Here is a 57671-nt window from a genome sequence, read left to right as displayed (position 1 = left end):
GGACAATAGAGATTATGACATTGAAACGCTTATAGCTGCTCAGCAATATTCATCACTTGAAGAACTATTTAGTGGACCATTATTTGAAGTGCTTACCATGTTTTCTTCACAAGAACGTGCACTTAAGATCAAGAAACTAGCATTACGCTTTGATGCTACAATGTTCCAAAGAGGTGTTTTACGTCGATCTTTTCGTTCTTCTCAACCAGTGCAAGACCATCTGTTTCAATGTTTACAATTAATGGAAGAAATGCTGACATTTGAGGAAATTACTTTGCAGGAGTTGTTAACGAATCATCGTCAATATGAGCATGGAACCTATCCAAACTATAGCTCCTATGTCTTAAAGAATGAAAATACAAAAGTAATGGGTTTTAATGTCTTTGAGCAGTTGCTTGCTGAAGAACTATCATTAGAAAACCCGTCAATTGAAGAAGCAGTAGAGGGTATTTTATTTGATGAACATCAAAGTAGCTTTTTCGGCCATCCATTCATTCGAGGTATTTTTAAATCAAGTAATCATCGGATGCATGATGCACTTGGCAAACTCTTATTAGCAGCTGCACGACAAGAAGGTTTACGACAGGCAATAGTAGAAAATATTGACCATGGCAATCTTGATGCACAACTCAACATGATGAAGCTTATTCAGGAACATCGCCTAACACGCTTCTCCTCTGTAATTCGAGCAGTCGATACTTGGATGGGACTTGGCTATAATAGTTTCGAAAATCAAAAAATAACAGAGGAAGTTCTTGCATTAGCCATCCAAGCAATCGAAGAAGACAGCTTTGTTGAAAAACTGTTAACGAGTGAACGTACAATTGATATCTATGTTGCATTATGGGCAACTGCTACAAAGGACTATACGAAGTTAAATGACCTTGTAACAAAACTCTTAAAGCGTGACAAGCATATCCAACTTACAACGCTTGCCTTTTTGAAAAACTTATCGAAAATTTCCTTCACAGCGCCATTTGTAAAGGATTTAATCTTATCAACAAAAGATATCGAGTTGTTTGCCTTTGCATGGGGCAATTTTCTTTATGCTAATCACCATATTAATAGTGAGTATGCAAGAGACAATGAATGGGCGCAAATCCTTCAAACCTTCATGCAAGAAAACACACAGTTACAAGGGATTGAATACCTTTTATTCGAACAGCTTGAGTGGGCAAAAAATGAAATTACGAAAGATGGACTTAACATTACAGGTAAACCTCTATCCTTTGTCCATGTCCATTTGTCATTAGAAGATTTAATTTCAACACAAATTATTTTAGCCCAACATGTACAAGACGAGGCATTATTCCAACGGATTATTGAGCATGCAGATTCTTACTCACCATCTAGCAGAATCGGCCTACTGAATATTTATTGTCTTGACCCTGTCACAGAAGGTCAACGTGAATTTTTATTTAATTCATTACGGGATCGCAGTTCCATCAATCGTTCTCTTGCGTTAAAGAAAATACATGCTCTAACACCAACAGAAGAAGAAATAGCAAAAATTGAAGATCTTTTAGCTAATAAATCAGGTGCACTTCGTAAAGAGGCTATTTCTCTCTTAAAAGTTCAGGCACAGAATAATCTGTTACAAAGTGCTGAAAGGCTGTTAAAAGATAGTAAGCAGTTAAAGAGACTTGGAGGGCTTGAATTACTATTAGAAGCCTCTAAGCGACACAACTTAGCAAGCGAGCAAATTACAGCTTTATGCTCCTTATTACCAAAAGTAACTAAAAACGAGCAAGTTTTGTTAGAGCAATTAATTACAAGGGATGTCCCTGAGTATAACGAAAGTAATGGCTTTGGCTTGTATACGCCACATCCCCCTATTCAATACGGCTGTATTTCTGATGGAGCCATTCAAATGAATGGTGTAGAGCCTTGGCAACAGCTTGCTCCACTTTATGTACAGGCACCTACACCTTTTGAAAAATTCTTTCAATATGATGTTGATAAGTTATTATCTAAGCTTGAACAGCTTATTCAGGTTTTAGATCAACATGCTGAACTAGAATATGAAACATACCAATGGAATGACACACCCATTAGCACTACATTAGGACAAAGATACAGTGTAATGGCAACTAAATCGGATAATCAACGACATGCTAGTCTTGATGCTTATCCTATCCCCGAAGAAATTGTTCAATGGATGAAGACAGCATTATTTAGTAATGAGGACTTAGCCTATTTTAATTTTTACCATAATCTATCAGAATACCCTGCTGCTCATGATCTTTCCGAAGCAGCTCATACACTAATTAAACCGTTCTTCCAATACAAAGATTTAAAAGTACGTGTTGCGCAATTTAATTCCTTGAAATATGACGATACAATTCAACAGATTTTCTCAGTGCTATCCCAAGACATCGACAAAATCTCAGGTGATACAGCGCTACATCAGGAAGCACTTTCATTACTCGAAAAGCATGCACCCGAATTTAATCGCTTCGAACAGGCAGTAGGCATAATGTTACAGCTATTCAAACAAATCCCTGCTGATCAGTGGCAACTTGATGTTCGAGAGAAGGGTTATTATTACTATCGTTCCACTTCTACTATTATCGATTTAGATGTCGTTGAGTCATTCGTTGATCGATGCTGGTCTGATTACTCAACCTATGGTGAATATGTCAAAATGCTAGCTGTTAATGAAGAGCTAACAAAGCGTATGAAAAATGCAAGCTATAGCCCAAACGTCTACAATTTATCTTTGTTCCAATATTTAGACGCCATGAAAGTTGGTTTATTTACGCAAGATCACTTATTTGAAGCCATATTTACCAACACGCTCGCTTCAGAAATATTTAATGAGCCAACTAAGTTACAAGAACGCTATCAACAATCGTTTGAAGATTTAACAGATTTCTTTGCTATTCGTGAACAAGCGATTGATCGTATTTTAGCCATAGAGCTAAAACGTGGTGATACGCCTACTGCTGTAACAAAGCTTGCTAGTAGCATTTCTTATTTTGAGGGTATTGATTATTTCTTACAGATTCTACAGGCACTTGACGGAGAAAAGCTTGCGAGAGGATATATTTGGCAGGCAGAAACGAAAAAGGATGTATTCTCCCGATTGCTAACTAACTGTTACCCCAAAAAAGAAGAAACAGCCCAGCAATTAAAAGAAGCTTGGCAGAAAACAGACATTTCTAAAGAACGATTAATTGAAGCAATGATGTATAACCAGCATTGGATAGACCTTGTAAGTGAAGTGATTGGCTGGGATGGACTAAAAGAATCAGCCTGGTATTTTATTGCTCACACAACAGATTCATTGTCTGACTATGCCAAAGATCAAATTGCCCTTTTCTCTAGCATCACTGCTGAGGATTTCCGTGATGGTGCATTCGATTTAGCTTGGTTCCAAAGCGCTTATCAAACACTTGGGGCTAAAAATTTCAAAATTGTCTATGATGCTGCAAAGTATGCATCAGAAGGAGCCAACCATCGTCGGGCACAGCTTTATGCCGATACAGCTATCGGTAAGCTCAGTCCAAAACTGTTAATGCAAGAAATTCAAGATAAACGCAATAAAGATAAACTGCGCGCACTTGGTCTTATCCCTTTCATAAAATCAGATGACAAAGACGCCCTGACACGCTATCAATTTATTCAACAGTTTTTGAAGGAAAGTAAGCAATTTGGTGCTCAACGCCGCGCAAGTGAGGCTCGAGCAGCAAGTATCGCTCTAGAAAATTTAGCGCGCAATGCAGGGGATGGAGAAGCCACTCGCTTCACATGGCGTATGGAGTTATCTGCCTTTAACGATCTGAAGCATTTATTTAAAGCACAACAAATCGAGCAAATTACAGCCCATCTACAAATAGAGGATGATGCCTCTGTAGCTATTATTGTTGAAAAGGATGGTAAACGTCTAAAGAACGTTCCTGCTGCATTAAAAAAGCATGCTGATATTGTAACCTTGCAGGAAGYCCGAAAAGACTTACAAGAGCAATATAAACGAGCACGCCCAGCGCTTGAGCAAGCAATGGAATTAGAAACAGTATTTTCGGTCGAGGAGCTCATTCATTTATTAGCTCATCCGATTCTAGCTCCGCTGTTACAAAAACTACTATTTATTAGCGATAATTACGTTGGAATGCTGACATCAGAAGGTTTACAGCTTTTATCGGCTGACATTGTGAACCTTGCTCCTACGTCCTCTATAAAGATTGCTCATCCTTACCATCTTCTAGAGAGCGGTCAATGGAGACAGTGGCAATCCTATATGTTCGAGCACAACATTAAACAGCCATTTAAGCAAGTGTTCCGTGAGTTATATCTCATCAATGCTGATGAAAAAGCACAGAAACATTCATTGCGCTATGCAGGGCATCAAGTAAATCCTTCACAAACAGTAGCCCTGTTGAAAACACGTGGCTGGCAAATCAGCTATGAAACAGGACCACGTAAAGTATATTATAAGGAAAATATTGTGGCATCCTTGTATGCACAGGCAGATTGGTTTACGCCAGCAGAAATTGAAGCACCTGCAATCGAAGGTGTTTACTTCTATGATCGACTAACAGGCAAAGATATCGTTTTAGATGATATTCCAGCTGCGATATTCTCTGAGGTTATGCGAGATATTGATCTTGTTGTCAGCGTAGCTCATGTTGGTGGTGTAGACCCTGAGGCAAGTCATTCTACTGTTGAAATGCGCAGTATCATCGTAGAAGAATTGGCTAAATTATTGAAGCTAAACAATGTGGAAGTGAAAAAGCAACATGCCCTCATAGAAGGTAAGCTAGCAAGTTACTCCTTACATTTAGGAAGTGGTGTGGTGCATCAAATAGGCGGTTCCATGATCCCAATTATTGCTGTCCCATCTCAGCATCGTGGACGAATTTTCTTACCGATGGTGGATGATGATCCACGGACGGCTGAGATCATGTCCAAGCTCTTATTACTATGTGAAGATACAAAAATTAAAGATCCAGCTATATTAACTCATATTCGAAGCTATGAGCAAATGCACTAACGTACTCTAGATAAAAACAGGTGACTCCATTCGTCACCTGTTTTTACTTTATATCTGTTTTAATCATTTCAAACAATAGCGGTACATTCGTGCCACGATGCAATGAATGACAGCCTTCCATTAAAAATGACCAACTTTTCTTTATTTTTTCCCTATAAGACAACTCTGAACTAACTGGGAGATAGGTGCTTAAATATTCCTCAATCGTGCATGTCAGATTGTCCATAAATTTATCTGCTTTTTGTATTTTTTCTGTTGGGATTTCATTGCGCTCATTCCATAAGACATGTTCTAAATTCGTAGAAAAATAAAATAATTGATAAGGTACTTTCATACGGTTAATGCTAAAGTGGTCGTTGGCAATCAAAATTCTAGCATTCTTAGCCTTCATATCATTGCGTTGTTCTATTTGTTCTTTGCGTTTATCCGACTTCACTAAAATAGCATCCTCTGTATAAAATAAGTTTTGCTCGATACGCTCATCTACCTTGACGCACTCTGGTGCAATAAAGCATCCATCTGCATCTGTAATATGAACAACCGCTGTTAAATCATTGGCTAAAAATTTATATTTTTCAAGATAGCTTTGAATCACTCGTACAACACTGTTTTTAATATTCGGTATTCGTTTGTGCGCATCCCACTTTGTTAAGATATCTTCTCGTTGTACATCAAAACGTATTGTGGAGTTCGCAAAATGAGCATCTAAATAATCCTCTAAAATAATTTGCTCCGTCTGCCCTTCCACAATAATCAAAAGTACTTTTTTAGTCATGTTGAACACCTGCTTTACGAAAAGCCCGCTTTATTTTAAATGTTTTAGTTTCCTTATATATCTCTTCCTCTTGCCCGCCAAGCTGGATAGCACGTAAATAGACATCTCTAGCGTTATTCACTTCTTTGATACCTTTTAGCTGCATATAACGGTGATGTTCATTTGTTGTCGTAAACCATAAATTTTTAATAGCTAGCACCTCTAACACACGTAGATTATGGGAAGTAAAAATAAGTTGCCCTTTTCCATCCTCATCTATCACTGTTAACAACTCACCTAACAAATATTCAAATACACCTGAATCTAATTCATCAATAACCACGCATGCATTCGGATTATTGTATACAGCAATTAATACACTAAGAATAGAAATGATCTTTAAAATTCCCTCTGACTCTGTTCGTAGCGGTAATTCCTGCTCCCCACGCTGAGACAAAAATTCAAAACGAATTCCTTGCTCGCCACTGTCCATCATTTGCTTTGTAATGATATTAATTTTAATCGTCAGACCAGGAATAATTGCTGAGAGCACTTGATTACTTTGTTCAATAACTTCACATAATGCATAGAATGCATCCTCTGGTAATAAAGCTGGTCCATTTAAATCATAAGGAATAAGACCTCTTGTTTTCTCTAAATGAATACTGAATGGCATCATCCGTTCTTCAAATAGTGGGGCAATATTTTGAGTATTAACAACATGTAAGTCTCGACTAAAATCAACAGCAATATTTTGTAGCAACTGCATTTCTAGCTCAGAAAGCCGTTCCTGTAATAATGTCTTTATATCTTTATGGAATAGAAATGATATATATTGTTTTCTTGCTAACTGTTGAATAACCAGTAATTGAATTCGTGCTTGTTCACTCAAATCATCCAGTTTCGATTGACGAATTTGTACATCCCTCTCCGTCACAGCCACTAAAATCTTTGATCGCTTCCCTTTCGTGTTTTCTCGATAGGTAAGGCGCTCCAACGTAGTATATAGTCGATGTTGATCCTCCTGTAGCTCCACATAGTAATTCACAAAAAATGTACCGAATTGATTCTGAACTAGAAATTCTACATCCATGCTAGCTGTTTGCTCTCCTGCCAATATAAGTCGCTTCTTTTGAGAGGGCAACTTCACTTCAGCAAGCCATCCTGATAGAAGTGTCTTCAATAAACTAAATGCATCTACAATGGTTGTCTTTCCAGAGCCATTTTGTCCATATAGGCCAACAACATTCGCTTGTAGAAATGTCTCAAAATTTACTGTGAGAACAATTTCACCCTGTCGTACATTTCGTAAATTTTGTATGTTTATTTTTTTTATCTTAATAATTGCCATGTGCTAAACATCCTTTTAGCTTTTTCCCTTATTATAATGAAAATCGTTTTATTTTATAACAAATTCGAACTTAAGCATCCATAGCCTATAGCCTATGACAAAAATCGTAATAGGCATATGTTAGAAAAAATGAAGAAAGGTGTGTTTCATTGGTTTATCCTAGATTAGCCCCTGATGATTTTAACAGTCAATTTCGCCCAGGTATGAAAATATGGGTAACACTCCCTACTGGTACTTATTCAGGTACATTAATTCGGACATTCGGAACTGGAGGAAGAACTGCTGAAATTCAGTTAGATAATGGTCAAATAGTGACTGTGGATGTTAGTCAAATCACTGCTGCAGGTACAGGAACACCTCCTGGTAGTTCCTATCCGCCGCCATACCCACCACCATATCCACCATATCCACCTCAACCTTATCCACCGCGTCCATACCCACCACAGCCTTATCCACCGCAACCTTATCCGCCACGTCCTTATCCACCACAGCCTTATCCACCGCAACCTTATCCGCCACGTCCAGGTGGGCAATATCCTGGTTTCCCACCACCATTAATACCAGGACTCCCTAATATTTTACCGGGCATATTTGGTAATCCGCGGCCTTAGCAACAATAGAAAAGGTTATTTCTTTATTTAAGAATAAAGAAATAACCTTTTTTCATTTTATTCCCATAACAATAATCATCAAATTCCTTTACATATAAGTCATGACAAAATAAGTAAAAAGCCCTAACAAGGAATTGGAAATTGGTATTTCAGCCAAATTTTTAATCAACTAAAAATAAGTTAGATCTGAGCATACTTCTTTTTTATACTAGGAAATATATAGCTTTTTGTAAAAATTTAACCTAACCTAAAAAATATATAGACTAAAAAACTATATATCATCGTTTATTTATAGAAATCATGACTTGAAATAGTAAGTTTTCTGGGTTGTGAATCAATTTTTTTGGCAGTATAGTAGTTAAATGATAGGGGATAAATAGATTATTTTGCATTTATAAATAGTTAACACGCATCTGGACTTCTACGAATAACATCAACATCTTCAATGTGTAGTACATTGACTAAATTATCCATTTATAGTCCTTAGCTTGAAATATTTGCTATATCATATTAGGAGGAAAAKCATGAAWACMSKCAAGAAGCAGCAAATGTCTATTAGTAAGAAATTAACTGCAATAGTAGTGAGTATTTTATTATTATTTGGATTAGTTACTTTAGGTCTTTCTTATTATATAGTAAGAAATAGTAATTTAACAGACATGAATCAATCTCTTTCTGACAAAGGCATGATCCTAGCCAAAACCATTGATATTACTACACTAAAATCGATATTAGAGAATCCTACAAATAGTAACCCTGATGCTCTACGATTAACTAGTGAAATGGATGCAATCAATGATAATTCAGATAGCATTACCAATCTATTTTTAATTACAGTTAACGGTGAAAATATTAATGCACCTGTTCTATCATCTAGTATACTTGAACTAGGGGCAGAGTATAACCAAGATATGATTGCAATGGGTTTATCTCCAGATTTCCTAGCAAGAATTAAAGAAGTCTTTGATACAAAAAAAGCAACAGCAACAGATATTTATAGCGATGAATATGGTAGCTATAAAACAGGCCTTACACCAATCTTGGATGAGAATGGGAATATGCTGGCTGCTTATGCCATTGACTATGACGTATCAATGGTAACAGGAAAAGCGATGTCTGAAGCCCTATGGACGTTATTAGTAACGGTTATTTTCTTAATTGGTTCATCCATTGCTGTTTACACTCTTTTAAGAAAAAAATTAACACCAATTCAACAACTTTCCTTACAATCTAAAAAAGTCGCAGAAGGTAATTTAGAGCTGGAACCATTACCAGTTACTTCAACAGACGAAGTAGGAATGCTCACACAAAATTTTAATTCTATGATCGATAACTTAAAAAATGTTATTAAGAGTACAACGATTGTTTCTGAGCGTGTTTCAAACACAGCCAATGTTTTATCTGTAAATATGCAAGAAGCTTCCGATTCATATAATAATGTAGCATCTTCCATGCAGGAGATTGCAAGTGGCGCTGATCTTCAAGTACAAAAGGCAAAAGAAAGTACAATTACCATTGAAGAAATGAATATTGGTATTCAACGTATTGCCATGACGTCCAATCAAATTTCAGAATCCTCGATTTTAGCATCAGAGGAAGCTGAAAGAGGGAATGAATCGACAAATAAATCTGTTGCACAAATGAATGCTATTAGCAAAGCTGTTAACCAATCTGCAGCTTCTGTTAAATTACTTGGCGATCATTCCAATAAAATAGAAGAAATCGTAGGAATCATTACAGGGATTGCTTCGCAAACCAATTTACTTGCATTGAATGCGGCAATCGAAGCTGCACGTGCTGGGGAGGCTGGTAGTGGCTTTGCAGTGGTTGCTGATGAGGTACGTAAACTTGCAGAGCAATCTGAGGCATCTGCAAGAGAAATTTCTACACTTATTTCTCATATCCAGCATGATACAAACGAATCTGTAAATATCATGGTTCACGCTGTAGAAGAAGTAGATCATGGTATTGTCATGATCAATGACTCAGAAAAATCATTTAGCCAGATATTAACTTCCATTCACCATGTGACAGGGCAAATTCAAGAGCTTTCTGCAACAATTGAAGAAATGGCAGCTGGTATGGAAGAAGTAACATCTGCTGTAAAAGATATGGAAGATTTTTCAGTCAATTCAAAGGACAATACAAGAGCAGTAGCAGCAACTTCTGCCTCTCAATTGAATACAGTACAACGAGTTTCTGAAGAAGCTCAAGTATTATCCGAGCTATCTGATGAATTAATGAATGTTGTTAATACCTTTGTAGTGAAATAAAAAATGAAAGGGCTGCCCTTATTAAGGAGAGTTATGTCCGTTAGTTTCTCACAGATCGATTCACTACTGTGGACCTAATGACGATAATCGCTCCTTGATAGGTGTCGGCCCTTTTCTAAAATAGGAGTTGTCATAATTGAATAATAAAAAAGAATTTGATGTACACCCATCACAGAATAATACGCTTTCTTTTGACCAACAAACACTTCAATCCAATAGTACACAATTATTAAACAGAGAAGACTTACTCGCATATCAAACGTTAAACCGTACAATAGCTGACTACGATCAAAACACCACAATACCTGACGTATTTTATCAGGCAGCACAAAAATTTGCGGAACGAATCGCATTATCCTATGAAGGTGGAAAACTTACCTACCGTCAGCTAAATGAACAATCCAACCAAGTTGCTCATATGTTAGTTGCCAACGGTCTACAAAAAGGAAACTATGTAGCGATAGTTATGGAACGCAGTAAAGAAACCGTCATTAGTTTGTTAGGTATCCTGAAAGCTGGTGGAGTTTATGTTCCCATTGATCCGAGCTATCCAAAAGAACGTTGTCAGTACCTATTAAACGATACAGGTGCTCCATTTATCATAACGAAAAACGAACATACAGCTCTACTGAATGATTTTATACATAATGATTCCCAAACACGCACAGTGTTCACAATCAACCAAATGGAGCAAGGATATTCACAGGAAAATATCCAATGTGAAATTCTTCCATCCGATTTAGCCTATATTATTTATACATCTGGTTCAACAGGTAAGCCAAAAGGCGTCATGCTTAAGCATGAGGCTGTCATTAATTTAATAACAGATAATCAACGAATCTACCATTCAACTAAAGAAGATGTTTATTCCCAGTTTATTTCTTTTAGTTTTGACCCTTCTATAACAGAAACCTTTACTGCTTTATTTTCAGGTGCAAGACTTCATATGCTTACAAGTATAGAGCGTTTGTCCATTGAGGCATTTGCTGATATGATCGACCGTGAGCAAGTAACGACCGCTACTGTTCCAAATGCCTTCTTTACACAGCTAGCTACACATTTACCAGTAAGCTATAGAAAAAAGCTTTCGACATTAAATTATTTATCTGTAGGTGGTGAAGCCCTATTGCCTGCCATTGTTCAAAAATGGCAAGACAAATTTGGACTCTCTACAGAAATTATTAATGTGTATGGACCAACTGAATGTACAGTATTGTCCTCCTATTTTAAGGTGAAAAGTCAGATAACAGACATGAGTATCCCTATTGGTAGACCAATCGCCAATTATGAAATGTACGTTATTAACACGGACGATCAGCTATGTCCCGTTAATGTAATCGGAGAATTATGTATTGCTGGTGCTGGTTTAGCAGCAGGTTATTTACATCAGCCTGAAAAAACAGCTGAAGTATTTGTACCTCATCTCTTAAAGCCAGATCAAAAAATGTATCGAACAGGTGATTTAGTTCGACTATTGCCAACTGGTGTCATTGAATTTGTTGGACGTAAAGACTCTCAAATTAAAGTAAGAGGCTTCCGTATTGAACTTGGTGAAATCGAAACAGTATTGAGCAATCATACGAGCATTCAGGAAGCTGTGATCATTGCAAAGAAAATGGCTGATGGGAATAATCATTTATTTGCCTACTATACGGTGGCAAGTGGGATGCAGCTTGAGGAGAATCTTTTAAGGGACTACTTAGCAAATCTTTTACCAGATTATATGGTGCCAGAGCAATTTATTGAATTGCAAGAAATGCCATTATCCCCTACAGGAAAAATTGATCGAAAACACTTAGCTTCATTGGAATTAACTTTATCACGCAGTACTACATATATTGCCCCAGAAAATGATACACAGCGTATGCTTGCTACTGCATGGGAATTTGTACTCGGTATTGAGCCAATTGGCATTCACGATAACTTCTTTCATATCGGAGGGCATTCGCTAAAAGTGCTCGAGATTCTTGTACAAGTGAAAAAACATATACCATTCTTAAAGATTCAGGATTTCTTCCAATATCAAACGATTGCTGAACTGGATCATTATATTCGTCATTATCAACCAGAAGCGATTGAAGATCAAGACGAGCCAGCTAAAAGCATTGTATTCAAGGACTTAATGGAGCCTAGTCCTCTAAAAGTCTCCCAAAATGTGAAGCCCTTGCCAATGACATCGGTATTACTAACAGGTGCTACAGGTTATTTAGGTAGTCATGTATTATATGAGCTATTAGCAACAACAACTGCGCACATATATTGCCTTATTCGACCAAGCACCCAAACTACGATTGAAGATAAACTAAGAGAGAGTATGCAATTTTATTTTGGCAATACCATTGCTCAGCAGATGAAAGATCGTATTACTGTTATCCAAGGTGACTTAGGGAAGCAACGACTACACTTATCTGATAAAGATGAAAAAATCATTATGAAAGAAATTAATGCTATCATTCATTGTGGTGCAGATGTACGTCACTTCGGTGCAGCTGATCATTTTAATAATGTCAATGTGAATGGAACTCGCTACTTGCTTGAAATAGCCAAACAGAAACCAGGTGTGCATTTCCATTATGTATCGACAATTGGCATTCCAGAGGAGCTAGCCGCCATACAATGGGGACCAAATGAAGCAAAAGGTAACTTCAATTACAATGTTAAGCTTGATAATGTTTATACTCAAAGTAAGCTAGAAGCAGAAAACCTTGTTCGAAACGCTGTACAGGATGCAATCCCTGTCTCCATTTATCGTGTAGGAAATTTAAGCTGTCATTCTGAAACAGGTAAATTCCAACGTAATATCGATGACAATGCCTTTTACCGTATGATTAAATCAATGCTTTATTTAGGTAAAACACCTACCGCACAATGGCATGTTGACTTCACACCAATCAATTATGCTAGTCAGGCACTTGTTTCTTTGGCAAGCCAGCCAGCAACCAACGGCCATGTCTTCCATTTATGTAACCCTGTATCGCTTACTTATTTAGAATTAATCGATATGCTTAAGGAAATTGGTTATGACCTAACAATTGTGTCAACACAAGAGTATACAGATTGGCTATTAAATGGTGATCATTCAAAAGATGTACAGGAATATTTATCGTTAGCTATTGCGCAGCTTGAAGGTGATGGAGCAAGTGACTCCCCATTTATCTTCAATTGCAAAAAAACGATAGAATTTTTAGCTCATACCAAGATTGAATGTGCGGTACCAAATAAAGCCTTTATTTACAGAATGATTCAATATGGCATTGATACAGGCTACTTTCCTGAACCAAAACAAGTCAATATAAGATGATAAAACAAACTATACAGTTATTTGCACTTCCTCTAGGAGTACAGTTAGCACCACCAGAACGGGATGCTTTCCTTAAAGCACTTCCTTTTGAGGTGCAAAGAAAAGTTCAGCAATACAAGCACTGGCAGGATCAGCAAAGAGCGTTGCTAGGTAGCACTCTTATTAGATGGGCACTCCTTCCCTATATAGATGACGTTCTGTTACAACTAGCTCATAATGAATTTGGGCGCCCTTATATTGCAGGACACCCTCATTGGCAGGGAGATTTTAATCTCTCTCATTCTGGGGATTGGATAGTGTTAGCAGTCACCACTATCGGACGAGTGGGCATTGATGTTGAAGAAATAAAGCCAGTTAGTGAAGATATGATGATTTATGCGCTTTCCGAGACAGAGCGTCAATTGGTCTCTCATCAGCCTTTACATGTTTTTTATGAGTTTTGGACTTTAAAAGAGGCCCTTTTTAAAACAGGCTTATTGCCAATCCTATCGCCATATTTGCTTGATACCACCAACATAAAAAAAACAAGGAAAGACCTTTTTACCCAATTACTCTATCTCGATCAGCAGCATCCTGTATCCGTCTGCTGGAACAATGAAAATTCTAAGTTAATAACCACAATATTAAATAAAGAGCAGCTTCTACAGCCATAACAATAATTATTCCTCCGTATTAAGAAAACGCTGCCCTAACGTGTCATTTATTCGACCCGCTAGGACAGCACTTTTTGTTTTATTTAAATAAGTCTGGATACATTTCTTTTGCTAATGCTTCCATTCCATCAATTGTGTTATAGCCATAGCCAAACATGTAATTGTAATCTACAATATACATTTGTTTATTTTTAATAGCCTTCATGCTTGATAGTTTAGGATTCGCATAAATTTCTTCACGTACTTTTGTCAAATCAGAACCGTCCCAGTTAGGAAGAATTAATACATCTGGATCTGCTGCAATTAATGTTTCAACACTTACATCGCCTGTTTCATCTTTAAAAATATTATCTAATTTAACCATTTTAAATGCATCATTAAAGAATGTTTCATCGTGTGCTGGATAAACAAAAAGCTCTTTTGGATCATTTGTATGCAAATAGGCAAATGTTTTTTCTTCTTTTATACTTTCTAATTTTGAGGAAATATCTTGTTGTCGACCTTTTAATTCTTTAATAAAGCTATCTGCTTTGTCTTGAACATTAAAAATTTCACCAATATTCTTTATATCTTTATAAATAGAATCATATGTGCCGCCTGTTACGGATGACTCTAAAACATATGTTTTTACACCCATTTCATTAAGCGAATCTACTGTCCCTACTCCCCATTCAGCATTATCAAATAAGCCACCACGACCAAATACTAAATCAGGATCAGTACCTAATGTAACCTCTTTCCCAACATATTCATCACTTAAAATATTTAGCTTAGCATACTCTTCTTCAACAGCTTTATCAACTGCACCAAAGTTTGCACCAACACCAACGATTTTATCGCCTAATCCTAAATGTAATAATAATTCTGCAGCTGGGCGTGTATTTGCCATAATTCTTTCTGGTGCTTTATCAAATACTTGATCTTTCTTTTCCCATGTTGATCCACCTTCAGCCTTTGTAAAGTTCTCAATTGTCAGTGGATAATGCTCTTTTGTTTGTTTTTCCTTAGATGTATCTTTTGATGTGTTACCGCAGGCTGTTAATGTTAATAAAGCCGCTAAACCAATTCCTAATAATAATTTTTTCTTCATGTTTTTCCTCCTACAGTCCATATGCAAAGCCTAATCCATTCGTCACTGGATTAGTAAACGTTTGACATTTGATATGATATAAAGCTTCTATTGTTTCTGGTGTTAAAACTTCTTGGGGTGTACCATGTGCATAGATTTCACCATCTTTTACTGCATAAAGATAATCACAGTAATGTGCTGCCATTTCTAGATCATGAAGAGCTGCTAAAACACCGATATTTAAACTTTTTACACAGGATAGTATTTCAATTTGATAGCGAATATCTAAATGATTTGTTGGTTCATCCAAAATCATAAATTTAGGCTGCTGGGCAATCGTTCTAGCTAAAATAACCCTTTGCTTTTCACCACCAGATAGTGAAAGAAAACTGCGCTCTCTATAAGATTGTAAATTCGTTCTTGTCAATGCCTCTTCTACGATGTCAAAATCCTTTTGGTTATCTGACTCTAGGATTTTTTTATGAGGTGTTCTACCTAACATCACCATTTGTTGTACCGTTAAATCAAAGTGCATTTCATTGAATTGTCCAACTACACCTAAGTGTTGAGAAATCTTTTTTTCGGCGCTTTTTAAAACATCTAAATCATCTAAGAAGACCATCCCTTTTTGAGGTACTAGGCTTTTATAAATGCTTTTCAGTAAAGTTGATTTTCCGCATCCGTTTGGTCCGATTAAGCCCACAAATTGTTGCTTATTCACATGAATGGATACGTTTTTTACGATTTCCTTTTTGCCGATTTTTACTTCTATTTCCTTTGCTACTAATTCCATTGTTCTACCCTCCGAAGTTGTAACCTTTTTTTACAATCATATAGATAAATAATGGTGACCCAATGACAGAAGTAATAATACCAATAGGTAATTCCACATTTTGGATTAATGTTCTAGACAGAATATCAGCCCAAATCATGAAAAGGCCTCCTAAGAGCAATGTTCCTAACATTAATCGTTTGTGATCTGCCCCGAAAATACCTCTTGTGATATGTGGAATAATTAAACCAACAAAACCGATCATACCTGCATAAGCGACCATCGTTCCTGTAATAAGCGAGGTAAGAATCATATATAATTTACGATAAGCACTTAAATTGATCCCTAAGGTGATAGCTGATTCATCCCCAAGTAGCATTGTGTTTAGCACACGATGTTGGAAAAGGAATAATGCAGCTCCTAGTACAATCACGATTGTTAAAATTGGTGTTTTGTCCCAGCTGGCAGATGCTAAACTCCCCATAGACCAGAACGTAACAGTTTTAATGCCCTCTGCATTATTGGCAAAAAAGATGATAAGGCTTGAAAACGAACTACATAATGCACCGATAACAACCCCTGATAAAACCAATTTTACTGAGGTTGCTTTACCTCCAATGCTGGATAAGATAAGCACTGCCATAGAGGTAATCATCGCCCCTGCAAATGCACCAAAGGCTACTCCAAATTGTGCTAACAATGCACTACTCCCAAAACCAACTAGAATAGCAAAGGTTGCACCTAATGACGCTCCTGAAGAAATACCAAGTATGTATGGATCAGCAAGCGGGTTTTGGACAACTGCCTGCATGACAGCCCCACACAATGCAAGACCGACACCAATCAATAAGGCAAAAACCACACGCGGCATTCTGACCTGTAGAATAATATTCAAATAGGATTCACTTTCCACACTATCAAGTGTTCCAAGTTTTCCATTGGATATAGTATGTAGCAAAATATCCATCGATTGCTTGAAAGGAATGCTGACTTGTCCTATTGATACAGAAAAAACGGCAGATATTAAAATAGAGACTATTAAAAGCAAGATAATAACATAATAAATATTGCCCATTCCTATTCTGTTAGCTTCCTGTCTATCCAAAATTTCACCTCTATCTATTAAACTTTTAGTTAATGATAACGATTATCATTTTCATTTTGTATTGTAAGTGATAATCCATTGAAAAACAACAGGAAAATTTTTAATTATAGATTATGCATACATTCAGTAGATAAATATTCCACTACTGGCGGGTTTTAATTCGCTAAAATTATTGTTCCGATAGAAATTAAAACAGCTCATTGTAAATTCCGGATATTATATAGCGAAGAAAATTTAAGGATTTTTATTTAAACTCTGTTCTAATAAAAAATCAAAATAAAAAACCACTTTCCATAAAACTATGGAAAGTGGTCATATTACTTAAAAGATTGTGCTTATAGACTAACTAAATCTTACATCATTCCTGGCATACCGCCCATGCCGCTCATATCTGGCATTGCCGGTGCTGCTTCAGGGATATCTGCTACAACCGCTTCTGTTGTTAAGAATAGGGCTGCAACTGATGCTGCGTTTTGTAAAGCTGAGCGAGTTACTTTTGCTGGGTCTACTACGCCTGCTTCCATCATGTTTACCCATTCGCCAGTTGCTGCATTGAAACCAATGCCAACTTCTTCACGTTTTAGACGATCTACGATAATTGAGCCTTCAAGACCAGCATTATTAGCAATTTGACGAACTGGTTCTTCTAAAGCACGTAGAACGATTTTCACACCTGTAGCTACATCGCCTTCTACTGCTTCAGCCGCTTTTTCCACTGCTGCATAGACGTTAAGAAGTGCTGTACCACCACCTGATACGATACCTTCTTCAACAGCCGCACGAGTTGAGTTTAAAGCATCCTCAATACGAAGTTTACGCTCTTTCAGCTCTGTTTCTGTTGCAGCACCAACTTTGATAACTGCTACACCACCTGCTAATTTAGCAAGACGTTCTTGTAATTTTTCTTTATCGAACTCTGAAGTAGTTTCAGCAAGTTGTGCTCGAATTTGACCAATGCGTGATTCAATTGCGTCTGCTCCGCCTACACCTTCAACGATTGTTGTGTTGTCTTTTGTTACAACAACTTTTGCTGCACGACCAAGTGCAGAAATATCAGCTGATTTTAGGTCTAAGCCTAATTCTTCTGTAATCACTTGTCCACCTGTCAGGATAGCAATATCTTCAAGCATTGCTTTACGTCGATCACCGAAGCCTGGTGCTTTTACTGCTACAGCATTAAATGTACCACGAAGTTTGTTCACAACAAGTGTTGCAAGAGCTTCACCTTCTACATCTTCAGCAATCATTAAAAGTGGACGACCTTGTTGCACCACTTGCTCTAATAATGGTAATACTTCTTGAATGTTTGTAATTTTTTTATCAGTAATTAAAATGTATGGGTTATCAAGAACCGCTTCCATTTTATCTGTATCAGTTACCATGTAATGAGACGCATAGCCACGATCAAACTGCATACCCTCTACTACATCTAGCTCTGTTGTGAAGCCTTTTGATTCTTCAATTGTAATAACACCATCGTTACCAACGCGCTCCATTGCTTCAGCGATTAGTTGTCCAACTTCATCATCAGCAGCAGAAATAGCAGCAACTTGTGCAATTTCTTCCTTATTGCTTACTGGGCGAGAAATAGCGTGTAATTCAGTAAGTGCTGCAGCAACTGCTTTATCGATACCTTTACGGATACCTACTGGATTTGCGCCAGCTGTAACGTTTTTCAAGCCTTCACGAATAATTGCTTGAGCTAATACTGTTGCTGTAGTTGTACCATCACCAGCGATTTCGTTTGTCTTAGAAGCAACTTCTGCTACTAATTTTGCTCCCATGTTTTCGTATGGGTTTTCTAGTTCGATTTCTTTAGCGATTGTCACACCATCATTTGTAATAAGTGGTGAACCGAATTTTTTTTCTAAAACAACATTACGTCCTTTTGGTCCTAATGTTACTTTTACTGCATTTGCTAATTTATCTACACCTTGTAACATTAATGAACGAGCGTCTTCTGAGAATTTAATATCTTTTGCCATGAGAATTTACCCTCCTGAAATGGAATATTCGTTAAGCTTCTTCAATATATTTATATCAATTTCACCTTATTGTCACATTTGTTATGCAAACAATAAGTATTCACCTTACGTAAGGTGCCTTTAAAGTTCTTATTCAATAATTGCAAGAATATCGCTTTCGCGTAAAATTAGGTATTCATTACCTTCAAATTTAACTTCTGTGCCAGCGTATTTAGAGAAAATAATGCGGTCGTCAACTTTAACGTCAAGCTCTACACGTTGCCCGTTCTCTAATACACGACCTGTCCCAACTGCTACTACTTTACCTTCTTGTGGTTTTTCTTTTGCAGAGTCAGGTAGTACAATACCGAATGCAGATTTTTCTTCTACCTCGATTAGTTCAATTACAATACGATCTCCTAGTGGTCTTAACAAGTGAAACAACCTCCTAATAATTAAATAATTGTTGATATTTATTAGCACTCTATATCAATGAGTGCTAACACAATTATTATGATAATCAATCACTCTTTTTTTTGCAAGTCAGAACTTCGAAAAATTTTGTTTTCTTTCCATATTCCTCTACAATAGAAAGGAAGCATATGAATGGAAAGGATTTTGACTGTGACTAATTCTCAAAAAGTAACGAAACATAAAAAAACAGCCCTGTATGTTTTGCTGATTTATATCTTGATGCAAATCTCTAGCAGATGGTTGCTCTTACCGTTCCATAAGCTCATCATGAAGGTAACTGGTTTAGCTTCTGAACAAGCAGCTCCTATTACTCAAGGTTGGTATATTGCCTTAAGTTTTGCTGTAGCGCTCATTTTAAGCTTAATCCTTACATCTCGAGATAAAGCATTTTGGAACATTTATCAAGGAAAAAAAGAAACGATACCTCTTACAATTGTGTGGGGAATCATCGGCTTCTTCCTAGTGTTCTTTGGACAAATGATTGGTGCAGCTATTGAGATGGCTGTTTTCGGTATTGAAGGAGGCTCACAAAATACTGCAGATATTGTCGCGATAGCTAAAGGTGCTCCCATCGCCATATTAGCAATTGTTGTATTCGGGCCAATCTTAGAAGAATTCGTCTTCCGTAGAGTGATCTTTGGCTCGCTTGTCCAAACAACAAATTTCTGGGTGGCAGCAATTGTGAGTGCCATTTTCTTTGCGATTATCCACTTCGACTTCTCACATATCTTGCTTTATACCATCTGTGGTTTAATTTTCGCCTTTTTATATCACAAAACAAAGCGCATTTGGACGTCTATTATTGCACACGTCATGCTTAATGGATTTGTGACACTTGTACAATTCTATGCGGAACCATTGCAAAAGTTTCTTCAAGAACTCGAAAAAATGCAATAAATTTTTGTAAAGCGCTTGTAAGATGCAAAAATAACACAAAAGCTCGGTGTCCCATTTAGGGCACCGAGCTTTATTTATTACTGTTGATTCAATTCTTCTATTTGTCGTCGTTGCTGCTCAAGTGCTTCTTCAATCTGGCGCTTTTGCTCCGCTTCCTGTTCTTCTTTTAATCGAATCTCTTCGGATTTAAGATATTTCTTATAGCCTATTCGTGAAATCATAATACTAATTTCATACAAAATAAACAGCGGAACTGAAACCATTAAATGCGAAGCCAACTCAGGTGGTGCAATAATCGCAGCACATACAAATAAACCGAAGTACGAATATTTACGAATACGAATTAGTAATTCCGGACTTAATATGCCAATTCGTGAAAAGAATAAAACAACAATTGGAAACTGGAAAAGGAAACCGAACGGTATTGTAAGCTTAAACAAGAATGTAAAATACTCATGTATACCAATGGTTTGCTGTATCTCCAAATCATTCGATAAATTCATCATGAATTTGATGACATATGGGAATAGTAAAAAGTACGAAAAAGATAACCCTGCAAGAAACAATAAAAATGAATACGGAATATAGCTTAGAGTTGCTTTACGCTCTACTTCCCTTAATCCAGGGCTAATAAACGACCATAATTGATACATCAACACGGGTGATGAAAGAATAAATGCAATTATAAAAACAACTTGTATATAAATTGCAAGTGGTGTGACTACATCAAATGCATGAAGCTCTATATTATATTTGGCTCCAGTCATTTGAAGGTATTTTACAAGTGGCTTTGCGACAAAAAAGGCGCCGGCCATAGCTAGAACAAAGAAAACGGCAACAATGAACAGCCGTTTTCTTAATTCTTCTATATGCTCAATGACAGTTAGATCTTTTGGATTCATTCCTCAAACATCCTAACTTACTTATCTAGTTCTTTCTTTTTCTTATCATCATCATCTTCGTCGGCTAAACCTTTAGTAGCATTTTTGAATTCACGTAATGTTGAACCAAATGCCTTACCAAGCTCTGGTAACTTTTTAGGACCAAAAATTAGTAACGCGACAACTCCGATAATAATGAGGCTCATAGGACCAATACCACCCATTACAGCCACCTCCTCTTTATATCCATCATTTTAACGCATATTTCGCCATTTTGCTAACTAATTATATGTGAAAGTTTTTCGTCACACTCACTGATTTGACCTCATTTTATTTAAATTATCTATTTGACAGAAACGGTGAATTACACTAAAAAATATGTATGGTTTTCACTCTTCCTGATTACGTATTAAATAAATAAGCGCTTGCAACTCTACCGATAAATCGATTGTTAAAAGCTGCATTCTATCAGGTACTGTTAATCGCTCTGGCGTAAAGTTTAAAATTCCCTTTGCATTCATGGCTGCTAAGCGATCCGCCATTTTTTGAGCGGAGCGTGGTGAAACGGTTAAAATAGCAAGCTCTGCACCGTATTCTGCATATTTTTCTTCCAATAAATCTGGATGAAAAACCGGAATGTTACTGATCATTTTGCCATCCTTCGGTGCTTTTGAATCGAATGCTACCACAATATGTGTATTATGGTTTTTTTGAAAATTATATTTTAATAATGCACTGCCTAAATTCCCCACACCAATTAACGCTACTTTTGTCGTTTCATGTTGATCAAGCGTCTGGCTAAAAAATTGTAATAGATGCTGCACATCGTAGCCATAACCTTTTTTCCCAAGTGCACCAAAATAAGAAAAATCACGGCGAATAGTTGCAGAATCTATTTTCATCGCTTCACTCAATTCCTTCGACGAAATACGTTCCATACCTTCTTGTGCAAAGTTTTGAATAAATCGATAGTAAAGAGGAAGTCTTTTTGTAGTGGCTTGTGGAATTTTTAATTCTTGTTTCAAACTTTTTCCTCCTTATGATGTACCTCCATCAATTTTACTGTCTTTAACTACTAATTTTAATACATTCATCCTTAACAATATACAACATTTTTGCAATCCCCTGCTGTATTTCTCTTTAGTTAATGGCGCCTTATACGCAGCTAACTAAAAAGAAATCGTTTCAATCTTACATGACTGCTAGGAATAAGTAAAGCACGGACATTGCATGCAAATCGTTCATCCATTACACTAAGGTAGAATTGAGGTGTCAAGAATGATTGTTTTACAGGTCAATCAACTAACTAAATCCTTTCTTGCAGATGAAATTTTAAGTGGTGTTAAATTAGAAGTTCAACACCGTGACCGTGTTGCCTTAGTAGGACGAAACGGTGCAGGTAAATCTACTTTATTAAAAATAATTGCTGGTCAAATGTCTTATGATTCAGGTGATATCATTATCCCAAAGGATATTCAAATAGGCTATTTAGAGCAACATGCAGGATTAAACTCTACGCTAACAATTTGGAATGAAATGATGACTATATTTGAATCTCTTTTAGCCCAAGAACAGCTGCTACGCTCACTTGAACAACAAATGGCTGATCCTACTGTCTATGAAAACCCTACTATGTATGCGAAAGTTATGTCGGAATACGATCAATTACAGCATACGTTTAAAGATGCAGGTGGCTATCAATATGAATCAGACATACGGTCAGTCCTTCATGGTATGCAATTTTATTCCGAAGACTATGACAAACCCATCAGTTCCTTATCTGGTGGACAGCGCACACGTTTAGCACTTGCTAAGCTCTTACTTAGTAAACCAGATCTTTTAATTCTCGATGAGCCAACGAACCATTTAGATATCGAAACACTATCTTGGTTGGAATCCTATTTAAAGGGCTATGAAGGCGCTATTTTAATTGTTTCCCATGACCGCTACTTCTTAGACCAAGTCGTTTCTATTGTCTACGAAGTATCTCGTCATCGCGTTACCAAATATCCGGGTAATTATAGTGCATATCTAGATGAAAAAGCTAAAAATTATGAGCGTGATGTCAAACTCTTTGAACGTCAGCAAGATGAAAAGGCCAAGCTAGAGGATTTTATCCAAAAAAATATTGCACGTGCTTCTACAACAAAAATGGCACAAAGTCGACGTAAAATGCTTGAACGTACCGAGTGGATGGAATCGCCGGATGGTGATGAGAAATCCGCTAGTTTCGGTTTCACGATTGAACGTCAAAGTGGAAATGATGTTTTATCTGTTGATGAATTAACGATAGGTTATAACGATCGTACCATTTCTAGTGGGATAAACCTCCGCACTTTTCGTGAGGATCGTATTGCCCTTGTTGGACCAAACGGAGTTGGTAAATCGACATTATTAAAAACAATTGTAAAAGATTTATCCCCTCTTGGAGGTAGTATTCGTTATGGTACGAATGTACAAATCGGCTACTATGATCAAGAGCAAGCAAAGCTATCGAGCAATAAGAGTGTCCTAAAAGAATTATGGGATGAATGGCCACTCATGAACGAAAAAGATATTCGAACTGTATTAGGGCGTTTTCTTTTTAGTGGTGAAGATGTGGATAAAGCTGTATCCTCTTTATCGGGCGGTGAAAAAGCACGCCTTGCACTCGCAAAGCTAATGATGCAAAAGGCTAATTTCTTAATTCTAGATGAGCCTACCAATCATTTGGACTTAGATAGCAAAGAGGTATTAGAAAATGCCTTGATTGATTCTCCAGGTACGCTTCTATTTGTCTCACACGACCGCTACTTCATTAATCGTATCGCAACAAAAGTGGTGGAGTTATCTGGAACGGGTTCATTTGAATATTTAGGTGACTACGATTATTACGTTGAGAAAAAGCAGGAACTATTGGAGCTAGCACAAATGAAGGCTGCCTCCCAACCACAAGTACAGCAAGACCTACCTGATAAAACCTCTACATCAAAAATTGATAAAGAAGCAAAAAAGCGTGAACGTCAAATTAGACGTACGATTGAAGATTTAGAAAGCAAGATGCAAGAAACATCTGCTATTGTTGCAAGACTAGAAGAAGCTCTTTGTGACTCTGCCATTTTTACCGACCATGAAAAAATTTCAATGCTTCAAGCAGAATTAGCAACTGCTAAAGAACAGCATGAGCTATTAGAATTAGAATGGCTTGAGTTAAATGAAGAACTTGAAAATATTAGTATGTAAATGATGTAAGCCATGTGAAAGGTCACATGGCTTTTTCTTTACTTGTCTTCATTTTTCATATATATTGGTCAAGTGCTATTTTTCGACAAAAAATGCCCACAGTTTTATTCACACTACAAATCTAGTAGTACCAACATATCAACAGAGTTTTCCACATTGTCCACAATGAAAATTTATTTTATCCACATTCTATCGTATAAAACCAGCTACTATATATTGAATAATCACAAGTTATACACAAGTTATCAACAATTTGTGCATAAGTACGCGTGTTCGCCATTTAATTCGCTCCTTTACCTGTGGATAATTTTCTGAAAAATTTGTCAATTGTGATGCCTCTACTGACTATTCCCTTAGCACGGTTCTTTTTTATCAACAATTATTCGACAATTAAAAAAAGAGATATCTAAAAATATAGATACCTCTTTCTTACACTATACCCAGGATTTTAACTCCATTCCTGGACGTCCATTCATCATTAAGTTTCCTCGAATACCAGCCTCAAACATCGGCATAGCTGCTGCGCCAATCATTGCCGCATTATCAGTACACAATTTAAGCGGCGGTACAAAAAACGGGATACCTTCCTCTTCAAATACAGTCTCCAAAGAAATTCGCAACCCCTTATTTGCTGCTACACCTCCAGCTGCAATAACCTGTTTCACCTGATATTCGCGAGCAGCACGTAATGTCTTAGCAGTCAGTACTTCAACAACACTTTCCTGAAAGCCCTTGGCGACAGCTGCTGGTGAAATAGCTTCACCTCGTTGATCCATATTATGTTTATAATTGATGACAGCTGATTTTAAACCGCTAAAGCTAAAATCATATGAATCCTCTTCCAACCATACTCTTGGAAAAGGAACAGCCTCTCCTTCCTCATGAGCAAGACGATCAATATGTGGCCCACCAGGATAAGGTAAATTTAAAACACGCGCCACTTTATCATAAGCTTCACCAGCTGCATCATCTCTTGTTTCACCAATGACCTCAAAAGAGCCATGTTCCTTCATATAGACAAGCTCTGTATGACCGCCTGAAACTACTAGTGCTAATAAAGGGAACTCCATCGGCTGAACAAGCGCATTGGCATAAATATGCCCTGCAATATGATGCACACCTACAATTGGTAGGTTATTCGCAAAGGCAAAAGCCTTCGCTGCATTAATGCCAATCAACAATGCCCCTACAAGACCCGGACCCTCTGTAACAGCAACCGCATCCAAATCTACCGGCTTTAAATTTGCTTGAGCTAATGCTTCTTCAATTACCATCGTAATTTGTTCAACGTGATGGCGTGATGCAATTTCAGGAACAACGCCACCAAATCGCTTATGACTCTCTATTTGAGAAGCAACAACATTCGACACGATTTCATGACCATTTCGTATAATCGCTGCAGCTGTTTCATCACAGCTTGATTCTATTGCTAATATCAATCCATTATTCATTATAAATTCACCCACATGACAAGGGCATCCTCCCCGTTATCCGTATAATAGCCTTTCCGTATACCACCATCTTGGAATTGGAGCTTACGATAAAGATTTTGTGCAACTGTGTTCGTTACTCGTACCTCCAATGTCATAACCTCCATTCCATGTAAACGAGCTATTTGCATTGCCTCACGCATTAATCCCTCGCCTATACCTCGTCCACGAGCTGCCTCAATAACAGCTACATTCGTAATTTGGGCTGCATCTATAACCATCCACATCCCGCAAAAACCAATAATACGTCCACTTGCATCAACAGCCAGCACATAATGGGCATACTGATTTTCATGTACTTCATAGTAAAAGGAATCCAACGTCCAAGGTACAGGAAATGAAGCTACTTCAATTTCATAAACTGCTGGTACATCATCAGAAACCATTTTACGATAAGTTACATCACTACTCATGTTCTTTCTCCTTCTGTTCTTTCAGCCAATTTGCTTCAGCCTCTGCAATTCGTTTATATTGTGGGACAAAGTGATGAGTAGCTTCAACACTCGGTAATTCCACTTTAGTTCCTACACGAATAACTTCCGTTGCACGTGGCAAGTCAAGACTAAAAGGTGCACGAAAAGCGTTATCGCCAAGCTCCTCTACAATGTTATCCCAAAATAAGCCCACATCTGTTCCTACAAATAAAATAGGTGCATCTAATGCCCTTAAACGCTCTAATAAATCAGCGATATGTGCATGATGATCCTCCACAAGAGCCTCTAGAGTCACTCCTTGATAAACAGCTGTATAAACATTATCTCTTCTTGCATCAAAAATTGGACAAATTAATCCATTATAAAGGGTAGCATTTGCAGCTAATGCTTTTAAGCTAGAGACACCAACTAAAGGTATCTGTAATGTCCATGCTAGGGTTTTCGCTAATGTTACACCTATACGGACCCCTGTATACGAACCTGGCCCTTCAGACACTGCAATAACATCCAAGTCGCCTGCCTTCAAACCTGCTCTTGCTAATACCTCTTCAATAGCGGGCATTGCGCCTGCTGAATGTGTTAATTTTATATTTTGTACCAGCTCAGCTACCACTTTTCCATCCCTCACAATAGCAACGGAAAGTGGTGTATTCGCTGTTTCTATTCCTAACCAAATCATTTCATTAGCTCCTCACATAGTGCCTCATAGCGTTCCCCACTAGGTATTAACACAAATCGTCGTTCATTGTCTCCGATTCGATAAATCTCTATCGCTAATCGATTCCGTGGCAAATCCTGTTCTATTAAATGCGCCCACTCTACCACTGATACTGCATCTCCATAAAATAATTCATCCCAACCAAGGTCCTCGTCACTTTCAGCCAAACGATAAACATCTAAATGATTGAAGGGTAAACGTCCTTCATACTGTTTAATGATTGTAAATGTTGGACTGTTGACCGTTCTTTTCACACCAAGCCCTTTTGCTAAGGCCTTCGTAAACGTTGTCTTGCCTGCACCCAAATCTCCTTCTAATGTAATTGTATCTTGAGCTTCTAGTAATTTTGCAAGTGTCACGGCAAAACGCTCTGTATCATCAACTGAATTCATGATTATTTCATACATTCTCATTTTTCCTCTCATCACTACATTACCTCTAGTTTACCTAAACTAGCGAAAATGTTCAAAGCATCCAATATCATTATATCCTACATAGATTATCTTCGTTAAAAAGCCTAATTTTATGACATGGTAGCCATTTAAATAAAAAAACACGCCTTCTTTTACAAAGACGTGACAACTATTTATCTGTTTGAATGACCTTTCACTGCTATGATTTCTTTGCCAATTAGTTTATCATCCTTAAATTTTACTATATAGGCCTGTGTCATCAAGATTTCATCATTCCAACGATATTCATTATTTTTGATTTTTTTACCTGCGCCGCCTGCTGCTTCTACTACCTCAATATATGACATATCATTTTTTAATTTCTCAAATTCTACTTCGTTCATATTTTTTTGCCAGTGATACGCATTTGATTCTTCAATCTCCATAATAGGATCTCCACAGCCTACCATCATTATCATGGAACCAATAAGCAAAGGGAAATAAATACTTTTAAAAGAATAATCTTTGCTCATATAAACACCTCCGTAGCCAATCCGATTACATCTACTTTTTTACCCCTAATCTTTATATTAGAAACATCTCTAATTTTACCTTATAGAAACGCTATCATTTATCGGTAATTTTTACTATTTTTAGATAATGTTAAATATATGAAATTCGCTATGTTTATGGCAATATTATCGATCATTTCACAGCGATTTAAGCCATTTTTTAGATACACTTGATATGTTTTAGGGAAATAGATGTTGTTTATGAAATAATAAAGGGAAGTTGGTCTCAAATACTTCACAAAATGTTATGCTTTTAGCCTCTGTGTTTCTACTAGGCAGTGTTGATCCTTTCGACATTATTCATTTGTCATGTAATTTCTACTTAATTTACTGATAAACTCCTGAAAGATGAATTGGATCCATACTCCAATCACATACAAAAAAGTCCCTATGATGTAAAATCATAAGGACTGTAATATCAATTTAAATGGCGGTCCCGACCGGGATCGAACCGGCGATCTCCTGCGTGACAGGCAGGCATGTTAACCGCTACACCACGGGACCTCTTTAAGACATTTATAAATATATCATAGAAAATATAGATATACAATATCTTTTTTCACATTTTTTTAATATATTTTCCACATAATCAACATCTACTTTCATATAAGCTCTAAACATGATGCAAATTTTGCAGTATATTTAACTTTGAAGGGGGAAACATAACATGTCAAATTAGAACAATTACAAGCAGCCTTACAGCTCCACAATACCGATGCAATTATTATCACAAATGCTCAAAATCGTCGCTATCTAACAGGTTTTACAGGTAGTGCAGGTACAGTTATTGTAACAAAGACACGCGCACTTTTATTAGTAGACTTCCGCTACACACAGCAAGCAACAAATCAGTGTGACACCTTTGAAGTACTAGAGATTGATCGCAACCATTTATATGAAACCATTCAGGAAATTCTTGAACAGGAATTAATTCAAACTGTTGGTTTTGAGCAACATCATGTAACTTATTTTAGCTATCAATTAATGAAGAGCAAATTGACAGCTATATTAAAACCAATGCCTACTATTGTAGAAGATTTACGGATGATTAAAACACCAGAAGAAATTGAAATAATTAAGAAAGCAGCATGGATTTCCGATGAGGCGTTTAATCATATTCTGACATTCATCAAACCAGGTATTTCAGAACTTGAGATTGCCTATGAATTAGAGTCTCATATGCGAAAAAATGGTGCAACAGGTGCAGCCTTCGATATGATTATTGCTTCTGGCCATCGTTCAGCACTCCCACATGGTGTAGCATCCTCTAAAATAGTGGAGCAAGGTGACATGTTGACAATGGATTTTGGTGCTTACTACCGAGGTTATCGTTCTGATATGACAAGAACGATTGCTGTTGGAGAACCATTAGAGCAATTAAAAGAAGTATATCAAATAGTTTATGGTGCCTTACAGCATGCCCTTTCCAATATGAAGGCTGGTATTACTGGACAAGAGGCCGATAGTTATTCACGAGACTTCATTACTAAAAAGGGATATGGACAAAATTACGGACACGGTGCAGGACATGGTATAGGCTTAGATATCCATGAAAACATATTTATGTCTACCATATGTAAAGACATGTTAGAAGAAAATATGGTACTAACTGTCGAACCGGGTATTTATATACCTAATGTAGGTGGTGTTCGAATCGAGGATGATGTTATCGTTACAAAAGAAGGTGTGGAAGTCATCACTCACTCTCCTAAGGAACTCATTATTTTATAGCCCATTAAAGTGATGTTTTATATGGAGATATCATTAAAGAAGTTTAGCTGCTTACTTTGATATATAACAAATGTTTTAAAGAGTAAGTACAATAAATTCTTTGTACTTACTCTTTTTATAAAAGAAAAAACAGCCAACACACAGCTGACTGTTTTGTTTGCCTAGCGACGTCCTACTCTCACAGGGGGAAGCCCCCAACTACCATCGGCGCTAAAGAGCTTAACTTCCGTGTTCGGTATGGGAACGGGTGTGACCTCTTTGCCATCATCACTAGACTTATGCGACCTCCAATACACGGCGTATTACTGCGTCAGCTGCTCTCGTTCAATCAGTCACGTACAGAAGTACGCTCCTTCAATCACTCGTTTGCTTCCTTGTACTACTTGTGTCTTGAAGCTCTCTTTTTTTGTTGAAAGAATTGTTCTTTCAAAACTGGATAAACGGTGCATTGAATGTTTCAAACTTTTTGGTTAAGTCCTCGATCGATTAGTATTCGTCAGCTCCATGTGTCACCACACTTCCACCTCGAACCTATCTACCTCATCGTCTTTGAGGGATCTTACTTACTTGCGTAATGGGAAATCTCATCTTGAGGGGGGCTTCATGCTTAGATGCTTTCAGCACTTATCCCGTCCACACATAGCTACCCAGCGATGCCTTTGGCAAGACAACTGGTACACCAGCGGTGTGTCCATCCCGGTCCTCTCGTACTAAGGACAGCTCCTCTCAAATTTCCTACGCCCACGACGGATAGGGACCGAACTGTCTCACGACGTTCTGAACCCAGCTCGCGTACCGCTTTAATGGGCGAACAGCCCAACCCTTGGGACCGACTACAGCCCCAGGATGCGATGAGCCGACATCGAGGTGCCAAACCTCCCCGTCGATGTGGACTCTTGGGGGAGATAAGCCTGTTATCCCCGGGGTAGCTTTTATCCGTTGAGCGATGGCCCTTCCATGCGGAACCACCGGATCACTAAGCCCGTCTTTCGACCCTGCTCGACTTGTAGGTCTCGCAGTCAAGCTCCCTTGTGCCTTTACACTCTACGAATGATTTCCAACCATTCTGAGGGAACCTTTGGGCGCCTCCGTTACCTTTTAGGAGGCGACCGCCCCAGTCAAACTGTCCGCCTGACACTGTCTCCTGCCCCGCTAAGGGGCATGGGTTAGAATTTCAATACAACCAGGGTAGTATCCCACCGACGCCTCCTTCGAAGCTGGCGCTCCGAGATCTCTGGCTCCTACCTATCCTGTACAAGTTGTACCAAAATTCAATATCAGGCTACAGTAAAGCTCCACGGGGTCTTTCCGTCCTGTCGCGGGTAACCTGCATCTTCACAGGTACTATAATTTCACCGAGTCTCTCGTTGAGACAGTGCCCAGATCGTTACGCCTTTCGTGCGGGTCGGAACTTACCCGACAAGGAATTTCGCTACCTTAGGACCGTTATAGTTACGGCCGCCGTTTACTGGGGCTTCAATTCGCAGCTTCGCTTGCGCTAACCACTCCTCTTAACCTTCCAGCACCGGGCAGGCGTCAGCCCCTATACGTCACCTTACGGTTTTGCAGAGACCTGTGTTTTTGCTAAACAGTCGCCTGGGCCTATTCACTGCGGCTCTCATGCGCTTGCACGCTCAAGAGCACCCCTTCTCCCGAAGTTACGGGGTCATTTTGCCGAGTTCCTTAACGAGAGTTCTCTCGCACACCTTAGGATTCTCTCCTCGACTACCTGTGTCGGTTTGCGGTACGGGCACCTCTCACCTCGATAGAGGCTTTTCTTGGCAGTGTGAAATCAGGAACTTCGTCCATACGGACTCGCCATCACAGCTCAACGTTACAGTGTGCGGATTTGCCTACACACACGCCTTACTGCTTGGACGCGCACAACCAACGGCGCGCTTACCCTATCCTACTGCGTCCCCCCATTTCTCAAACGGTGAGGAGGTGGTACAGGAATATCAACCTGTTGTCCATCGCCTACGCCTATCGGCCTCGGCTTAGGTCCCGACTAACCCTGAGCGGACGAGCCTTCCTCAGGAAACCTTAGTCATACGGTGGACGGGATTCTCACCCGTCTTTCGCTACTCATACCGGCATTCTCACTTCTAAGCGCTCCACCAGTCCTTCCGATCTGACTTCAACGCACTTAGAACGCTCTCCTACCACTGACATCGTAGATGTCAATCCACAGCTTCGGTGAATCGTTTAGCCCCGATACATTTTCGGCGCAGCGTCACTCGACCAGTGAGCTATTACGCACTCTTTAAATGATGGCTGCTTCTAAGCCAACATCCTGGTTGTCTGTGCAACGCCACATCCTTTTCCACTTAACGATTACTTTGGGACCTTAGCTGGTGGTCTGGGCTGTTTCCCTTTTGACTACGGATCTTATCACTCGCAGTCTGACTCCCGTGTATAAATATCTGGCATTCGGAGTTTGTCTGAATTCGGTAAACCGGGATGGCCCCCTAGTCCAAACAGTGCTCTACCTCCAGTATTCTCATCACGAGGCTAGCCCTAAAGCTATTTCGGAGAGAACCAGCTATCTCCAAGTTCGATTGGAATTTCTCCGCTACCCACACCTCATCCCCGCACTTTTCAACGTGCGTGGGTTCGGGCCTCCAGTAAGTGTTACCTCACCTTCACCCTGGACATGGGTAGATCACCTGGTTTCGGGTCTACGACCACGTACTATTTCGCCCTATTCAGACTCGCTTTCGCTGCGGCTCCGCCTTCTAAAGCTTAACCTCGCACGTAATCGTAACTCGCCGGTTCATTCTACAAAAGGCACGCTATCACCCATTAACGGGCTCTAACTACTTGTAGGCACACGGTTTCAGGATCTCTTTCACTCCCCTTCCGGGGTGCTTTTCACCTTTCCCTCACGGTACTGGTTCACTATCGGTCACTAGGTAGTATTTAGCCTTGGGAGATGGTCCTCCCGGATTCCGACGGAATTTCACGTGTTCCGCCGTACTCAGGATCCACTCAGGAGAGAACGAACTTTCGACTACAGGGCTTTTACCTGCTCTGGCGGACCTTTCCAAGTCGCTTCATCTAACTCGCTCTTTTGTAACTCCGTATAGAGTGTCCTACAACCCCAAGAGGCAAGCCTCTTGGTTTGGGCTCTTCCCGTTTCGCTCGCCGCTACTCAGGGAATCGATTTTTCTTTCTCTTCCTCCAGGTACTTAGATGTTTCAGTTCCCTGGGTCTGCCTTCAAGACGCTATGTATTCACGTCAAGATACTACGCGATTAAACGTAGTGGGTTCCCCCATTCGGAAATCTCCGGATCAAAGCTCACTTACAGCTCCCCGAAGCATATCGGTGTTAGTGCCGTCCTTCTTCGGCTCCTAGTGCCAAGGCATTCGCCGTGCGCCCTTAATAACTTAACCAAGTTATTAAGCCTATAAAAAACTTAAAAAATAAATGTGTTTGTTACAATTTCAATGTCGTTTTATCCAGTTTTCAAAGAACAAGTTTTGAAGTGTTTCATTCAGATAGAATGAACCTTCAAAACTGAACGCAAAACGTAATCTTACAAACCCAAGGTTTGTATTCCGAAATAATCCTTAGAAAGGAGGTGATCCAGCCGCACCTTCCGATACGGCTACCTTGTTACGACTTCACCCCAATCATCTATCCCACCTTCGGCGGCTGGCTCCAAAAGGTTACCTCACCGACTTCGGGTGTTACAAACTCTCGTGGTGTGACGGGCGGTGTGTACAAGGCCCGGGAACGTATTCACCGCGGCATGCTGATCCGCGATTACTAGCGATTCCGGCTTCATGTAGGCGAGTTGCAGCCTACAATCCGAACTGAGAACGACTTTATCGGATTAGCTCCCTCTCGCGAGTTGGCAACCGTTTGTATCGTCCATTGTAGCACGTGTGTAGCCCAGGTCATAAGGGGCATGATGATTTGACGTCATCCCCACCTTCCTCCGGTTTGTCACCGGCAGTCACCTTAGAGTGCCCAACTAAATGATGGCAACTAAGATCAAGGGTTGCGCTCGTTGCGGGACTTAACCCAACATCTCACGACACGAGCTGACGACAACCATGCACCACCTGTCACCGTTGCCCCCGAAGGGGAAACTATATCTCTACAGTGGTCAACGGGATGTCAAGACCTGGTAAGGTTCTTCGCGTTGCTTCGAATTAAACCACATGCTCCACCGCTTGTGCGGGCCCCCGTCAATTCCTTTGAGTTTCAGTCTTGCGACCGTACTCCCCAGGCGGAGTGCTTAATGCGTTAGCTGCAGCACTAAGGGGCGGAAACCCCCTAACACTTAGCACTCATCGTTTACGGCGTGGACTACCAGGGTATCTAATCCTGTTTGCTCCCCACGCTTTCGCGCCTCAGCGTCAGTTACAGACCAGAAAGTCGCCTTCGCCACTGGTGTTCCTCCAAATCTCTACGCATTTCACCGCTACACTTGGAATTCCACTTTCCTCTTCTGCACTCAAGTCCCCCAGTTTCCAATGACCCTCCACGGTTGAGCCGTGGGCTTTCACATCAGACTTAAAGGACCGCCTGCGCGCGCTTTACGCCCAATAATTCCGGACAACGCTTGCCACCTACGTATTACCGCGGCTGCTGGCACGTAGTTAGCCGTGGCTTTCTAATAAGGTACCGTCAAGGTACAGCCAGTTACTACTGTACTTGTTCTTCCCTTACAACAGAGTTTTACGATCCGAAAACCTTCTTCACTCACGCGGCGTTGCTCCATCAGGCTTTCGCCCATTGTGGAAGATTCCCTACTGCTGCCTCCCGTAGGAGTCTGGGCCGTGTCTCAGTCCCAGTGTGGCCGATCACCCTCTCAGGTCGGCTACGCATCGTCGCCTTGGTGAGCCGTTACCTCACCAACTAGCTAATGCGCCGCGGGCCCATCCTATAGCGACAGCCGAAACCGTCTTTCAGTCTTTCACCATGAAGCAAAAGAGATTATTCGGTATTAGCCCCGGTTTCCCGGAGTTATCCCAAACTATAGGGTAGGTTGCCCACGTGTTACTCACCCGTCCGCCGCTAACGTCAAAGGAGCAAGCTCCTTTTCTGTTCGCTCGACTTGCATGTATTAGGCACGCCGCCAGCGTTCGTCCTGAGCCAGGATCAAACTCTCCATAAAAGAAATTTGATTAGCTCAAATGTTTTGCTGGCATCATGTTTGATGTCCAAAATTGTTGTTTTGTTCACTAGCAAAAGCTAGCTACTTAAAACTTTATTGATTACGTTTTGCTTGTTCAGTTTTCAAGGTTCATGTCATCGCCCTTTTGGACAACTATTTAAATTTACCATACAACCAAGAGGTTGTCAACACTTTTTTGGAGCGGGTGATGAGAATCGAACTCACGACATCAGCTTGGAAGGCTGAGGTTTTACCATTAAACTACACCCGCATATATTTTCTTGAAAATGGCGCGCCCGGCAGGAGTCGAACCCACAACCTTCTGATCCGTAGTCAGACGCTCTATCCAATTGAGCTACGGGCGCATATGAAATTAATTAATTGACTTGGTGCGGCCGAGAGGACTTGAACCTCCACGGGGTTGCCCCCACTAGGCCCTCAACCTAGCGCGTCTGCCGTTCCGCCACGACCGCATTCAATTAGTAACTTTTTTATTATACTATGATAATTCAAAAAGTCAACTCTTTTTCTTAAAGAGATGAGCCATGAAGGACTCGAACCTTCGACCCTCTGATTAAAAGTCAGATGCTCTACCAACTGAGCTAATGGCTCGAATTAAGAAATGAATGGCTGGGGTACTAGGATTCGAACCTAGGCATGACGGAATCAAAATCCGTTGCCTTACCGCTTGGCTATACCCCAATAAGTGGCGGTCCCGACCGGGATCGAACCGGCGATCTCCTGCGTGACAGGCAGGCATGTTAACCGCTACACCACGGGACCAAAATATTATTTACATTAAATTATGAAAAATGACCCCTACGGGATTCGAACCCGTGTTACCGCCGTGAAAGGGCGGTGTCTTAACCACTTGACCAAGGGGCCATGGCTCCGAAGGCAGGACTCGAACCTGCGACAACCTGATTAACAGTCAGGTGCTACTACCAACTGAGCTACTTCGGAATAATTCATGTTATGTTGTCGTCGTTATCTTGTCGACTTTTACTATTATAGGGACAACTCAACAAAACGTCAACTATTTTTTAAACTTTTTTTACTCTACTAATTTTAATTTCCCCAAACACTTACTGCAACAATACCTTTCAACATTCATTTTTATTTTCCGTATATATAATTGGTGGCAATTGACACAAGTATATGTATAGCGTCGTCGTTGTTTTTTAACTGTAGCTTTCGGGACATGTAAAACTGCGCAAAATCGAGGGGCATCTACTTTCCTTAATAATTCTCTAAAATCTTTATCTCGATGCTGATACCCTTTACCTTCAATATGTAGGTGATAATGGCATAATTCGTGTAAAACAATACCTTGAATCTCTTTCAAACCGTATAACTCATAGGCTTTAGGATTAATCTCAATATTATGGGATTGTAAAAGATATCGTCCTCCCGTTGACCGTAATCTCGGATTAAAGTAGGCTTGATGCAGAAAAGGCCTCTGAAAGTTTTCTAAAGATAAGCGACGAACAAGCTCTTGTAATTCTTGATTGTCCACAGTAATCACCTCTAACAACAAGAATACCACACTGCGTAGTATAGACAGTGTGGCAAAAATTTAGTACTCAAACTAATGCTTGATTTTTAGGAGGAAGCATCGTTAAAGAGATACGTCCTTTCGTTACATCTATTTGTTCAACCCAGACAGTTACAATATCCCCAAGTGCCACAACTTCTAATGGATGCTTTATACGTTTATTTTGGAGTTTAGAAATATGCACAAGTCCATCTTGCTTCACGCCAATGTCAACAAATGCGCCGAAATCTACTACATTTCTTACCGTCCCCTGCAATTCCATACCTACTTTTAAATCTTCCATTTTTAATACATCAGTCTTAAGCAATGGTTGTGGGAATGCATCACGTGGGTCACGACTAGGTTTCATTAAGGTATCCACGATATCTTGAATTGTCACAACTCCTACTCCAAGCACATCACTTAATTTTTGGATTTTTAGTGCTGCAATAGCATCCTCTGCCTTCTGTGTCCCTAACTCTTTTTTATCTATTTGAGCCTCTGCTAATATTTGCTCAGCAAGGGCATAGCTCTCAGGATGAATACCTGTAGCATCAAACGGATTTTTTGCTTCTGGGACACGTAGGAAACCAATAGCTTGTTCATACGTTTTGGCGCCTAACCTTGGAATCTTCTTTAATTGCGCACGTGTAGTAAATTGACCATTTTCCTCTCGCGTCTTTACGATATTCTCTGCAACAGTTTTTGATAGACCAGAAACATATTGTAAGAGTGATGATGAAGCCGTATTTACATCTACACCAACTTGGTTAACAGCTGTTTCTACTATAAAAGATAGCGATTCATTTAATTTTTTTTGAGAAACATCATGCTGATACTGACCTACACCCACAGCTTTTGGTTCAATTTTCACTAACTCTGATAAAGGATCCTGTAAGCGACGTGCAATGGAGACAGCACTACGTTGTTCAACCTGTAAATCAGGAAATTCTGTACGTGCAATTTCAGACGCTGAATAAACAGATGCCCCCGCTTCATTGACAATCACATAGGCTATGTCAGTAGTAAGTTCATTTAATACATCCGCGATAAATTGTTCTGTCTCCCGAGATGCTGTACCATTACCAATGGCAATTATACTTATTGGATACTTTGCCAAAATTCCTTTTACAATAGCTTTGGATTTTGCCACATCTGGTTTCGGTGGATGTGGGTAAATAGCTGTAACCTCAAGCATTTTCCCAGTTTCATCTACAACCGCCAGCTTGCAACCTGTACGGTAAGCTGGATCAACCCCTAAAACATATTTACCTTTCATAGGTGGTTGTAGCAATAGGTTACGTAAATTTTCAGAAAAAATATGAATAGCCTGTGCCTCAGCTTTTTCTGTAAGCTCGTTTCGTAATTCCCTTTCAATTGAAGGCTGAATTAAACGCTTGTACGAATCCTCGATTGCTAGTTTAACTTCTGCAATAGCAGGAGACGAACCAGTTGCAGGTATCCATTCTTTCCACATAATCATTAATACTCGGTCCACCGGCACATGAATAGAAACCTTTAAGATTTCTTCTTTCTCTCCTCGGTTTATTGCTAAAATACGGTGTGGTACAATGCGACTAACAGGCTCTTCATATTCGTAATACATTTCAAAAACATTTTTCTCGTCGATTTCTGTATTTTTCACAGACGTCACAAGAATTCCATCTTTCCATGAATAAGCTCGGATTTTTTCACGAATAGAGGCATCGTCCGCAAAACGTTCTGCTAATATATCTCGAGCTCCTATCAGGGCTTCTTCCGTATTAGCAACTTGTTCGTTGTCCACAAAGTCAGTTGCTAATTGCTCTAATGCATCATCACTAAATGCTAACAGGAGATCTGCAAGAGGCTCTAAACCTTTCTCTTTTGCAATCGTCGCCTTTGTACGTCGTTTTTGCTTATAAGGTCTATATAAATCCTCAACACGTTGTAAGATTGTTGCAGAAAGAATAGCCTGCTCTAATTCTGGTGTAAGCTTTTCTTGCTCTTGGATTAATCGTATAACTTCTTCTTTTCGTTGTTCAAGTTGCTGTATGTAGTGATAACGATCTTCTACAGCTTTAATTTGCACCTCATCAAGTGATCCTGTAACCTCTTTTCGATAGCGCGCAATAAATGGTACCGTATTTCCCTCTTCTAATAAGTTAATAACAGCTTCTACTTGCCCTGGTTTGACTGCTACATCCTTTGCAATGAGCTGTAACATTTGCTTTTGCTCCACATCATCACTACCTTTTTCTTTTCATTTTACCATTACACTTTACTAAAAATGCAAAAAAATAGTCTACTCAGACGAATATGAGTAGACTATTTCCATTCATTTTAAAGGTATTTTTCATTAAACACCCATGAAAGATTAGAGCGAAACACTGCCACTTGCTAGAATAGCCTCTTGTAATTTCTTTATTGCTTTCCTTTGTATCCTCGATACATGCATTTGAGAAATCCCTAATCGTTCTCCAGCTTCTTTTTGACTAAGTTGCTCTAGATATGTAAGCTGAATAATTTGTTTTTCCCTCTCATTCAACACAACCAGCGCCTCTGAAACAATCATTCGTTTATTGGTCATTTCATAGCCATCGTCTTCCCTGCCCAAAATATCGAATAACGTGACTGTACTACCGTCTGAGTCTGACTCTATCGAATGGTCCATAGAAAGAGCTTGATAACTACGGCTCATTTCCATAGCTTCTAGTACCTCTTCCTCTGCTACTTCTAATCGTTCAGCAATATCTTTAATGGATGGAGAACGCTGTAATTCAATTGTCAGCGCCTCCACAGTTGATTTAATCCTCGGCCCAAGTTCCTTTATACGTCTAGGCACATGCACATCCCATGTTTTATCACGTAAAAAACGTTTGATTTCCCCAACAATTGTTGGCACGGCAAAAGCTTCAAAACTACGACCAACATTCGGATCAAAACGTCTTATTGCACCTAACAATCCCAGCATCCCTACTTGAACAATATCATCATAATATGATTTACCATTCGAATATTTACGAGCTATAGATTCAACTAGATATCGATAATGAATCACTAAATTGGTTTGTGCTTCATCATCCTCCGTTGACTGGTACAATTCAATCCACTTAAGTACATCTTCTTTAGATGAAGATTTATGTAGTGATTCTTTCGACATTTTTCTCCACCTGCTCCCTAGTGACATACTTTGTCATGAAGACAGTTACGCCACCATCGTTATTGATCATCACCTCATCCATCAAAGTTTCCATTAAATAAAGTCCCAAACCACCTTCTCTTAGCCCTGCAATACTTTCTTCAGGATGATACGGCCCAATCTTAGACTTAATCTCTTCAAAATTAAAACTATTGCCGTAATCCGCAATCATCATTTCCATTTTATTGTCATACAGCGCACACCCGATGACAATTTCACCCTCTTCTTCGTCTTTATAAGCATGGTGAACAACATTTGTCACAGCCTCACTTGCTGCAATTTTTAAATCTTCAATATCATCATAATTAAAGCCAATCCTACTCGCTAAGCCCGAGACAGTTAATCGAATGACACTGACAAATTGCGGTTTAGCAGGAACTCTAATTTCAATATAGTCAAATTCCTTCATTATCTTAATTCCACCTTTTTATCAGTTTCGATATCCATCAAATCACTAAGACCAGTAATTTCAAATAATCTTTGTAACCTATTCGATAAACCAACGAGCTTTACTTTACCATTTTCACGTAATGCTCTTTTATAAAAGGCAACAAAAATCCCAAGTCCTGTACTATCCATGTAATTTACCTTTGATAGATCAAGCTCAATTTCTAAACCCTCTGTAATCTTTACAGCTTCTAATTCGTCTCGTAATCCTGAAGCAGTAAACGTATCAATCTCACCCTCAACAAAGCCAAATAATTTATGATCAATTTCTTTAAAATGTATCGTTACGTCCATATAGCACACCTCCACCATATTTGTTAGACTATTTTCTCTACCCTGTTCAATTTAAACTTAAACCTATTTTTTTAAAATAACTACAGTAAAATCATCAAATAGTTTAAAATTTTGCACTCTCTCTATTTCCTTATAAAGGAGCTGACACAATTGCTGGGCAGATAAATGTCTATTTTCTTTTATTAAAGTTGTGATTACCTCTCGCGAATTTAATTCTTCTTTCACTCTAAATTCTGTCACACCGTCGGTCATCATAATAATCAAATCATTCTCTTCTAACACAATTTCATGAAACGTATAGTTTGTTTCAGACAATACACCCAATAGTAAACCTTTAGCCTCTAAGGTAAAGAACTGATCGTTCTTTGCACTATAATGTAAAGCTGGTTCATGGCCTGCCGAAGCATAAGAAAAAATGTTTTGCTCTACATCTAAGCAGCCATAAAACATCGAAACAAACATACTGTCATCCACACCTTTTTCTATTACCCTATTAATAACTTCTAAAACATATGAGGGATCTTTATATGCATATACTAATGTTTCAAGTCCATATTTCACCATCGACATACATAAAGCAGCAGGAACTCCTTTACCGACAACATCTGTCACAGCCACACTCAAATATTCTTCTCCATCATGAAAAAAATGTACATAATCGCCGTTCATTTTTCGAATAGGTACTGAAATCATACCTATATCAATATTTTGCATATTCGGCACATAAGTTTTCAACAATGTTTTTTGGATGTTTGTCGCTATTTTCATTTCCATTTCATATTCAGCTTGCTTTTGAAGTAAACTTTGATGCTCTCTATGTGCCATTCCATAATGCACCATTACTTCAATCAAAAAATCATAAGCAGGCTGTGATTCGTTCATTTGATTCGGAAATATTTGTTCTACAGCATTTTTATGAATGCTAATAACATCCTCGGGAGAAATATTTTTTTGAATTAACTGACGTGTGAAGTTCTGAGCGATATATAAATTTCTTTCTGTTTGGTTGACCATATAATCTGCTAATATTTTTTTATACTGAGCTTCTAATTGTTTCAGTTTTCTTCACGTCCTAACGCAACCATTTTTCCGCTCTTATCGTTGTTCCCTCTCCAACGACAGATTGAATATCTAAACTATCCATCAATCGTTTAACACCTGGCAAACCAGCACCTAGCCCCCCCGAGGTGGAATAACCATCCTCCATTACTTTACGAACATCTTTAATACCAGGCCCTTGATCTGTTGCAACAACAACTATTTTCTTTTCAGTATCTGCTTCAACCCTTTCAATTGCTATGATACCTATACTTGCATATAAATAAATATTTCGTGCTAATTCACTAATTGCAGTGGTGATGCGGGCTTGATCAACAGTGCCAAATCCAAGTGCTTTTGCTTCATTGCGCCCCAGTTGTCTAGCTGCAACAATATCCCACTCTGTAATAATTTCAACCGAAGACCTATATGTCACTGCTGTCCCTCCATTTCCTTTGGAGTTATACTCTTACACTTTTATTCAAACTGCTTGCCATCATTTAAAATGAATGAATTGCCTCTATAAATGGAATATTCTATGTAAATTTTCATATACCTTTTAAGAATTTTTTCAAAAATCTATTTTTATTAAAAATCTTGTGTATATCTTAAAGCTTTTTGTAACATTTATCAATTACACCTTGGCTTAATTATTTCAGGTACTTCATCTTTCGTAGCAAAATCGCTTGCTGAGCAAGATCTATCGTAATTCAAATTATGGTAAAGACATTTCAAGGATATAAGACAAAAAAGCATCGAGATATCATAATCTCGATGCTTCTATACACATATGTATATCAAAATTTAACTAGACCTAAACTAATCATCAACGCACCATCAACTTTTTCCATCACAGCATGATCCAGTTGCGTAATACGATCCGTCAATCTTGACTTATCAATTGTCCGCACTTGTTCTAGCAAAATAACCGAATCACGTTCAAAACCATACTTTTCAGCATTGATTTCAACGTGTGTCGGTAACTTTGCCTTTTGAATCTGTGCAGTGATAGCTGCGATGATGACAGTCGGACTAAATCGATTGCCAATATCATTTTGAATAATCAGCACCGGCCTAGTGCCTCCTTGTTCAGAACCTATTACCGGTGATAAGTCTGCAAAAAAAACGTCACCACGTTTTACATTCAAAGTGTCATCCCCCGCTAACGAGACGCTCCACCATATGTTGTGCTTCATACTCTGCATGCAAGCATTCGCTCGCAATCATTAAATTAATATGAGACATTTCAACATATCCTTTAATCATAGCTTCCCGTATTTGATTTGGTTGCTCCTGCATTAAATTTTTGCGCGCCAAAATACGCACAAAAGATTCACCTTCAATTACTTCCTTTGTTTGTAGAAATAGTCTGTCTTGAACAGCAATTGTAGCTTCTCTTAACTTTTTCTCGTACACAGCAAGCACCTCCAACGGAACCATACACTTTTCATTACTTCCCATTCTATCATTGAAAGATATTGTTGAAAAGACATGAAATGACAAAATATCTGACAATTTGAAGTACAAATTGTAAAAATATGTTGGTTGTCGAAGGTATATGCTGAATAATTATTATTGCAATGTGTTTTCAAATATGAGCCATTACTATGTTTTGGAAAAGAAATAAGTTCTCCAGTGCTAATTTATTTACCAATTTCAACTTGGAACATTGCTCATGACATTACATTGAGATTTGACTTATTCTAATGAAAGACAACTAAAGATATATTCTAGGAACTCTTGTTGTTATAATGCATGGTATTTCATAATTAATTGTTTCGAGCTTTGTTGCCCATTCATCGATCGATACTCCAGTATTTCCTTGTCGACCAATGAGTGTTACCTTCTCACCTATATCATATGCTTTTGGTAGGGCAACCATACATTGGTCCATACAAATTCGTCCAACAATCGGCATTCTTTGTCCATCAATTAAAACCTCTTGTCCACCTAACTTGCGAATCACGCCATCTGCATAGCCAATTGGAATTGTTCCTATCCACATATCTGTCGGAGCAACATATGTAGCTCCATAGCCAACTGGATCACCTGATTTTATTTGCTTTACATGAACAAGTTCACTTTCAAGCGAGAACGCTGGTAACAAGGAAAAAGGTAATATACTTTTCACATATGAAGAAGGTGATAATCCATACATCGAAATACCAAATCTAACAGCATCATATTGTAAATGCGGATCTTTTACTAATGAGGCGGCTGTATTAGATGCATGAACAAGTCGCGGCTTATTAGGTATTACAGCTAAACATTTCTCAAAAAATTGTACCTGTTGATCAAAATGTAGCGTATCCTCTTCATCAGCTGTCGCAAAGTGTGTAAATATTCCATCCAGCTCCATGTTATCTGTAGACTGTATTGTTTGATAGAGCTCTAATAATTCCTGCTCTGAGCGAATACCTATTCTACCCATTCCGCTATCTATTTTTATATGAAGTCGTAAAGGAAGCGCTTCATCCACTAAAAGAGAAGCAGCTTGCTGAATCCAATCATCGGCAAATGCCGTAAGTATAATACGTTGCTGCGCTGCATAAGGAGCAAACGAAACTGGAGATGCACCTAATATTAATATGTCTGGTTCTTCAAAATGTGCTCGAATATGTAATGCCTCATCGGGCGTTGCCACTGCAAGTACTGTGGCACCAGCTTCAAGAGCTGCCCGCGCAACGGCTACATCTCCATGACCATACGCATTTGCTTTTACTACAGCGATAATTTGAACATTAGGTCGTAAAAATTCTTTTAAGTTTTTTACATTTTGTTGAATTGCTTGTAAGTCTATTATTGCTTTTGTTGGACGAAAAAACTGCTGTGTCTTCATAAGAATACCCTCTTTATTTTTAATTAAAACATTATGTAGGACATACATATTGCAAAGTATGTCGATTTAGCTTGTACACACAAAGTTTTAGTTTTCGGATGAGCCTATACTTTATAGGTTCATTTTAATTATCAATAAGCTACAGCCTCCGTATTCCAGAAGGCTGTAGCCAGAAAAGTTACTTCATACTACTTATCGTCATAGATGTAGCAACTTCAATCATTTCTTCTCGCGTTAATTTACTTGATGCTACAAAGAATTCAACGCCATCTTTTTCCCAACTAATTGATGTATCTGTAATAGCACCAATTGTATAGCCTAAATCAACTGGATCACCAGGTGACGATACAGGTAACATTGAATTTTCCTTCATTACTGGTTGCTGCATAACAGTAAATGCCTTCTCACCATCGTATGTTAAGATTACTCGTTCCATTCCACTTTCCTGCACAACTTTTTCATTCGCTAATTGTGCCCAATTTACAACAGGATAATGTGTTTGGAATTCTTGATATTCAACTTCTGCTCCAACAGCTTCCTTATCCTCATTATCTTCTTGCCCTTCTTTTTCGGCAGGTGTAGCTTGTTCACCTTTCGTGTTATCTTTATCAGTGAATTGTTCAACTGCATACTCTTTTGCAGCATGTTGTACACCTAGCTTAATTTTCTTAAATGTGATTTTGATTTGCTCTTCTTTCACATCATTCATAATAACTACTGAGGTTGGCAATAAAGTTTTCTTATCTACTGTTATAACCTGATGTGGCATACTGTTCTTATAGCTATTTCTAGTAGCCGCTTCAAATATATATGCTTTTTCTTCTTCTTTCATGACAAGATTTTTATCTTCTGCTAAATCTTCTGCTAGCGCTCCAATTAGGTATGCCTGACTATTTTTCTTTGGCCAATCACTTTGGAATTTATACATTTTGTTTAATGTCGGTGTTACGACAAAAACACCATCAGCATTACGTACAATCATTTGAGAAACATCTTTCCCACTTTCAACTACTTCTACTCGATAGAAATCAGGTTTTGTGTGCCATACTGTTACATCATAATTTCTAGGTTCCCCACCCGATTTAATTTCCATCGATGCATTTAATTCATAACCATTCGTCTCTGCCCATTTACCATTCACTTTCTTCAACACTTTTTCCTGTGAGGCTGCACCACATGCCGACAGAAGTAATATCGTACAAAGTAAGACGAGCCATTTAACTATACGGTTGCCCACGCTTTCACCCTTTCTTCTTTCAAATCCACTACGACAATATATGAACCGTATTTGTCAGTTATGTCATTTGAAGAAAGGGCAATATATTTAAATTTACATGCAATCCTTTTAGACAAGTTAAGTACTATTCTAATAAGATTACTTGAGCAGCTGCGTATTGCTTAGAATGCGTAATACTAACAAAACCATTGACAAGTTCATCCTTAAAATATAAAACAGGATTGCCAGCTGCTCCTTTTAACACTTCCAAATCATGAAGCTTACATTGTTCCCCAAGCCCTGTTCCCAGAGCCTTCGAAAATGCTTCTTTTGCAGCAAATCGCCCAGCTAAAAATTCTATTTTGCGAGTTTCCGAATAACCATCAAATATTTTTTTTTCATTTATCGTTAAAATGCGGTCTTTAAATTTATCTGTTCGTTTCATAGCCTTTGCAATACGATCAATCTCTACAATATCGAGGCCAATTCCCTTAATCATGTGAACCTTCTCCTTTACCTATTTCCAACAAGGCATGTATAATAATTGTAAATTGAGGTGGAGCCATGTTTAGTAGAACGGAAAATTTTAAGCAATATACAAAGTATTACCCTGTTGTTTCAACTTTAATAGCAATAAATCTTACTCTTTATGTATTGTCTCTCATACCCAGCATAGGAACACTCTTGTGGAATTACGGAATCCAAGCAAATTTCCTGATTCAAAGTGGTGAATGGTGGCGTGTTTTCTCTGCCATGTTTTTACATGCAGGTTTTATGCATGTGTTTTTTAATATGTTTTCCTTATATCTCTTTGGACCAGAGCTAGAAAAAATCGCAGGGAAAGCACGTTTCATTACAATTTATTTAGTATCAGGTATTGTAGGCAACATGGCAACCTATATATTCTATGATAGTAGTTATGCGAGCCTTGGTGCAAGTGGGGCTATTTTTGGAATTTTTGGTGCATTTGGGGCATTAGTTTACTATACTCGACGTACAATGCCCATGCTTCGTAAGCTCATTTTACCAATCATCGTCATCAGTGTCATTATGACCTTTCTCCAACCAAATGTGAATGTCTTTGCTCATTTAGGCGGTCTAGTAACCGGATTTATCCTTGGACTTGTCTATTTACATCCAAAAAGAATTTTAAGCTGGCGCAAACAAAAGATGGCTGGTAGACCATAACATTAAAAAGAGGAGCTGCTCACCTATAGAGCAGCTCCTCTTTCCTTACAATGACCTCCATTATAAAACCACTGTAGCTTCATTTGACATCTTTATTTTTTTCCATTCAGTTGCTGTTAAACCATAAACAACCTGATCTACGTAGTGATCATATAGCCACTCAGCATCCCTTAAACGCCCTTCTTCATGAAAGCCCAATACCTTTGGGATTGTACGACTACGAATATTACCAACTGCAACACGCACTTCTATACGATTTAACTTTAAATAATTAAAGGCAAAATCAATCAATGCTTTCATGGAATTCGTAACGAGCCCCTTTCCTACAAATTCATTCCCTAGCCAGTAGCCAATACTTGTCCATTTATGTTGCCAGTTGATTTGGTGATAGCCGATAACACCGGCAAGCTTTCCACCATAGTAAATCCCTGCTTGTATGCCATTGTGATCAGCATATTGTTGCATAGCATTTTTTACGAATTGCTCAGTATCCTTTACTGTTTTGACATCATCTACAAAGGGCAACCATTCACGTAATGTATCCCTTGAACGGTCAGTTAAAGCGAATAACTCTTCTACATCACTTAAATCCAAAAGCTTTAAATAAGCGCTTTCATTAATGTCATATTTAAACAATGTCTCCACCCCTTTTGTTCTATTTATTTTATTATAAACAGCATCTCTATTTATTTATAGTTAAAAAAGCTAATCCTTCCATAAAATTGAAAGGATTAGCTTTTTAGTTCATTAATGTTCGTACCATGTTAAGATCGTCTCGGCATCTTGTTGCTCTAAGCTGGAAACACTCCCCGTTGTACCAGTTGCTCCTGACATGACGGTTGCTTTTACAGACATAACATTCTTTCTTTTTTGAAAGTATGATTGTGTACTTTCAATAGATTGAATTCGCTTCTTCTCCATGATTAACGTAATTCGACTAAACACACGATACTGCATAGCCAGTTGCTTGCCATCTATTTGATAGCCTGCTGTTTTATGTTGCCAAATACCAAGTAACATTGTTAATGGAATTAACAGCAACGACAATAGCCCGTATGGATAAAAGAAATAGATAGATGCACCGATAATCGGAACTAGCCAGAAAAAATCAATGCGATAAAAAAATGGTCTTGCCCTTTTTGGTGAGCGAGTAAATGTAGGCTGCCAATTCATTTCTGGGAAAAGCTGTTCTAATGTTTGCATACAATCCGGCTTCTTAATAAGTGGAAATAGCGTAATTTTTTTATCATTTCCATTTTCACCATTACCACCAGCACTTTCAACAACCACTGTAGCATAGCCTGTTAACTGACGTAGTGGATTTTCCACAATACGAATTGCCTGAATTCGATTCAACGGCAAAGTAATACGCTTTTTTTCTAACAGTCCCTTTGTGATAATCAACTTTTCTTCCTCAATGCGGACAGTGTAATCATAATAATTTATCAGTGTGATGACCACTGATACAATCCAAGCAACAATTAAAACAACCATCACCGTCAATGCCACTAAAAATGCGCCGATTTTCACGAAATCAGCTAACTCATGAAATACAGTTTCATAAGGAATAATGTCGGAAAATTGTGAAGCAACGGCTGCAAGACCTGATAACACAACACCAATTCCACCAGATGTTGTTGCTAATACTAGTAAATCTCGCATGGACATATGGTAAATCATCGGAGTTGGTATAGCTTCCTCTACAACCTGCATTTGATCCTGTTGTTGAACTGCTTCGTTTTTAGCATGACGCATTTCTAATTCAATAACATCTGCTGCTGCTTTGCGAATGGCTGTCAGCTCAACCTCAGGTTTTCCCCCTTTACTACCAGCAGTCTCCACCTGAACTTTCACTAAACCAAAAATACGATGAAAAACACCTTCATTGTAATTCAAACTTTGAATACGTTCAAAAGGGATATAACGTTTCTTTTTAACAAATAATCCATATGTCACACGCAACTCCCCATCTTCAAACCAGTAAACAAATGTCCGCCACTTTATGATTCCTCCCACGAGCGCAAGAAGTGCTGCTACTCCCCATACACCGAAAAGTAAAATGGTTTCAAAAAAATGATCACTACGAAAATTCAAAGAAAAATTAAAGCCGTTACTTATGATAATAATGGCAATTGGTAATATCATACTTTTCAATGCTTTTACACTCGTTATAATTGCAGACACTGGGTGTAAACGATTAATTTCCTTAGACATCATCTTCAGCCACCCTTGCTAAATCAGAAATACGCGCACGCAGTACGTCTGCTTCATCCATAACAAGTGCAGGAATCGTATGTACAGTTGCAGCTGTAGAAATAGAGATATTACCTAAGTCGTATTTTTTTAATATCGGCCCTTGTGTTGTATCAACATGTTGCACACGTACCATTGGAATTAATGTGCGTTTCACAACAAATAAACCATGTTGTACTTCGATTTCATGCTCTCGAACTTCATAGCGCCATCTTTCCCATCTTATTTTCGGGAAAATAAAAATAGATAATATCGCACTTAGTAAAACAATTGCACATGCTATGAAGTAAATAAATGAAGGCCATTCAAAATAATAAGTACCATAGCTTACAAGTCCTGCTACAACTAACAGCACCAATGTTTGTATGACTCCATATAAACGCCACACTGTTAGCCCTTTACGAGAAATTTGATGAATCGGTTGTGCTCTCATTGTCGTTCCCCCTCTTTCTTCATTAGGTGTATACGAATTCACTCACCTTTTTGTTTCAACTATAGCCGAAAAAAAACCTTACAGCCATCATGACTGTAAGGTTTACTGTAAAAAATTAAGTGTATTTCGTCTAAAATTATCCTTCGTGACGTCTTGGAGAACGAGAACGACCTTGTCCACCTTCACGACGTCCGCCTTCACGGCGTCCACCCTCTCGACGGCTACTGCTACTGCGACGCTCTCCACTGCGAGCATTGTCACGACGTCCGCCGCCAAAGCCACGGTTACCACGGCCACGATCACCGCCACCACGGTTATTGCTAGAACGTTCACGACGCATTGGTAATGGACGTTCTTCTGTGATTGTTACTGGTGTATCGTCTGGCTCTCTCGTTAATGAACGCAGAGCAGCTGCAACAACATCAACAGCATCATGATTGTCTAATAATTCTGCTGCAAGTGTACGGTAATCACCTAAATTGTTATTAGCAATAAGACCTTCCAGTGTTTCAACAGCTAAGCGTTGTTGACCTTCTAATGCTTCGTCCGTTGTTGGTGGGCGAAGAGGTGTCATACGTTTTTTCGTAGTTTCTTCTACAATACGTAAGTAACCCATTTCACGTGGTGTTACAAATGTTACGGCAAGACCTGATTTACCCGCACGACCTGTACGTCCAATACGGTGAACATATGATTCAGGATCTTGAGGAATATCAAAGTTATAAACGTGTGTCACACCAGAAATATCAAGTCCACGAGCGGCTACATCTGTCGCAACAAGGATATCGATTTTATTTTCTTTAAACTGGCGTAATACTGAGATACGCTTCGCTTGGCTTAAATCACCATGAATACCTTCAGCTAAATAGCCACGAATAGATAGGGCCTGTGCAAGCTCATCTACACGACGTTTTGTACGACCAAAAATAATAGCTAGCTCTGGTTGGTGAACGTTTAATAAACGAGATAAAACATCGAATTTTTCACGTTCAGCAGACTTAACAAAATATTGATCAATATTATCAACAGTTAGTTCTTTAGCTTTAATTTTTACAATCTCTGGATCACGCATAAATGTTTCTGCAATTTTACGGATTGCTGGTGGCATCGTTGCTGAGAACAGTAATGTTTGGCGCTCAGAAGGTACGTTTTCTAAGATTGAATTAATATCATCGATAAAGCCCATGTTTAACATTTCGTCTGCTTCATCCAATACTAATGTTTGAACATCTTCTAATTTTAACGTACGACGATTAATATGATCAATAATACGACCTGGCGTACCAACAATGATTTGAGGTCTATTTTTCAGTGCACGAATTTGACGGCCTATTTCTTGACCACCGTATACTGATAATAATTTTACGCGTTTGTCATAGCCAATTTTATAAAGCTCTTCTGAAACTTGAATCGCTAACTCACGAGTTGGAGCAATGACTAATGCTTGAATATTAGGGTTTTTTGGATCGATTTTTTCAATTAGTGGAATCCCGAAAGCGGCAGTTTTACCAGTACCTGTTTGTGCTTGACCTAATACATCACGGCCTTCAATCGCAAAACGAATAGTACCTTCTTGGATTGGTGTTGCTTCTTCAAATCCCATACGCTTAACTGAGCGTAAAGTAGATTCGCTAATATTTAATTCTGAAAAATTTGTCAAACTTCTCAATCTCCTTTTTTTCCTTTTAAGTTGACAAATGGTTACATTTTCAGATGAAGTTGTCGGCAAATTCGAGCCTGTGTAGTGGAACGTTTCCGTTACTTAAAAATTTTCTCTACATGATAGTCCATATAGAGCTCTCTTATATGAAAAGGAAAGCCCGGTCTTTACCGAGCGGTTCGATTCTGTCGTAATTTTTCACTTTAGAATAAAACCGTTGTGTTCAAAAAAAAGTACTCTTCAACCAAATATGAAGAGTCTTCGCACAAAATGTATCCATTGCTTACACTAGTCTAACATGGCTTTAAATCCTATGCAACGATAACGCATGAGTCGTAATAATCTGACTACTTTATTTGTCTTTTAAAAACATTAAAACCTGTGGAAACCATTCAGAGCAATCTTCCTCAAAACATATATGGTGCTTGCCATTATCAGAAAAATACAAAACCTTGTCTGTAGAGGCTAATTCATCAAAAAGAAATTGAGCCGTGTGATAAGGCACTATCCCATCCAACTTCCCCTGCACAATATATACAGGAATTTGAATATGCCGATAATACGGCTCCACCATTCTAACCAACTTCATAAATTCTACTGTTGAGGCAAGTGGCACATTGTTAAACTTCTGATGGTATCGTAAATAGAGTTCGTTATTAGTCAAATTATGGTGATAGGCTTCAGTAGCTAACATTTTAAAATCTTTGACTAGCTGTTTAGGGCTCACATACTTTGCAGCAGCACTTAGTAATACAAGCTTTTTCACTTTATAGCGTTTAGCTAAATATAGCGCTATAATTCCTCCCATTGAAAAGCCAACAACGATTACCTCGTCAACTTTTTTTGCCAACGATCGGAAAGCTAATTCGGCATCCATTAACCAGTGTTTCGCCTTAAAACCACTCATATGTAATTCTTCACCATGTCCAGACAATGTTGGCTCTTCAATTATCCAATCTGTATGTGAACGTAAATAACTTGTGAATGGCTTCACCTCATATGGTCCACCTGAAAATCCATGAATACATAGCACACCTACTGACAAATTCTTCACCTCATTTAACAAAGATAAACCTACACAAATAAATCGGTGAGCGTTTCTCTCACCGATTCATTGCTACTATGACGTAAATGCCTTTAAGATTGTCTCTAATTTCATACCACGTGAACCTTTAAGTAAAACAATAGATGATTCATTCGCTTGTTTTAGCTTTTCAATAATAGCCGTATAATCATCTTCTGTATACAATAAACGTTCAGCCTCAAAGCGCTCTTTTAATATTTTGTAAAGATATAGCATCCGAGGGCCAAACAAACAGACATTATCAATTTCATCCTCATTAATATGCTCAACCAGACCCTCATGGAAACGTTGCTCATTTGGTCCAAGCTCTAGCATATCTCCTAACACAAGCCATTTTTCAGGTCGAATAGTTGATGTAGCCATAAATTGAATTGCAGCTTTTACAGAGGTTGGAGCTGCATTATAGGCATCATTGATAAATAGAGCGCCATTTGTTCCTAGTACCTGTTGCATCCTCATATCAGTTAATACGACATGCTCTAAGGATGTACGTATTTGTTCATTGCTTAAACCTAGCTTATGAGAAATTAACATGGCCACAAGTGTATTTTTTACTTGATGCTTGCCAAGCACTGAAATAAAGAAATCACCCTCGATCAGACCGTGTGTAGTGAAGTGGCTGCCATCAGCGTTAGCATGAATATTGTCAGCGTATAAAAGATTATTGGATTCTAACCCGAACGGCACTGACTGTAATTGCTGTTCTTTTGCCACTAATTCCTTGAGCAAAGGTTCATCACCATCATAGAATAATAGACCATCTTCTTGCATTCCTTGAATAATTTCAAACTTAGCTTTTGCAATACCTGCACGTGACCCCAAATCCTGCATATGGGCCTCACCAATGTTGGTAATAACCGTCATATGTGGACGAGCAAGCTTCGTTAAAAACTCAATTTCACCAAATCCACTCATGCCCATCTCAAGGACAGCCACATCTGTATCTTCATCAAGCTGTAAGATAGTAATAGGCAAGCCCAATTGATTATTAAAGTTCCCGATCGTTTTTTGTACTTTAAAGAATGGAGCTAGTGTTCCCGCTAAAATATCCTTTGTTGATGTCTTACCATTTGAACCTGTAATGCCTATAAATTTTGCTTTATGTTCATTACGATATGCTCTAGCCATTTCTTGCAAAGCTAATTCTGGATCATCCACAAACAACAACGGGTAACCTTCTGGTGGATTCGGCTCATCCTTTTGCCAAAGAGAAGCTCCGGCACCTTTCTCAAATGCCTGCATTACAAACTTATGCCCATTTGTATGCTCACCACGAAATGGAACAAATAGGTCTCCTTGTTGAATTGTTCTTGTATCAATAGAAATTCCTGACACAACAGTGTCACCCAAAGCCGCCATATCCTCATTTAACCATGCAGCTAATTGTTTTAAAGTTTTTTTCACGATAATCCCACTCAGTCTTTTTTATAGTGAAGCTGTTGTTTTTCTTCATAGCGTTCAATTGCTAGGGTAATTAAACGGTCAATCAGCTCTGGATAACTCACATCTGTATGCTGCCATAATAATGGATACATACTTACAGGCGTAAAACCTGGCATTGTGTTTACTTCATTAATGTAAACGTTATTTTCAGTTGTTACAAAAAAGTCCGCACGAACTAAGCCGCTACCATCTATAGCCTTAAATGCACGCTTTGCCAGTTCTTTTAAGCTTGCCACAGTTTCTACTGGAAGCTCAGCTGGAATAATAAGTGCTGTAGAACCGTCCTTATATTTAGAATCATAATCATAAAAATCAGTAACGGGTTTAATTTCTCCTGGCACTGATACTTCAGGATAGTCATTTCCTAACACCGCTAGTTCAACTTCACGAGCGACAATTCCCTGTTCAACAACGATTTTACGATCATATTGTAAAGCAACCTCAATTGCTTTTACCAATTGCTCGCGATCTGTTGCCTTGCTAATCCCAACACTTGACCCTAAGTTTGCAGGCTTCACAAACATTGGCCAATTCAGGTTATTTTCACAGCGTTCAATGATTGCGTGTTGCTCATTCTTCCACTCACTACGAATAAAATACGTATAGGGCACTTGAGGTAATCCAGCAATTTCAAATAATTGCTTCATTACCACTTTATCCATTCCAGCAGAGGATGCCAATACACCATTTCCTACATACGGTAAATTTAGAACCTCAAGTAAACCTTGCACTGTTCCATCCTCACCATTCGTACCATGTAACAATGGGAAAATGACATCAAACTTTACCTCATTGCCATTTTTATCAAGCAAAAAATCAGTGATATTATTTTCTAAAATTGTAGTATTATCACCAAATTGTAGTTCTTCTATTGCACTGACGGGTTTTTCTAAACGCTCTCCACGGCGCCATTCCCCGTCAGTTGTAATGAAAATCGGATATACTTCATACTCCTCGAAATTCAAAGCTCCTGTGACTGCACGTGCTGTCGATAACGACACTTCGTGCTCCGCTGACTTTCCGCCGTATAATAAACCGATTCTTTTTTTCATTTTTGTGCCCTCCACATACTTCTTGAGTACTATTAGTTTATCATGAAACGTCTTGACAAATGACATAAAAATCTCACCGTATTTTTAACGGTGAGATTTTGCGTGTATAGTTCTTCGATTATGCCCCAGCATCAATACTTCCTGCTATTAAATTGTACAGGAATAATGCAACATAAATATTGTCTACCAACATCTTAGTTCTTTGATTGCGTCACCATGAAGTTTAAATAATATAGATTAATTCATCATGCTCTGTTTTTAAAATCGTATTTAAGTCATCCCAAACTTCGTCAGGAAAAGAATATTCAGACAGATTGCGAACTTCTATTCCATACGCTACTTTTGGTTTCTCAATCCGATACAAAGATAGTAACGCTCCATCTTTCGCAAAGGATCGGTAAGAACGTAAAAAATCTGGTGATATAGCGGGAATACTCGCTTTTACTTTTCGACGCCAAAATCCAGTGCTGCGTTCCTTTTCACGAATTAAACTATTAAAAACATTGGCAACCAATAAATCCGAATCACTTAAATGACGAAAATAAATTTTAGTCATTTTCTCTAAGTCTGAAGAATAATAGACGAATCTATTTTGTAATTTATTAAAAAATGCTGACGTAATTGGTTCTTTCTTGTGACTTATGTACAGCAATTCTCCTTGTTCCATCGGTGTTAAATGATCTAGCCTCTTCTCGTCCATAAAATCTACCCAGCATAATTCTTTAGATTCAGCAGATTTTTTCACAAAACGAGGAACATCTTCTTCTAATACATATTCAAATTGTGTATGCATATTAAAAGAACCGTCTTCATAGGAATGTTTTAATAACAGTAAGTGATGTAGTGGTTCAAGTGCAGCCACAAATTGCGAGAATTTTAACCCGCTAAATATAACAAATTTATCGACATCATTCATATGAACATAAATATGATACATAAAATCATCAGCTGACTTTAATTTTTTAGCCACAACCATCACCCCATTCTTCACTACATTATAAGACTAAACATGATTTTTTTGAAACATTTTATGTTAATTGTCGTCACTACTATATACGCAGGCATAAAAGTAATTTTTGCGTTATAATTAGGAATGTTAAACATGCATTTGCATATAAAGTTTAGATTACTCAATGAGTTCAAGTATTTGCTTAAAATTCCATTGACAATATTCAAAGCAAATTGCAAGCTTATCAATAGATATGAGCTATTTTCACACCACTGCTGGTTATTAATTTGCTTTCTTCTTTGACCAAGTATAAACGAAATAGGGAGAATCGCATCACATTTACTCATATTGAGATACTATTTTAATTTTAGGTGGCTTTTATGGAAAATAAACGAAATTTCGCAAATCGTTTTGACTGGACACTTGCATTTATACTCTTCACTTTTCTAGTCATTAGTTTGTTAGCTATTGCATCTGCCCAAACTTCAGGACAATATGGCATTAACTACGTACCAAAACAAATGCAATGGTATGTGATTGGTGCAGTAATTATTGGTATAGTCATGTTTTTTGAGCCAGATCAATATAAAAAAATGTCATGGTATATGTATGGAGCAGGGATTGCCTTACTGGTACTGCTTATTTTTATGCCAGAAGGAGAAGGTCAAATCGGTGCACCCGTTAATGGTGCTAAAAGCTGGTATCATACGCCGATTGGAAATATTCAACCTTCTGAGTTTATGAAAACTTTTTACATTTTAGCACTAGCTCGATTAATTAGTAAGCACCATGAAATTTATTCATTACGATCAATTAAAACAGACTTTTTGCTACTAGGTAAAATCGCTATCACCTTAATCGTACCATTAGCTATTATTTTAAAGCAGCCTGACCTAGGCTCAGCACTTGTATTCTTTGCCATTACGGCAGCACTTATCATTGTAGCAGGTATTTCTTGGAAAATCATTCTACCAACATTTTTAGGTGGCATGGTAGCAGGCGGTACCCTACTGTGGATGGCACTCTATATGCAGGACTTTCTAGAAAAAACATTTGGTTTTAAGGCCTATCAATTTGCTCGTATTTATTCTTGGCTAGACCCCTATTCCTATTCATCCAGTGATGGCTATCATTTAATTACCTCTTTAAATGCCATTGGATCAGGTGAAATTTTTGGTAAGGGATTTAGAAATCGTGAAGTATATGTAGCTGAAAACCATACTGATTTCATTTTTACAGTTATCGGCGAGGAATGGGGCTTTATTGGCGCTAGTATTGTTATTTGTATTTTCTTCTTATTAATTTATCATTTAACAAAGACAACCCTATTACTGAAAGATCCCTTCTCGACCTATGTATGTGCTGGGATTATTGCTATGATTACCTTCCACGTTTTCGAAAATATTGGTATGACTATTCAATTATTACCTATCACAGGTATTCCACTTCCGTTCATTAGCTACGGAGGAAGTTCACTTATGGGGAATGCTTTAGCGATTGGGCTAGTCTTTAGTATGCGATTCCATTATCGAACGTATATGTTTACCACACATGATGAAGATGAATAACTATAGAAAAAGGGAAGTCTCGCGTATTGAGACCTCCCTTTTTCTATTGGAAACGAGTTAAGCTTGAACTTGCGGAGTTTGCGTTGGTGGTGTTAGCACTTTTAAAAGTTCTAGTCGAGACTTTGTTACAGTGGCTGTTACACCCAACTTAGATAAATTCGAAACAATCTTTTTCAAATCTACTTCTTTTGTCATACATTCCACCTCAATCTTTCCTCGATTTTATATAACGTTTTATTTACGAAAAAGTTTCATTTTTCTACGAGTATGATGTCTGACAAATTTATCATACCATTTAACTTACCTTTAAAATTTTTCAATTTTGTTACATTGTAAATTTTTCACATCATCAAACTTTTCCATCAAACATATTTAAATTACCCAAAATGGCTACATTTTATTCAAAAATCAGAACATAGATTTAAAATATCTAAAATACTTCATTTCTTTCTTTACTAAATTGTTCCACTTTATTCAAGCTTCCCCTCCCCTATTGTTGTAATCGCAAGAACAAGAGAGGTAGAATATACATATTGAAATATCGTATGAAAGCAGGGAACAGTATGAAAAAGGCTATTTTACTATTGATGTCTGTTCAATTCCTCGTTTATCTAGGGTTCGGCATTATTATTCCCGTCTTACCAGAGGTAATTGTGCAGCAAAATTGGCATGATCTCCACGTGGGTGGTTTATTGACCGTTTATTCAC

At 38.4% G+C, this 57671-nt stretch carries 47 protein-coding genes, 9 tRNA genes and 3 rRNA genes (2 of these 59 cut by a window edge); 11 read left to right on the top strand and 48 right to left on the bottom strand.

Going from position 1 to position 57671, the window contains the following annotated elements:
• Positions 1 to 4993, top strand: the 3' portion of a protein-coding gene (locus ACHZEU_RS16310; protein ID WP_404803566.1) for a DUF4132 domain-containing protein. It extends 98 nt beyond the left edge of the window; only the last 4993 of its 5091 coding nucleotides appear in the window; its start codon lies off the left edge, out of view; its stop codon occupies positions 4991 to 4993.
• A gap of 43 nt (positions 4994 to 5036) precedes the next feature.
• On the opposite strand, the gene ACHZEU_RS16305 is transcribed toward ACHZEU_RS16310, so the two are convergent.
• Together ACHZEU_RS16305 and ACHZEU_RS16300 are read right to left on the bottom strand one after the other, a co-directional pair.
• Positions 5037 to 5768 (bottom strand): hypothetical protein, encoded by a 732-nt coding sequence (locus ACHZEU_RS16305; RefSeq protein ID WP_048394942.1) that lies wholly within the window; start codon positions 5766 to 5768, stop codon positions 5037 to 5039.
• The gene (locus ACHZEU_RS16300) at positions 5761 to 7098 is read right to left on the bottom strand and encodes an AAA family ATPase (RefSeq protein ID WP_048394941.1); all 1338 of its coding nucleotides are present in this window, start codon (positions 7096 to 7098) and stop codon (positions 5761 to 5763) included. Before ACHZEU_RS16300 ends, ACHZEU_RS16305 begins: the two co-directional genes overlap by 8 nt.
• A gap of 149 nt (positions 7099 to 7247) precedes the next feature.
• On the opposite strand from ACHZEU_RS16300, the gene ACHZEU_RS16295 reads away from it, so the two are divergent.
• The 4 genes from ACHZEU_RS16295 to ACHZEU_RS16280 all read left to right on the top strand — a co-directional run bounded on the left by ACHZEU_RS16295 (position 7248) and on the right by ACHZEU_RS16280 (position 13936).
• Positions 7248 to 7709 (top strand): hypothetical protein, encoded by a 462-nt coding sequence (locus ACHZEU_RS16295; RefSeq protein ID WP_009374122.1) that lies wholly within the window; start codon positions 7248 to 7250, stop codon positions 7707 to 7709.
• 524 nt (positions 7710 to 8233) lie between these two features.
• Entirely contained in the window at positions 8234 to 9982 is a 1749-nt protein-coding gene (locus ACHZEU_RS16290) for a methyl-accepting chemotaxis protein (protein ID WP_404803565.1), read from the top strand.
• 136 nt (positions 9983 to 10118) lie between these two features.
• Entirely contained in the window at positions 10119 to 13283 is a 3165-nt protein-coding gene (locus ACHZEU_RS16285; protein ID WP_404803564.1) for an amino acid adenylation domain-containing protein, read from the top strand.
• Positions 13280 to 13936: a 4'-phosphopantetheinyl transferase superfamily protein gene (locus ACHZEU_RS16280; RefSeq protein ID WP_048394933.1), complete on the top strand. Its 657-nt coding sequence runs from the start codon at positions 13280 to 13282 to the stop codon at positions 13934 to 13936. Before ACHZEU_RS16285 ends, ACHZEU_RS16280 begins: the two co-directional genes overlap by 4 nt.
• A 79-nt stretch (positions 13937 to 14015) precedes the next feature.
• Here the strand turns inward: ACHZEU_RS16280 and ACHZEU_RS16275 are convergent, their stop codons facing one another.
• The 5 genes from ACHZEU_RS16275 to groES all read right to left on the bottom strand — a co-directional run bounded on the left by ACHZEU_RS16275 (position 14016) and on the right by groES (position 19281).
• A complete protein-coding gene (locus tag ACHZEU_RS16275; RefSeq protein ID WP_048394931.1) occupies positions 14016 to 15026 on the bottom strand; it encodes an ABC transporter substrate-binding protein in 1011 nt (336 codons plus the stop codon).
• Between the two features lie 10 nt (positions 15027 to 15036).
• Positions 15037 to 15798 (bottom strand): ABC transporter ATP-binding protein, encoded by a 762-nt coding sequence (locus ACHZEU_RS16270; protein ID WP_048394930.1) that lies wholly within the window; start codon positions 15796 to 15798, stop codon positions 15037 to 15039.
• Positions 15799 to 15802: 4 nt separating this feature from the next.
• Positions 15803 to 16882, bottom strand: coding sequence for an iron ABC transporter permease (locus tag ACHZEU_RS16265; RefSeq protein ID WP_009374126.1), 1080 nt, complete (start codon positions 16880 to 16882; stop codon positions 15803 to 15805).
• Positions 16883 to 17235: 353 nt separating this feature from the next.
• Complete coding sequence (gene groL / locus ACHZEU_RS16260) at positions 17236 to 18867, bottom strand: chaperonin GroEL (protein WP_036075467.1); 1632 nt, start codon at positions 18865 to 18867, stop codon at positions 17236 to 17238.
• 129 nt (positions 18868 to 18996) lie between these two features.
• Positions 18997 to 19281, bottom strand: a complete 285-nt coding sequence (groES, locus tag ACHZEU_RS16255) for a co-chaperone GroES (protein WP_004224358.1) — start codon at positions 19279 to 19281, stop codon at positions 18997 to 18999.
• Positions 19282 to 19470: 189 nt separating this feature from the next.
• On the opposite strand from groES, the gene ACHZEU_RS16250 reads away from it, so the two are divergent.
• A complete protein-coding gene (locus tag ACHZEU_RS16250) occupies positions 19471 to 20217 on the top strand; it encodes a type II CAAX endopeptidase family protein (protein WP_319839681.1) in 747 nt (248 codons plus the stop codon).
• 77 nt (positions 20218 to 20294) lie between these two features.
• On the opposite strand, the gene tatC is transcribed toward ACHZEU_RS16250, so the two are convergent.
• The 3 genes from tatC to ACHZEU_RS16235 all read right to left on the bottom strand — a co-directional run bounded on the left by tatC (position 20295) and on the right by ACHZEU_RS16235 (position 22123).
• On the bottom strand, positions 20295 to 21119 hold the full coding sequence (gene tatC / locus ACHZEU_RS16245; protein WP_404803563.1) for a twin-arginine translocase subunit TatC: 825 nt from the start codon (positions 21117 to 21119) through the stop codon (positions 20295 to 20297).
• 17 nt (positions 21120 to 21136) lie between these two features.
• Positions 21137 to 21322 carry a twin-arginine translocase TatA/TatE family subunit gene (locus tag ACHZEU_RS16240; RefSeq protein WP_008176991.1) on the bottom strand — a complete coding sequence of 62 codons (186 nt, stop codon included), beginning with the start codon at positions 21320 to 21322 and terminating at the stop codon, positions 21137 to 21139.
• A 165-nt stretch (positions 21323 to 21487) separates the two neighbouring features.
• Positions 21488 to 22123 carry a redox-sensing transcriptional repressor Rex gene (locus tag ACHZEU_RS16235; protein WP_004224350.1) on the bottom strand — a complete coding sequence of 212 codons (636 nt, stop codon included), beginning with the start codon at positions 22121 to 22123 and terminating at the stop codon, positions 21488 to 21490.
• 253 nt (positions 22124 to 22376) lie between these two features.
• Between ACHZEU_RS16235 and ACHZEU_RS16230 the strand changes: the two genes are divergently transcribed.
• Complete coding sequence (locus tag ACHZEU_RS16230; RefSeq protein ID WP_404803562.1) at positions 22377 to 24320, top strand: ATP-binding cassette domain-containing protein; 1944 nt, start codon at positions 22377 to 22379, stop codon at positions 24318 to 24320.
• A gap of 434 nt (positions 24321 to 24754) precedes the next feature.
• On the opposite strand, the gene tsaD is transcribed toward ACHZEU_RS16230, so the two are convergent.
• The 6 genes from tsaD to ACHZEU_RS16200 form a co-directional block, all read right to left on the bottom strand.
• Complete coding sequence (gene tsaD / locus ACHZEU_RS16225) at positions 24755 to 25771, bottom strand: tRNA (adenosine(37)-N6)-threonylcarbamoyltransferase complex transferase subunit TsaD (protein WP_048394920.1); 1017 nt, start codon at positions 25769 to 25771, stop codon at positions 24755 to 24757.
• Positions 25771 to 26223 (bottom strand): ribosomal protein S18-alanine N-acetyltransferase, encoded by a 453-nt coding sequence (gene rimI, locus ACHZEU_RS16220; RefSeq protein WP_048394918.1) that lies wholly within the window; start codon positions 26221 to 26223, stop codon positions 25771 to 25773. Before rimI ends, tsaD begins: the two co-directional genes overlap by 1 nt.
• Positions 26216 to 26923 (bottom strand): tRNA (adenosine(37)-N6)-threonylcarbamoyltransferase complex dimerization subunit type 1 TsaB, encoded by a 708-nt coding sequence (gene tsaB, locus ACHZEU_RS16215; protein ID WP_048394916.1) that lies wholly within the window; start codon positions 26921 to 26923, stop codon positions 26216 to 26218. The genes rimI and tsaB overlap by 8 nt, the downstream gene beginning before the upstream one ends.
• Complete coding sequence (gene tsaE, locus ACHZEU_RS16210) at positions 26920 to 27369, bottom strand: tRNA (adenosine(37)-N6)-threonylcarbamoyltransferase complex ATPase subunit type 1 TsaE (RefSeq protein ID WP_048394914.1); 450 nt, start codon at positions 27367 to 27369, stop codon at positions 26920 to 26922. The genes tsaB and tsaE overlap by 4 nt, the downstream gene beginning before the upstream one ends.
• Before the next feature lie 179 nt (positions 27370 to 27548).
• The gene (locus tag ACHZEU_RS16205) at positions 27549 to 27887 is read right to left on the bottom strand and encodes a hypothetical protein (protein WP_048394912.1); all 339 of its coding nucleotides are present in this window, start codon (positions 27885 to 27887) and stop codon (positions 27549 to 27551) included.
• Positions 27888 to 28354: 467 nt separating this feature from the next.
• Positions 28355 to 28430, bottom strand: a tRNA-Asp gene (locus tag ACHZEU_RS16200).
• Between the two features lie 216 nt (positions 28431 to 28646).
• Between ACHZEU_RS16200 and ACHZEU_RS16195 the strand changes: the two genes are divergently transcribed.
• Positions 28647 to 29657 (top strand): M24 family metallopeptidase, encoded by a 1011-nt coding sequence (locus ACHZEU_RS16195; protein WP_404804598.1) that lies wholly within the window; start codon positions 28647 to 28649, stop codon positions 29655 to 29657.
• A 159-nt stretch (positions 29658 to 29816) separates the two neighbouring features.
• Here ACHZEU_RS16195 and rrf read toward each other — a convergent pair.
• The 23 genes from rrf to acpS form a co-directional block, all read right to left on the bottom strand.
• Positions 29817 to 29932 (bottom strand): 5S ribosomal RNA (gene rrf / locus ACHZEU_RS16190).
• Between the two features lie 191 nt (positions 29933 to 30123).
• Positions 30124 to 33051, bottom strand: a 23S ribosomal RNA gene (locus ACHZEU_RS16185).
• Between the two features lie 181 nt (positions 33052 to 33232).
• Positions 33233 to 34784, bottom strand: a 16S ribosomal RNA gene (locus tag ACHZEU_RS16180).
• Together the 16S, 23S and 5S rRNA genes with 8 tRNA genes alongside form the textbook arrangement of a ribosomal RNA operon.
• Positions 34785 to 34981: 197 nt before the next feature.
• Positions 34982 to 35055 (bottom strand) — tRNA-Gly (locus ACHZEU_RS16175).
• Between the two features lie 17 nt (positions 35056 to 35072).
• Positions 35073 to 35149 (bottom strand) — tRNA-Arg (locus ACHZEU_RS16170).
• 22 nt (positions 35150 to 35171) lie between these two features.
• Positions 35172 to 35257, bottom strand: a tRNA-Leu gene (locus ACHZEU_RS16165).
• Between the two features lie 66 nt (positions 35258 to 35323).
• Positions 35324 to 35396: transfer RNA gene (locus tag ACHZEU_RS16160), tRNA-Lys, on the bottom strand.
• Positions 35397 to 35411: 15 nt separating this feature from the next.
• A tRNA-Gln gene (locus ACHZEU_RS16155) sits at positions 35412 to 35486 on the bottom strand.
• A gap of 5 nt (positions 35487 to 35491) precedes the next feature.
• Positions 35492 to 35567, bottom strand: a tRNA-Asp gene (locus tag ACHZEU_RS16150).
• A gap of 30 nt (positions 35568 to 35597) precedes the next feature.
• A tRNA-Glu gene (locus ACHZEU_RS16145) sits at positions 35598 to 35669 on the bottom strand.
• A 1-nt stretch (position 35670) separates the two neighbouring features.
• Positions 35671 to 35747 (bottom strand) — tRNA-Asn (locus tag ACHZEU_RS16140).
• 91 nt (positions 35748 to 35838) lie between these two features.
• Positions 35839 to 36300 (bottom strand): SprT family protein, encoded by a 462-nt coding sequence (locus ACHZEU_RS16135; RefSeq protein WP_048394293.1) that lies wholly within the window; start codon positions 36298 to 36300, stop codon positions 35839 to 35841.
• Positions 36301 to 36367: 67 nt separating this feature from the next.
• Positions 36368 to 38539, bottom strand: a complete 2172-nt coding sequence (locus ACHZEU_RS16130; RefSeq protein ID WP_048394292.1) for a Tex family protein — start codon at positions 38537 to 38539, stop codon at positions 36368 to 36370.
• A gap of 135 nt (positions 38540 to 38674) precedes the next feature.
• Positions 38675 to 39460, bottom strand: a complete 786-nt coding sequence (gene sigB / locus ACHZEU_RS16125; protein ID WP_048394290.1) for an RNA polymerase sigma factor SigB — start codon at positions 39458 to 39460, stop codon at positions 38675 to 38677.
• Complete coding sequence (gene rsbW, locus ACHZEU_RS16120; protein WP_016993413.1) at positions 39438 to 39908, bottom strand: anti-sigma B factor RsbW; 471 nt, start codon at positions 39906 to 39908, stop codon at positions 39438 to 39440. Before rsbW ends, sigB begins: the two co-directional genes overlap by 23 nt.
• A complete protein-coding gene (locus ACHZEU_RS16115; protein ID WP_016993414.1) occupies positions 39908 to 40240 on the bottom strand; it encodes an STAS domain-containing protein in 333 nt (110 codons plus the stop codon). Before ACHZEU_RS16115 ends, rsbW begins: the two co-directional genes overlap by 1 nt.
• A gap of 63 nt (positions 40241 to 40303) precedes the next feature.
• The gene (locus ACHZEU_RS16110; RefSeq protein ID WP_048394289.1) at positions 40304 to 41254 is read right to left on the bottom strand and encodes a PP2C family protein-serine/threonine phosphatase; all 951 of its coding nucleotides are present in this window, start codon (positions 41252 to 41254) and stop codon (positions 40304 to 40306) included.
• 58 nt (positions 41255 to 41312) lie between these two features.
• Positions 41313 to 41714 carry an anti-sigma regulatory factor gene (locus ACHZEU_RS16105; protein ID WP_048394287.1) on the bottom strand — a complete coding sequence of 134 codons (402 nt, stop codon included), beginning with the start codon at positions 41712 to 41714 and terminating at the stop codon, positions 41313 to 41315.
• Positions 41715 to 42075: 361 nt separating this feature from the next.
• Entirely contained in the window at positions 42076 to 42426 is a 351-nt protein-coding gene (locus ACHZEU_RS16100; RefSeq protein ID WP_004232054.1) for a type II toxin-antitoxin system PemK/MazF family toxin, read from the bottom strand.
• Positions 42427 to 42430: 4 nt separating this feature from the next.
• Entirely contained in the window at positions 42431 to 42694 is a 264-nt protein-coding gene (locus ACHZEU_RS16095) for a hypothetical protein (protein WP_004232053.1), read from the bottom strand.
• A 301-nt stretch (positions 42695 to 42995) separates the two neighbouring features.
• Positions 42996 to 44117, bottom strand: a complete 1122-nt coding sequence (alr, locus tag ACHZEU_RS16090) for an alanine racemase (RefSeq protein ID WP_048394285.1) — start codon at positions 44115 to 44117, stop codon at positions 42996 to 42998.
• A 178-nt stretch (positions 44118 to 44295) separates the two neighbouring features.
• Positions 44296 to 45354, bottom strand: coding sequence for an outer membrane lipoprotein carrier protein LolA (locus ACHZEU_RS16085; RefSeq protein WP_048394283.1), 1059 nt, complete (start codon positions 45352 to 45354; stop codon positions 44296 to 44298).
• Positions 45355 to 45478: 124 nt separating this feature from the next.
• The gene (gene acpS / locus ACHZEU_RS16080; protein WP_048394281.1) at positions 45479 to 45832 is read right to left on the bottom strand and encodes a holo-ACP synthase; all 354 of its coding nucleotides are present in this window, start codon (positions 45830 to 45832) and stop codon (positions 45479 to 45481) included.
• Between the two features lie 65 nt (positions 45833 to 45897).
• Between acpS and ACHZEU_RS16075 the strand changes: the two genes are divergently transcribed.
• On the top strand, positions 45898 to 46521 hold the full coding sequence (locus ACHZEU_RS16075; RefSeq protein WP_048394279.1) for a rhomboid family intramembrane serine protease: 624 nt from the start codon (positions 45898 to 45900) through the stop codon (positions 46519 to 46521).
• Positions 46522 to 46581: 60 nt separating this feature from the next.
• Here ACHZEU_RS16075 and ACHZEU_RS16070 read toward each other — a convergent pair whose 3' ends face one another.
• From ACHZEU_RS16070 to ACHZEU_RS16035, 8 genes are all read right to left on the bottom strand, one after another.
• Positions 46582 to 47157 (bottom strand): GNAT family N-acetyltransferase, encoded by a 576-nt coding sequence (locus tag ACHZEU_RS16070; protein ID WP_048394277.1) that lies wholly within the window; start codon positions 47155 to 47157, stop codon positions 46582 to 46584.
• Between the two features lie 111 nt (positions 47158 to 47268).
• Positions 47269 to 48735 (bottom strand): PH domain-containing protein, encoded by a 1467-nt coding sequence (locus ACHZEU_RS16065; RefSeq protein ID WP_048394275.1) that lies wholly within the window; start codon positions 48733 to 48735, stop codon positions 47269 to 47271.
• On the bottom strand, positions 48728 to 49207 hold the full coding sequence (locus tag ACHZEU_RS16060) for a PH domain-containing protein (RefSeq protein ID WP_004232029.1): 480 nt from the start codon (positions 49205 to 49207) through the stop codon (positions 48728 to 48730). The genes ACHZEU_RS16065 and ACHZEU_RS16060 overlap by 8 nt, the downstream gene beginning before the upstream one ends.
• A 136-nt stretch (positions 49208 to 49343) precedes the next feature.
• Positions 49344 to 50867 carry a DEAD/DEAH box helicase gene (locus ACHZEU_RS16055; protein ID WP_048394273.1) on the bottom strand — a complete coding sequence of 508 codons (1524 nt, stop codon included), beginning with the start codon at positions 50865 to 50867 and terminating at the stop codon, positions 49344 to 49346.
• Positions 50868 to 51219: 352 nt separating this feature from the next.
• Positions 51220 to 51912 (bottom strand): carboxylesterase, encoded by a 693-nt coding sequence (locus ACHZEU_RS16050; RefSeq protein ID WP_048394271.1) that lies wholly within the window; start codon positions 51910 to 51912, stop codon positions 51220 to 51222.
• A gap of 75 nt (positions 51913 to 51987) precedes the next feature.
• Positions 51988 to 53355, bottom strand: a complete 1368-nt coding sequence (murF, locus tag ACHZEU_RS16045) for a UDP-N-acetylmuramoyl-tripeptide--D-alanyl-D-alanine ligase (RefSeq protein WP_048394269.1) — start codon at positions 53353 to 53355, stop codon at positions 51988 to 51990.
• A gap of 11 nt (positions 53356 to 53366) precedes the next feature.
• Entirely contained in the window at positions 53367 to 54446 is a 1080-nt protein-coding gene (locus ACHZEU_RS16040) for a D-alanine--D-alanine ligase (RefSeq protein WP_048394267.1), read from the bottom strand.
• Between the two features lie 223 nt (positions 54447 to 54669).
• Entirely contained in the window at positions 54670 to 55422 is a 753-nt protein-coding gene (locus tag ACHZEU_RS16035; RefSeq protein ID WP_048394266.1) for a hypothetical protein, read from the bottom strand.
• Positions 55423 to 55775: 353 nt separating this feature from the next.
• Here ACHZEU_RS16035 and ACHZEU_RS16030 point away from each other — a divergent pair, with 353 nt between their 5' ends.
• Positions 55776 to 56963, top strand: coding sequence for an FtsW/RodA/SpoVE family cell cycle protein (locus ACHZEU_RS16030; protein WP_036079404.1), 1188 nt, complete (start codon positions 55776 to 55778; stop codon positions 56961 to 56963).
• A 57-nt stretch (positions 56964 to 57020) separates the two neighbouring features.
• On the opposite strand, the gene ACHZEU_RS16025 is transcribed toward ACHZEU_RS16030, so the two are convergent.
• The gene (locus ACHZEU_RS16025) at positions 57021 to 57158 is read right to left on the bottom strand and encodes an Lmo0850 family protein (protein WP_004232019.1); all 138 of its coding nucleotides are present in this window, start codon (positions 57156 to 57158) and stop codon (positions 57021 to 57023) included.
• Positions 57159 to 57526: 368 nt separating this feature from the next.
• Here ACHZEU_RS16025 and ACHZEU_RS16020 point away from each other — a divergent pair, with 368 nt between their 5' ends.
• Positions 57527 to 57671: the start of an MFS transporter gene (locus ACHZEU_RS16020; RefSeq protein WP_048394263.1), read on the top strand. The gene runs 1016 nt beyond the window's last position; only the first 145 of its 1161 coding nucleotides appear in the window; it begins with the start codon at positions 57527 to 57529; the stop codon falls past the right edge of the window.

The sequence above is a fragment of the Lysinibacillus sp. S1 genome (assembly GCF_044986265.1).
Classification (GTDB): Bacteria; Bacillota; Bacilli; order Bacillales_A; family Planococcaceae; genus Lysinibacillus; species Lysinibacillus capsici.
This window is presented reverse-complemented; position numbering and strand designations above follow the sequence as displayed.

Bases quoted from the DNA above. Each gene is read 5' to 3' on its own strand.
- ACHZEU_RS16305 (WP_048394942.1), bottom strand. From the start codon at position 5,768: ATGACTAAAAAAGTACTTTTGATTATTGTGGAAGGGCAGACGGAGCAA.
- ACHZEU_RS16300 (WP_048394941.1), bottom strand. From the start codon at position 7,098: ATGGCAATTATTAAGATAAAAAAAATAAACATACAAAATTTACGAAAT.
- ACHZEU_RS16280 (WP_048394933.1), top strand. From the start codon at position 13,280: ATGATAAAACAAACTATACAGTTATTTGCACTTCCTCTAGGAGTACAG.
- ACHZEU_RS16275 (WP_048394931.1), bottom strand. From the start codon at position 15,026: ATGAAGAAAAAATTATTATTAGGAATTGGTTTAGCGGCTTTATTAACA.
- ACHZEU_RS16270 (WP_048394930.1), bottom strand. From the start codon at position 15,798: ATGGAATTAGTAGCAAAGGAAATAGAAGTAAAAATCGGCAAAAAGGAA.
- groL (WP_036075467.1), bottom strand. From the start codon at position 18,867: ATGGCAAAAGATATTAAATTCTCAGAAGACGCTCGTTCATTAATGTTA.
- tatC (WP_404803563.1), bottom strand. From the start codon at position 21,119: ATGAATCCAAAAGATCTAACTGTCATTGAGCATATAGAAGAATTAAGA.
- ACHZEU_RS16240 (WP_008176991.1), bottom strand. From the start codon at position 21,322: ATGGGTGGTATTGGTCCTATGAGCCTCATTATTATCGGAGTTGTCGCG.
- ACHZEU_RS16230 (WP_404803562.1), top strand. From the start codon at position 22,377: ATGATTGTTTTACAGGTCAATCAACTAACTAAATCCTTTCTTGCAGAT.
- tsaD (WP_048394920.1), bottom strand. From the start codon at position 25,771: ATGAATAATGGATTGATATTAGCAATAGAATCAAGCTGTGATGAAACA.
- rimI (WP_048394918.1), bottom strand. From the start codon at position 26,223: ATGAGTAGTGATGTAACTTATCGTAAAATGGTTTCTGATGATGTACCA.
- tsaB (WP_048394916.1), bottom strand. From the start codon at position 26,923: ATGATTTGGTTAGGAATAGAAACAGCGAATACACCACTTTCCGTTGCT.
- tsaE (WP_048394914.1), bottom strand. From the start codon at position 27,369: ATGTATGAAATAATCATGAATTCAGTTGATGATACAGAGCGTTTTGCC.
- ACHZEU_RS16205 (WP_048394912.1), bottom strand. From the start codon at position 27,887: ATGAGCAAAGATTATTCTTTTAAAAGTATTTATTTCCCTTTGCTTATT.
- sigB (WP_048394290.1), bottom strand. From the start codon at position 39,460: ATGTCGAAAGAATCACTACATAAATCTTCATCTAAAGAAGATGTACTT.
- rsbW (WP_016993413.1), bottom strand. From the start codon at position 39,908: ATGAAGGAATTTGACTATATTGAAATTAGAGTTCCTGCTAAACCGCAA.
- ACHZEU_RS16115 (WP_016993414.1), bottom strand. From the start codon at position 40,240: ATGGACGTAACGATACATTTTAAAGAAATTGATCATAAATTATTTGGC.
- ACHZEU_RS16110 (WP_048394289.1), bottom strand. From the start codon at position 41,254: ATGGTCAACCAAACAGAAAGAAATTTATATATCGCTCAGAACTTCACA.
- alr (WP_048394285.1), bottom strand. From the start codon at position 44,117: ATGAAGACACAGCAGTTTTTTCGTCCAACAAAAGCAATAATAGACTTA.
- acpS (WP_048394281.1), bottom strand. From the start codon at position 45,832: ATGATTAAGGGAATTGGCCTCGATATTGTAGAGATTGATCGTATTGCA.
- ACHZEU_RS16075 (WP_048394279.1), top strand. From the start codon at position 45,898: ATGTTTAGTAGAACGGAAAATTTTAAGCAATATACAAAGTATTACCCT.
- ACHZEU_RS16065 (WP_048394275.1), bottom strand. From the start codon at position 48,735: ATGTCTAAGGAAATTAATCGTTTACACCCAGTGTCTGCAATTATAACG.
- ACHZEU_RS16060 (WP_004232029.1), bottom strand. From the start codon at position 49,207: ATGAGAGCACAACCGATTCATCAAATTTCTCGTAAAGGGCTAACAGTG.
- ACHZEU_RS16040 (WP_048394267.1), bottom strand. From the start codon at position 54,446: ATGAAAAAAAGAATCGGTTTATTATACGGCGGAAAGTCAGCGGAGCAC.
- ACHZEU_RS16035 (WP_048394266.1), bottom strand. From the start codon at position 55,422: ATGGTTGTGGCTAAAAAATTAAAGTCAGCTGATGATTTTATGTATCAT.
- ACHZEU_RS16030 (WP_036079404.1), top strand. From the start codon at position 55,776: ATGGAAAATAAACGAAATTTCGCAAATCGTTTTGACTGGACACTTGCA.
- ACHZEU_RS16025 (WP_004232019.1), bottom strand. From the start codon at position 57,158: ATGACAAAAGAAGTAGATTTGAAAAAGATTGTTTCGAATTTATCTAAG.